Origin of the sequence: Lentibacter sp., assembly GCF_965658795.1 — a bacterium.
In the GTDB taxonomy this organism is placed as follows: domain Bacteria; phylum Pseudomonadota; class Alphaproteobacteria; order Rhodobacterales; family Rhodobacteraceae; genus Lentibacter.
Genome location: NZ_CBFHTG010000021.1, coordinates 1 through 46,553, shown reverse-complemented (window position 1 = coordinate 46,553; position 46,553 = coordinate 1). Strand labels below are relative to the sequence as shown.

45 protein-coding genes and 2 tRNA genes are annotated in these 46,553 nt (G+C 58.4%); 22 read left to right on the top strand and 25 right to left on the bottom strand.

Annotated features, from left to right (window positions below; all coding sequences use genetic code 11):
• Positions 1 to 774: 774 nt before the first annotated feature.
• Positions 775 to 3,036 (bottom strand): adenosylcobalamin-dependent ribonucleoside-diphosphate reductase, encoded by a 2,262-nt coding sequence (locus tag ACTG3X_RS12740; RefSeq protein WP_439111654.1) that lies wholly within the window; start codon positions 3,034 to 3,036, stop codon positions 775 to 777.
• Between the two features lie 147 nt (positions 3,037 to 3,183).
• On the opposite strand from ACTG3X_RS12740, the gene ACTG3X_RS12735 reads away from it, so the two are divergent.
• Complete coding sequence (locus ACTG3X_RS12735; protein ID WP_439111653.1) at positions 3,184 to 3,615, top strand: DUF1489 family protein; 432 nt, start codon at positions 3,184 to 3,186, stop codon at positions 3,613 to 3,615.
• A gap of 61 nt (positions 3,616 to 3,676) precedes the next feature.
• On the opposite strand, the gene hisG is transcribed toward ACTG3X_RS12735, so the two are convergent.
• From hisG to ACTG3X_RS12715, 4 genes are all read right to left on the bottom strand, one after another.
• Positions 3,677 to 4,369 (bottom strand): ATP phosphoribosyltransferase, encoded by a 693-nt coding sequence (gene hisG / locus ACTG3X_RS12730; protein ID WP_439111652.1) that lies wholly within the window; start codon positions 4,367 to 4,369, stop codon positions 3,677 to 3,679.
• Entirely contained in the window at positions 4,366 to 5,454 is a 1,089-nt protein-coding gene (locus tag ACTG3X_RS12725) for an ATP phosphoribosyltransferase regulatory subunit (protein ID WP_439111651.1), read from the bottom strand. Before ACTG3X_RS12725 ends, hisG begins: the two co-directional genes overlap by 4 nt.
• 2 nt (positions 5,455 to 5,456) lie before the next feature.
• Complete coding sequence (hisS, locus tag ACTG3X_RS12720; RefSeq protein ID WP_439111650.1) at positions 5,457 to 6,941, bottom strand: histidine--tRNA ligase; 1,485 nt, start codon at positions 6,939 to 6,941, stop codon at positions 5,457 to 5,459.
• Positions 6,942 to 7,023: 82 nt separating this feature from the next.
• Positions 7,024 to 7,341, bottom strand: coding sequence for a hypothetical protein (locus ACTG3X_RS12715; RefSeq protein WP_439111649.1), 318 nt, complete (start codon positions 7,339 to 7,341; stop codon positions 7,024 to 7,026).
• 93 nt (positions 7,342 to 7,434) lie between these two features.
• Here ACTG3X_RS12715 and ACTG3X_RS12710 point away from each other — a divergent pair, with 93 nt between their 5' ends.
• Positions 7,435 to 7,629: a SlyX family protein gene (locus tag ACTG3X_RS12710; RefSeq protein WP_439111648.1), complete on the top strand. Its 195-nt coding sequence runs from the start codon at positions 7,435 to 7,437 to the stop codon at positions 7,627 to 7,629.
• A gap of 18 nt (positions 7,630 to 7,647) precedes the next feature.
• On the opposite strand, the gene ACTG3X_RS12705 is transcribed toward ACTG3X_RS12710, so the two are convergent.
• Complete coding sequence (locus ACTG3X_RS12705) at positions 7,648 to 8,592, bottom strand: hypothetical protein (RefSeq protein ID WP_439111647.1); 945 nt, start codon at positions 8,590 to 8,592, stop codon at positions 7,648 to 7,650.
• A 97-nt stretch (positions 8,593 to 8,689) separates the two neighbouring features.
• The gene (dnaE, locus tag ACTG3X_RS12700; protein WP_439111646.1) at positions 8,690 to 12,193 is read right to left on the bottom strand and encodes a DNA polymerase III subunit alpha; all 3,504 of its coding nucleotides are present in this window, start codon (positions 12,191 to 12,193) and stop codon (positions 8,690 to 8,692) included.
• Positions 12,194 to 12,665: 472 nt separating this feature from the next.
• Between dnaE and ACTG3X_RS12695 the strand changes: the two genes are divergently transcribed.
• The 7 genes from ACTG3X_RS12695 to ACTG3X_RS12665 all read left to right on the top strand — a co-directional run bounded on the left by ACTG3X_RS12695 (position 12,666) and on the right by ACTG3X_RS12665 (position 19,531).
• Positions 12,666 to 14,183 (top strand): ABC transporter ATP-binding protein, encoded by a 1,518-nt coding sequence (locus ACTG3X_RS12695; protein WP_439111645.1) that lies wholly within the window; start codon positions 12,666 to 12,668, stop codon positions 14,181 to 14,183.
• The gene (locus ACTG3X_RS12690; RefSeq protein WP_439111644.1) at positions 14,176 to 15,258 is read left to right on the top strand and encodes an ABC transporter permease; all 1,083 of its coding nucleotides are present in this window, start codon (positions 14,176 to 14,178) and stop codon (positions 15,256 to 15,258) included. The genes ACTG3X_RS12695 and ACTG3X_RS12690 overlap by 8 nt, the downstream gene beginning before the upstream one ends.
• Positions 15,258 to 16,178 carry an ABC transporter permease gene (locus tag ACTG3X_RS12685; RefSeq protein WP_439111643.1) on the top strand — a complete coding sequence of 307 codons (921 nt, stop codon included), beginning with the start codon at positions 15,258 to 15,260 and terminating at the stop codon, positions 16,176 to 16,178. The genes ACTG3X_RS12690 and ACTG3X_RS12685 overlap by 1 nt, the downstream gene beginning before the upstream one ends.
• Positions 16,179 to 16,223: 45 nt before the next feature.
• Positions 16,224 to 17,297 carry a BMP family ABC transporter substrate-binding protein gene (locus ACTG3X_RS12680; protein ID WP_439111642.1) on the top strand — a complete coding sequence of 358 codons (1,074 nt, stop codon included), beginning with the start codon at positions 16,224 to 16,226 and terminating at the stop codon, positions 17,295 to 17,297.
• Positions 17,298 to 17,395: 98 nt separating this feature from the next.
• Positions 17,396 to 18,475, top strand: a complete 1,080-nt coding sequence (locus tag ACTG3X_RS12675; protein WP_439111641.1) for an NAD(P)/FAD-dependent oxidoreductase — start codon at positions 17,396 to 17,398, stop codon at positions 18,473 to 18,475.
• Positions 18,472 to 19,131 (top strand): DUF938 domain-containing protein, encoded by a 660-nt coding sequence (locus ACTG3X_RS12670; RefSeq protein ID WP_439111640.1) that lies wholly within the window; start codon positions 18,472 to 18,474, stop codon positions 19,129 to 19,131. The genes ACTG3X_RS12675 and ACTG3X_RS12670 overlap by 4 nt, the downstream gene beginning before the upstream one ends.
• Positions 19,132 to 19,195: 64 nt before the next feature.
• Positions 19,196 to 19,531 (top strand): carboxymuconolactone decarboxylase family protein, encoded by a 336-nt coding sequence (locus tag ACTG3X_RS12665; RefSeq protein WP_439111639.1) that lies wholly within the window; start codon positions 19,196 to 19,198, stop codon positions 19,529 to 19,531.
• A 108-nt stretch (positions 19,532 to 19,639) separates the two neighbouring features.
• Here the strand turns inward: ACTG3X_RS12665 and ACTG3X_RS12660 are convergent, their stop codons facing one another.
• From ACTG3X_RS12660 to ACTG3X_RS12645, 4 genes are all read right to left on the bottom strand, one after another.
• Complete coding sequence (locus ACTG3X_RS12660) at positions 19,640 to 22,147, bottom strand: GcvT family protein (protein WP_439111638.1); 2,508 nt, start codon at positions 22,145 to 22,147, stop codon at positions 19,640 to 19,642.
• A 117-nt stretch (positions 22,148 to 22,264) separates the two neighbouring features.
• Entirely contained in the window at positions 22,265 to 22,648 is a 384-nt protein-coding gene (locus tag ACTG3X_RS12655; RefSeq protein ID WP_439111637.1) for a hypothetical protein, read from the bottom strand.
• Between the two features lie 86 nt (positions 22,649 to 22,734).
• Entirely contained in the window at positions 22,735 to 24,528 is a 1,794-nt protein-coding gene (gene ggt, locus ACTG3X_RS12650) for a gamma-glutamyltransferase (RefSeq protein ID WP_439111636.1), read from the bottom strand.
• A gap of 65 nt (positions 24,529 to 24,593) precedes the next feature.
• Positions 24,594 to 25,580 (bottom strand): 2-hydroxyacid dehydrogenase, encoded by a 987-nt coding sequence (locus ACTG3X_RS12645; protein ID WP_439111635.1) that lies wholly within the window; start codon positions 25,578 to 25,580, stop codon positions 24,594 to 24,596.
• A 93-nt stretch (positions 25,581 to 25,673) separates the two neighbouring features.
• Between ACTG3X_RS12645 and ACTG3X_RS12640 the strand changes: the two genes are divergently transcribed.
• The 5 genes from ACTG3X_RS12640 (at position 25,674) to ACTG3X_RS12620 (ending at position 29,762) form a co-directional block, all read left to right on the top strand.
• Positions 25,674 to 26,192: an SH3 domain-containing protein gene (locus ACTG3X_RS12640; RefSeq protein ID WP_439111634.1), complete on the top strand. Its 519-nt coding sequence runs from the start codon at positions 25,674 to 25,676 to the stop codon at positions 26,190 to 26,192.
• Between the two features lie 82 nt (positions 26,193 to 26,274).
• Positions 26,275 to 26,349 (top strand) — tRNA-Gln (locus ACTG3X_RS12635).
• A gap of 182 nt (positions 26,350 to 26,531) precedes the next feature.
• The gene (asd, locus tag ACTG3X_RS12630; RefSeq protein WP_439111633.1) at positions 26,532 to 27,461 is read left to right on the top strand and encodes an archaetidylserine decarboxylase; all 930 of its coding nucleotides are present in this window, start codon (positions 26,532 to 26,534) and stop codon (positions 27,459 to 27,461) included.
• 229 nt (positions 27,462 to 27,690) lie between these two features.
• Positions 27,691 to 28,983 (top strand): hypothetical protein, encoded by a 1,293-nt coding sequence (locus ACTG3X_RS12625; protein ID WP_439111632.1) that lies wholly within the window; start codon positions 27,691 to 27,693, stop codon positions 28,981 to 28,983.
• Complete coding sequence (locus ACTG3X_RS12620) at positions 28,983 to 29,762, top strand: hypothetical protein (protein ID WP_439111631.1); 780 nt, start codon at positions 28,983 to 28,985, stop codon at positions 29,760 to 29,762. Before ACTG3X_RS12625 ends, ACTG3X_RS12620 begins: the two co-directional genes overlap by 1 nt.
• 8 nt (positions 29,763 to 29,770) lie before the next feature.
• Here the strand turns inward: ACTG3X_RS12620 and ACTG3X_RS12615 are convergent, their stop codons facing one another.
• Positions 29,771 to 30,223: an Lrp/AsnC family transcriptional regulator gene (locus ACTG3X_RS12615; RefSeq protein ID WP_439111630.1), complete on the bottom strand. Its 453-nt coding sequence runs from the start codon at positions 30,221 to 30,223 to the stop codon at positions 29,771 to 29,773.
• Between the two features lie 71 nt (positions 30,224 to 30,294).
• Between ACTG3X_RS12615 and ACTG3X_RS12610 the strand changes: the two genes are divergently transcribed.
• The 3 genes from ACTG3X_RS12610 (at position 30,295) to ACTG3X_RS12600 (ending at position 32,465) form a co-directional block, all read left to right on the top strand.
• Positions 30,295 to 30,897: a LysE family translocator gene (locus ACTG3X_RS12610; protein WP_439111629.1), complete on the top strand. Its 603-nt coding sequence runs from the start codon at positions 30,295 to 30,297 to the stop codon at positions 30,895 to 30,897.
• Positions 30,898 to 30,989: 92 nt separating this feature from the next.
• Positions 30,990 to 31,397, top strand: coding sequence for a hypothetical protein (locus tag ACTG3X_RS12605; RefSeq protein ID WP_439111628.1), 408 nt, complete (start codon positions 30,990 to 30,992; stop codon positions 31,395 to 31,397).
• A 105-nt stretch (positions 31,398 to 31,502) separates the two neighbouring features.
• Entirely contained in the window at positions 31,503 to 32,465 is a 963-nt protein-coding gene (locus ACTG3X_RS12600) for an acetyl-CoA carboxylase carboxyltransferase subunit alpha (RefSeq protein ID WP_439111627.1), read from the top strand.
• 136 nt (positions 32,466 to 32,601) lie between these two features.
• Here the strand turns inward: ACTG3X_RS12600 and ACTG3X_RS12595 are convergent, their stop codons facing one another.
• Genes ACTG3X_RS12595 through ACTG3X_RS12585 form a run of 3 tightly spaced genes read right to left on the bottom strand, consistent with a single transcriptional unit; the run spans position 32,602 to position 34,604 of the window.
• Positions 32,602 to 33,171 carry a hypothetical protein gene (locus ACTG3X_RS12595; RefSeq protein WP_439111626.1) on the bottom strand — a complete coding sequence of 190 codons (570 nt, stop codon included), beginning with the start codon at positions 33,169 to 33,171 and terminating at the stop codon, positions 32,602 to 32,604.
• 5 nt (positions 33,172 to 33,176) lie between these two features.
• A complete protein-coding gene (locus ACTG3X_RS12590) occupies positions 33,177 to 33,842 on the bottom strand; it encodes a GntR family transcriptional regulator (protein ID WP_439111655.1) in 666 nt (221 codons plus the stop codon).
• Between the two features lie 57 nt (positions 33,843 to 33,899).
• Positions 33,900 to 34,604: a M48 family metallopeptidase gene (locus ACTG3X_RS12585; protein WP_439111625.1), complete on the bottom strand. Its 705-nt coding sequence runs from the start codon at positions 34,602 to 34,604 to the stop codon at positions 33,900 to 33,902.
• Between the two features lie 126 nt (positions 34,605 to 34,730).
• Between ACTG3X_RS12585 and ACTG3X_RS12580 the strand changes: the two genes are divergently transcribed.
• Both ACTG3X_RS12580 and ACTG3X_RS12575 read left to right on the top strand, forming a co-directional pair.
• Positions 34,731 to 35,060 carry a TIGR02300 family protein gene (locus ACTG3X_RS12580; protein WP_439111624.1) on the top strand — a complete coding sequence of 110 codons (330 nt, stop codon included), beginning with the start codon at positions 34,731 to 34,733 and terminating at the stop codon, positions 35,058 to 35,060.
• A 102-nt stretch (positions 35,061 to 35,162) separates the two neighbouring features.
• A tRNA-Ala gene (locus tag ACTG3X_RS12575) sits at positions 35,163 to 35,238 on the top strand.
• A 169-nt stretch (positions 35,239 to 35,407) separates the two neighbouring features.
• Here the strand turns inward: ACTG3X_RS12575 and ACTG3X_RS12570 are convergent.
• The 3 genes from ACTG3X_RS12570 to ACTG3X_RS12560 all read right to left on the bottom strand — a co-directional run bounded on the left by ACTG3X_RS12570 (position 35,408) and on the right by ACTG3X_RS12560 (position 37,551).
• Positions 35,408 to 36,004: a 3'-5' exonuclease gene (locus ACTG3X_RS12570; protein ID WP_439111623.1), complete on the bottom strand. Its 597-nt coding sequence runs from the start codon at positions 36,002 to 36,004 to the stop codon at positions 35,408 to 35,410.
• A 28-nt stretch (positions 36,005 to 36,032) separates the two neighbouring features.
• Positions 36,033 to 36,866, bottom strand: coding sequence for a tryptophan 2,3-dioxygenase (locus ACTG3X_RS12565; RefSeq protein ID WP_439111622.1), 834 nt, complete (start codon positions 36,864 to 36,866; stop codon positions 36,033 to 36,035).
• 70 nt (positions 36,867 to 36,936) lie between these two features.
• The gene (locus ACTG3X_RS12560; RefSeq protein WP_439111621.1) at positions 36,937 to 37,551 is read right to left on the bottom strand and encodes a TetR/AcrR family transcriptional regulator; all 615 of its coding nucleotides are present in this window, start codon (positions 37,549 to 37,551) and stop codon (positions 36,937 to 36,939) included.
• A gap of 76 nt (positions 37,552 to 37,627) precedes the next feature.
• Between ACTG3X_RS12560 and ACTG3X_RS12555 the strand changes: the two genes are divergently transcribed.
• Genes ACTG3X_RS12555 through ACTG3X_RS12545 form a run of 3 tightly spaced genes read left to right on the top strand, consistent with a single transcriptional unit; the run spans position 37,628 to position 40,706 of the window.
• The gene (locus tag ACTG3X_RS12555; RefSeq protein ID WP_439111620.1) at positions 37,628 to 38,845 is read left to right on the top strand and encodes an HlyD family efflux transporter periplasmic adaptor subunit; all 1,218 of its coding nucleotides are present in this window, start codon (positions 37,628 to 37,630) and stop codon (positions 38,843 to 38,845) included.
• Positions 38,842 to 40,017 carry an FtsX-like permease family protein gene (locus tag ACTG3X_RS12550; RefSeq protein WP_439111619.1) on the top strand — a complete coding sequence of 392 codons (1,176 nt, stop codon included), beginning with the start codon at positions 38,842 to 38,844 and terminating at the stop codon, positions 40,015 to 40,017. Before ACTG3X_RS12555 ends, ACTG3X_RS12550 begins: the two co-directional genes overlap by 4 nt.
• The gene (locus tag ACTG3X_RS12545) at positions 40,017 to 40,706 is read left to right on the top strand and encodes an ATP-binding cassette domain-containing protein (RefSeq protein ID WP_439111618.1); all 690 of its coding nucleotides are present in this window, start codon (positions 40,017 to 40,019) and stop codon (positions 40,704 to 40,706) included. The genes ACTG3X_RS12550 and ACTG3X_RS12545 overlap by 1 nt, the downstream gene beginning before the upstream one ends.
• Here the strand turns inward: ACTG3X_RS12545 and ACTG3X_RS12540 are convergent.
• The 7 genes from ACTG3X_RS12540 to ACTG3X_RS12510 form a co-directional block, all read right to left on the bottom strand.
• Positions 40,703 to 41,557, bottom strand: coding sequence for a DUF6544 family protein (locus ACTG3X_RS12540; RefSeq protein WP_439111617.1), 855 nt, complete (start codon positions 41,555 to 41,557; stop codon positions 40,703 to 40,705). The genes ACTG3X_RS12545 and ACTG3X_RS12540 overlap by 4 nt on opposite strands.
• A gap of 81 nt (positions 41,558 to 41,638) precedes the next feature.
• Positions 41,639 to 42,952, bottom strand: coding sequence for a TRAP transporter large permease (locus ACTG3X_RS12535; RefSeq protein WP_439111616.1), 1,314 nt, complete (start codon positions 42,950 to 42,952; stop codon positions 41,639 to 41,641).
• On the bottom strand, positions 42,949 to 43,521 hold the full coding sequence (locus ACTG3X_RS12530) for a TRAP transporter small permease (protein ID WP_439111615.1): 573 nt from the start codon (positions 43,519 to 43,521) through the stop codon (positions 42,949 to 42,951). The genes ACTG3X_RS12535 and ACTG3X_RS12530 overlap by 4 nt, the downstream gene beginning before the upstream one ends.
• A gap of 126 nt (positions 43,522 to 43,647) precedes the next feature.
• Positions 43,648 to 44,412: an ABC transporter ATP-binding protein gene (locus tag ACTG3X_RS12525; protein WP_439111614.1), complete on the bottom strand. Its 765-nt coding sequence runs from the start codon at positions 44,410 to 44,412 to the stop codon at positions 43,648 to 43,650.
• Positions 44,409 to 45,392 carry a FecCD family ABC transporter permease gene (locus ACTG3X_RS12520; RefSeq protein WP_439111613.1) on the bottom strand — a complete coding sequence of 328 codons (984 nt, stop codon included), beginning with the start codon at positions 45,390 to 45,392 and terminating at the stop codon, positions 44,409 to 44,411. The genes ACTG3X_RS12525 and ACTG3X_RS12520 overlap by 4 nt, the downstream gene beginning before the upstream one ends.
• Positions 45,389 to 46,183: an ABC transporter substrate-binding protein gene (locus tag ACTG3X_RS12515; RefSeq protein WP_439111612.1), complete on the bottom strand. Its 795-nt coding sequence runs from the start codon at positions 46,181 to 46,183 to the stop codon at positions 45,389 to 45,391. Before ACTG3X_RS12515 ends, ACTG3X_RS12520 begins: the two co-directional genes overlap by 4 nt.
• Before the next feature lie 28 nt (positions 46,184 to 46,211).
• On the bottom strand, positions 46,212 to 46,553 hold a 342-nt coding region (locus tag ACTG3X_RS12510; RefSeq protein WP_439111611.1), incomplete at its 5' end, for a TonB-dependent receptor domain-containing protein.

Below are 46,553 nucleotides of genomic sequence, written 5' to 3'. Positions count from 1 at the left end.
CGTTCGAGCATCGCTGCCCGTCCGATAAGGGGGGTTCTAAGGTTAGACACCGACACCCGCAACCCCTTTTTTCATAATTCTGAAAAAGAATGCGAAGGCCCAGTATTTAAAGGCTCTTAGCCATATGCGCAGCAAGCAAGCCCGGCTCGAGCACTGGTCAAAAGGCTCAAAAAGCATGTCGCTTCAGCCGACTCGCCCCAGTTTACGGCCCTATTCGGGAGAATCCCTCCCGACACAGCACGACTCATGCACAAGGGCCGATTCCTTTGACATAGCTGCTGATAGCCGCCGTCCTTATTCCCACACATATCTCCCTCTAGGGGGCGCCCGCGAGGGGCCCCAATGAAAGCAAGCACCAGAGCCTTTGCTCTGACAAACCTATGTGTGGATATCTGAGGCGCGACAAGGATTGACCTGACCAGCTTAGCGACATCCGAGGCATAGCAAGTGACAATCCGATAAGACCAATCGCCAAATCCCCGCAAAGGGCAGACCGCACCAGCGGGTCTCGGTGCTGCGGGATGCGACACGCCCCTATGTATAGAGTACACTCTAGCGACGACATATCAGAGCGCGGGGTCTGAACGAGCGCCTTCACGAAAGCAGTCCTGCACCGCGCCGCTCTGTTGTCATGTGTTTGCGAGCAACTGGAGTTTGGGTAGTGCCAAAAGAATGGCCGCCGAAGTGATCTCAATCACTCCAACGGCCAGCCCTTGCCTACAAAATAGATAGTGAAGCCCCGCACGAGAACTCCACCGGGGGTTCACACGGTCTCTAGCCGCATTTGCTGTGGCCGCATGAGCCACAAGTCATGCAACCTTCGACCATACGCATATCAAACTGGCCACAAGAGGGGCAGCTTTTGCCGCGCGGTGCATCAAGGTTCACCACGGCTGCTGTCGGGTCTGATTTCAGGCCCATGCCCTCGCCTTCGATGAAGCCGATCGAGATCATGTGCTTCTCGATGACACCGCCAATAGCGGCCAGAATCGACGGGATATATTTTCCACCCATCCAGGCGCCACCGCGCGGATCAAACACAGCCTTCAGCTCTTCCACAACAAAGCTCACATCGCCACCGCGACGGAACACAGCCGACATCATCCGTGTCAGCGCAACCGTCCAGGCGAAGTGCTCCATGTTCTTGGAGTTGATAAACACTTCAAAGGGGCGTCTGTGCCCACCGATGACAACGTCGTTCACCGTCAGGTAAATTGCGTGCTCGCTGTCAGGCCACTTCAACTTATAGGTCGTGCCTTCCAGCTCCTTGGGGCGCTCCAGCGGCTCGGACATGTAGATCACGTCAGCGCCCTGATCGGCCTCAGGAGCTTTTTCGCTCTCTTCGCTCACAGACAAAACAGAGCCTGTCACATCGTTGGGGCGGTAGGTGGTGCAGCCTTTGCAGCCTGTGTCCCACGCTTGCATGTAAACATCCTTGAACGCGTCAAAGTCGATGTCTTCAGGGCAGTTGATCGTCTTGGAGATCGAGCTGTCGATCCACTTCTGCGCCGCCGCCTGCATCTTCACATGCGCACTCGGCGCAAGCGTCTGGGCGTTCACAAAGTAATCGGGCAGCTCTTTGTCCCCGAACTTCTCACGCCACAGCGCGACAGCATAGTCCACCACTTCCTCTTCCGTGCGTGATCCGTCTTTCTGCAAAACCTTGCGCTTGTACGCATAGGCAAACACAGGCTCGATCCCCGAGCTCACATTGCCCGCATAAAGGCTGATCGTGCCCGTCGGAGCGATAGAGGTCAGCAGAGCGTTGCGAATACCGTGCTTGCCAATCGCGGCGCGCACATCTTCGTCCATGTTCTCCATAGCGCCGCTCGACAGATACTTGTCTGCGTCAAACAGAGGGAATGCACCCTTCTCTTTGGCCAAGCCAACCGAAGCCATATAAGAGGCGCGCGCAATCGCGTGCAGCCACTCTTCAGTCTTCGCCGCCGCTTCGTCGGTGCCATACTCAAGGCCCACCATCAGCAGCGCATCGGCAAGGCCGGTCACCCCAAGGCCGATACGGCGCTTGGCATGGGCTTCCTGGCGCTGTGCTTCGAGCGGGAAGCGAGAGGCATCAACCACGTTATCCATCATCCGGACGGCTGCAGCCACAAGCTCGGTCAGCGCTTTCACATCAAGGTCAGCACCCGCTTCAAACGGATCCGCCACAAGCTTCGCCATATTGATCGAGCCAAGCAAGCACGCGCCATATGGCGGCAAAGGCTGCTCGCCGCATGGGTTGGTCGCAGCAATTGTCTCGCAATAGTTCAGGTTGTTCATCTGGTTGATGCGGTCAATGAAGATAACACCCGGCTCGGCATAATCATATGTGGCCTTCATGATCTTGTTCCACAAGTCACGCGCCTGCACCGTGTGATACACCTTGTCACCAAACTTCAGGTCCCAGCCCTTATCTGCCTTCACCGCGTCCATGAACGGGTCTGTCACAAGTACAGACATATTGAACATGCGCAGACGTGCAGCATCTGACTTCGCCGTGATAAAGTCTTCGATATCGGGGTGGTCACAGCGCATCGTTGCCATCATCGCACCACGGCGCGAGCCGGCGCTCATGATGGTGCGGCACATCGCATCCCAAACATCCATAAAGCTCAAGGGGCCGCTTGCATCAGCCGCCACACCCAGCACATCCGATCCTTTGGGGCGAATCGTAGAGAAGTCATAGCCGATGCCACCACCTTGCTGCATGGTGAGGGCCGCTTCTTTGAGCATGTCAAAAATACCGCTCATGCTGTCTGGCACAGTGCCCATAACAAAGCAGTTAAACAGCGTCACAGAGCGCTCGGTGCCTGCGCCCGCCGTAATACGGCCCGCTGGCAGAAATTTGAAATCTTCGAGCGCGTTGTAAAACACATCTTCCCAATGGGCCTTATCATCCTCGACATCGGCCAGCGCGCGCGCAATGCGGCGCCATGTGTCTTCAACACTCCGGTCAAGCGGGGTTCCATCCGCCTCCTTGAAGCGATACTTCATATCCCAGATTTGCTCGGCAATCGGCGCGGAAAAACGGCTCATTCGGTGGTCCCCAGATCATTTTGTGCAGGTTTTACAAACTACGCAGAGCAGGCCAAAGGGTCAAACCCCTATCGCCTGTTTTTGTAAGTTTATGTTAATGAAAGAATCATCTTTACCCAGATACAACACTAGATGTAGAGAAGCCTCATGAAGAACACAATACATCTGGTAAAACTAAGTGTTGGCACAGAGTCGGTTGAAACCCTCTCTGACTGGCAGAAATCGCGCGCAGCCCTGCATCCACAGGGGCTTGTTTACCATGTCACACGCATGTGGCCCAAGCGCGAGGCCGAAATATTATCAGGTGGCAGTATCTACTGGGTCATCAAAGGCTCGATACAGGCCCGCCAGAAGCTGTTGGGCTTTGAAGAGGTCATCGGGGGCGATGGTATCCGCCGCTGCGCCTTCATCCTTGATCCAGAGATCGTGCGCACCTCTCCCGCGCTCAAACGCCCGTTTCAGGGCTGGCGCTACCTCAAGCCGGAAGATGCGCCGGTAGACCTGACAGCCGGCCGCGAAGCCGATGATGCGCTGCCTCCCGAGCTGGCTGGCGCACTGGCCGACATCGGCATTCTCTGAGTCTTTCTTTTTGCCAGAAATATCCGCCCCGCAGGGCCGATCCGCGACAGAGCGCTGCGCCTTACAGGCCGAGCCGCTCCACAAGCTCCGCCATCGCGGCGCGCTCATCGTCGTTCACGGCTCCGTTGCGCGCGCGGTAAAGCGTGGCCGAGCTGCGCAAGATAAGCCCGTCAGACAGAATTTTCAGATGGTTCGCGCGCAGCGTATCGCCAGTTGAGGTGATATCGGCAATCGCTTCGGCGGTTTCGTTTTTCACCGTGCCTTCGGTTGCGCCCTGACTGTCGACAAGCTGGTAGTCGGCCACCCCGCAGTCGCGCAGATACTCCCGCACAAGGCGGTGGTATTTTGTCGCAATCCGCAGTCGGAAGCCATGTTCCCTGCGAAACGCTGCCGCAACCGCGTCAAGGTCGTCCATCGTGTCCACATCCACCCAGGCTTGCGGCACCGCAATGATAAGATCAGCATGGCCAAACCGCAGATCGGCCATCTCTTCCACGCGCTGCTCCCACTGGCCCAGCTTTTCGCGAATAAGGTCTGTGCCCGTAACCCCAAGGTGAATACGCCCCGCCGCCAACTCGCGCGGGATCTCCCCCGCCGACAGCAGCACAAGCTCGACACCCTCAATACCTTCGACCTTGCCAGCATATTCGCGGTCAGAACCTGCACGGCTGAGAGTCACACCGCGCTCGGCGAACCACTCAAAGGTCTTTTCCATCAACCGCCCTTTTGACGGCACACCCAGCTTGAGGCTCATAGCGTGCCCTCCTTCAGGCCCAGCATAAGATCGGGGCGCACAACACCGCCCACCGCCGGAATTTCGCCGCCCCGGCCAAGCTGGCGCGTGAGCGCGTCATAGCGCCCGCCGCTCGCAACAGGTGGCAAATCGGCGCGCGCCTCGGCATAAAAGCCAAAGACAAACCCGTCATAATACTCCATCGAGCTGCGGCCATAACTCGCCTCAAAGGCCAGCTGCGCCACATCGACACCACGCGCCGCAAGCGCGCGGGTGCGCCGCCCCAGCCCGTCCACCGCATCGGCAATCGCGGGCATATCCACCGCAATGTCGCTGAGCTGCTCCAGCGCATTGGGCAGGGTTTCCTGCACCGCCAAAATCGCGTCCATCAGCTCGACTTCGCCCTGCGCGAGCGGCCCTGCGGCCACATCTTCCTGCAGCGCCGCAATGCGCGCGGCCACATCACGCCGTGTGCGCAAGCCGATCTCGGGGCCAGCGCCTTCAAAAGGATCTGCCGCCGCCAAAAGCGCGGCACGGCTCGCAGGCACATCTACACGCCCCGAGAAACGGTCAATCAACGCCCGAAAGCGCTTGGGCCGCCAGATGTGGCGCCGCAGCGCCGCCTTGCGCCGCTCGGTCGTGCGCAGGCCTTCAACAGCCGCCATCAAGATACCGATATCCCCCGTGGCCGCGCGCACAGGCAGCCCGCGCAACACCGATGAAATCAGCGCAAACACCTCTGCATCTGCCTCTTCTGGCGCATCGCGCTCAAACACTTCGTAGCCGACTTGCAGATACTCGTTGGCGCGGCTGCCGTCATCTTCCTGACGGCGAAACACCTCGCCCGAATAGGTATAGCGCGCAGGCTCCGCCCCGTGCTGCATATGCATCTGCACCACAGGCACGGTAAAATCGGGCCGCAGCATCTGCTCACCGCGCAAAGCATCCGAGGTCACATAAGCGCGCGCGCGAATATCCTCGCCATAAAGCTCAAGCAGCGTTTCCGCTGGCTGCAAAACCGAGGTTTCCACAGGCTGCGCACCCGCCGCCTCAAACATTGCCCGCACCCGTGCAGCCTCTGCGCGTTTGGCCATTCCGTCAGGCATGATCAGCCCTGCCCTTCAAGAATATCGCGCACCTTGGCAACAAGCTCGCCGCGCGGCACTTCAAACTGGCTGGGGCGCTCTTTCCATTCTTCGTGGGTGGCGCTCTCGGCGATCTTGGCTCCCAAGATCAAATCCTTGATCTGCACCACACCGCGCTCGGCCTCGTCACTGCCCGCAATAATGGCAATGGGGCTTTCGCGCTTGTCTGCATATTTCAGCTGGTTGCCAAAGTTCTTCGGGTTCCCGAGGTAGACTTCCGCACGAATGCCCGCTTGGCGCAGCTCGGCAACCATACCCTGATAGTCGGCCATCCGTGCCTTATCCATCACCGTCACAACAACAGGCCCGGCGGCCTTGCTGCCCATGCGGCCCTTTTCGCGCAGCGCCGCCAGCAAGCGGTCCACACCGATAGACACACCTGTCGCAGGCACAGCCTGACCGGTGAAGCGCTTGACCAAATCATCATAGCGCCCGCCGCCCGCAACAGAGCCAAACTGGCGCTTGCGGCCTTTGTCATCCAGAATCTCAAAGGTCAGCTCGGCCTCATAAACAGGGCCGGTGTAGTAGCCAAGCCCGCGCACAACCGAGGGGTCGATGATAATACGGTCCGCGCCATAGCCCTGCGCCTCGAGCAGCGCGGCCATCTCTTCAAGCTCGCTCACACCTTCCGCGCCAATGGCGCTCTCGCCAACAGCGCCGCGCAGGTTTGCCAGCGTCTCTGCATTGCTCGCGCCTTTTGACGTGAGGAAGGTCACAACAGGAGCCGCTTGCGCATCGGTCAGGCCAATCCCGTCGATGTAAGCGCCAGACGCGTCCAAGCGGCCCTTGCCCAAAAGCTGGCGCACGCCCTCTTCGCCGACCTTGTCAAACTTATCAATCGTGCGCAGCACATCGGCCTGCTGGGCCTCGTCAGCAACGCCCGTTGCCTCCAAAACCCCGTTGAGAACCTTACGGTTGTTGATCCGTACAATGTAGTCGCCACGCGGAATGCCGACTTTTTCCAGCACATCGCTCAGCATCGCGCAGATCTCGGCATCCGCGGCCACGCTCGCCGTGCCCACCGTATCCGCATCACACTGATAAAACTGGCGGTAGCGCCCCGGCCCGGGCTTTTCGTTGCGCCAAACAGGGCCCATGGCATAGCGGCGGTAAGGCGTGGGCAGATCGTTGCGGTGCTGGGCATAGACCCGCGCCAAGGGGGCTGTCAGGTCATAGCGCAGCGCGAGCCAGTCGCCCTTGTCCTCTTCGTCAAATTCCTGCCACGCAAAGACACCCTCGTTGGGGCGGTCCACATCGGGCAGAAACTTGCCAAGCGCCTGCACTGTCTCGACAGCCGCGCTCTCCAAGGCGTCAAACCCGTACTGGTGGTAAACCCCCGTGATCACACGCAGCATTTCTGCGCGCTCGCTCACTTCAACGCCAAAATAGTCGCGGAAGCCCTTAGGCGTTTCTGCCTTGGGGCGCGGGGCTTTCTTTTCCTTGGCCATCTGGGGGATCCTTGCCTGAAACGGTCTTAATTCTTGTGAGCAGGCTCTAAAGGATCACGCCCCAAGGAGCAAGAACAGAGCCTTAGTCGCTCAGATCGATATGGCAAATATATTTACCATAAACCCAGCCCTTTACGCCTGCATAAGACCAATCCTGCGCGTTTTGCTGCACAATCACCTCGCGCCACCCGTTTGTCGCATAGGGTTCCATGGTGATCACAAAGGTATCTGGCTCCAGCTTGCGGATCATATCGCAACTGGTCGAGCCACAACTCCGCAGGGCCAGAAAGTTATCCCCCTGCGGGTTAAGCTTACAGACCACAAATTGCTCTCCGTCATAGGCCTCAGCCGCGCCAGCCAAGGCGCAGGCCCCCAACAGCGCGATCATAAATTTGCGCATCTCACGACCTCCCAACCAATTCAACAGCCCAAGTCTGTCAGCCTCGTGAAAGCGGGGCTATGATGCAGATCATAAACCCGCTAAAGAAATGCCATGGAATCTCTTGAAGAAAAAATTGCCCACCTTGAGCGCACAACAGACGAGCTTTCGTCCGTGATCGCGCGCCAAGACACAGAGATCGCCTTGCTCACGCGGCAGGTCCAACTGCTGCTGGATGCCGAGGCAGGCCGCAACCGCTCCGAAGGCGCACATATCTTCGGCGGCAACGAACGCCCGCCGCATTACTAACTGCGCCCGCAGCGTGCTTCACTCCATTGCAAGCACTGTGCCGTCGTGTAGCAAAACATTGTGCCACCGCGCCGCGCCGACAAACTGGTCATAGACCGTGACAAACGCGGTGGTCTTTTCAAGCTGGCCCATCGCGGCTCCGCAGGGCTTGCCCTTGCCCACACCACAGACGGCGCGTTTGGCGTCTTCATAGGCAATATCCGTTTCTGAATAGGGCTTGCCTTCAAACGGCTTGCCATAGCGCATCGCCTCGTGGCTTGTCGCCGAGCCAAAGAGCGCCAACGCACCAGTCACTTGGCGGGGGCACCCATCTGCAAACCCGGTTATGTAGAGGGGCCTCGGCTCGGTGCTGCCAACAGCGCTGTCATAGAGGCTGTAAGCACCCGCGCGCTCCACTTCTCGGCCCATATCGGCCTTGGGCAGCGTGCAAACACGCGCGATTTCGCCAAAGGCCAGCGCCGCTCCGGGGGCAATCTCTTGTGCATCAGGGCCTGTGGCCGACGTTGTCTGCGCGGGCTTGAAACGGCTGAAAAAGCCGCCGCGCGAGCGGGGCGTCTCTTCGGGTGTAAAGGAGGCTGGTATCACTTCTGCCGTATCAGCTTCGAGCTTGTCGGCATCCGCCAGTCCCTCAAGGGCAGCGTCTTCTTGCGCTGTCTCGCCCGCATCTGGCTTGAGGAAGCCAAACAGCTTCAAGCGCTTGGTGTCTTCGGCCTCACCTTGCGGCGCGGCGGTTTGATCAGGCTCAAGGGCTTCAACGGCGTCTTGAGCCGGCGCGTCGCTCTTGCGCATCAGCCGCTCAAACAAGGGGCGCGTGTCTTCGCTGGTTTCAGGCAAAGCCACAGCCGTGGCGGTGTCAGAGCTGTCGCTCAGTTCGACTTCGCCAATCTTGGGCACAGTGCGCAACGGGTCACCGCAACCCGCCACAAGCGAGAGCACACACACAACAGAAAGCCAACGGAGCATAGGCCAAACCCTTTACTTTTCAGCGTCATACAAGCTGCGTTCGCATCGGTCTAGCCCAGATGCTTGCAGGCTGTGTCTCTGCGAAAAACCGCTCGTGTCAGATGTCCTGCACTTCCAGCACGCCATCCAAACTCTTGATCGCCCCTTTGATTTGCGGCGAAATCGGGAAGCTCTGGCCCGCATCAACCTCAACCTCACCCGGCAAACTCGGGTCCATCAGGCAAAAGAGCAAAGGCCCCTTGCCTGCGCCCTGTGCCGCTTGGCGCGCATTGGCCAGCACCTCGGCCACAGCACCAATCGCGCCCTGATCTTCCACAAAGACTTTCAGACCCGTCGCCCCTGCATCCGCCACCACGGCATCGATCGGCGCAAAGCTGCGCGCCAAAAGCTTGAGCTGGTCGCTCTCCAGGGTTGCCTCACAGGTCACAACAACTTTCGAGCCCGTCTCCAGATGCTCGCGCGCTTTCTCCAGCGTGTCGCTAAAGACAGTCACCTCATAGGCCCCGCTCACATCAGACAGCTGCACAAAGGCAAAGCGGTTGCCCCGCGCCGACTTGCGCTCCTGACGCCCCGCAATCACCCCCGCCATCTTGGCAAGGAAAGGCCCGCCCTGCGCGCGCGCCTCCACTTCTTCCAGCGTGATCACCTGCTTGCGCTTGAGCGGCGCCATATAGTCATCAAGCGGATGCCCTGAGAGATAAAAGCCCACGGCCTTGAACTCTTCGCCCAGCCGCTCGGCAGGCAGCCAGTCCTGCACAGGCGAAAGGCGCGGCTCGGGCAGATCATCGCCCGCCTCGCCAAACAGGCTCACCTGATTACTGTTCTTCTGCTCGTTCACAGCCGCCGAATAGGCCATCAAGCCCTCAAGGCTGTCAAACACCCGCCGCCTGTTGCGGTCGAGCACATCAAAAGCCCCCGCCCGCGCCAGCATCTCCAAGGGGCGCTTGCCCACACGCTTGATGTCGACACGGCGGGCAAAGTCAAAGAGCGTCACAAAAGGCGCATCGCCCCGTGCCTCTGTGATCAGCTTCATCGCCTCCACACCCACGTTCTTAAGGCCCCCCAGCGCATAGTGCAGCACTTGGTCTTTCACCGTAAAGGTCGCATCAGAGCGGTTCACACAGGGTGGCTCCCACTTCAGGTCTAGCCCCTTGCGCACCTCTTCAAAGTACACAGCCAGCTTGTCTGTCAGGTGGATATCGCAGTTCATCACACCCGCCATAAACTCGACAGGGTGGTTCGCCTTCAGCCAAGCGGTCTGATAGCTGACCACAGCATAGGCCGCCGCGTGTGATTTGTTGAAACCATAGTTGGCAAACTTTTCGAGCAAGTCAAAAACCTCGGAGGCCTTCTTCTTGTCGACACCGTTTTCCATTGCGCCCTTTTCAAATTTGGGGCGCTCCTTGGCCATCTCTTCGGCAATCTTCTTACCCATCGCACGGCGCAACAAATCAGCGCCGCCAAGCGAGTAACCCGCCATCACCTGAGCGATTTGCATAACCTGCTCTTGGTAAACGATGATGCCCTGCGTTTCCTCAAGGATGTAGTCAATCGTCGGGTGCACAGACTCGCGCTCTTTCAGCCCGTTCTTCACCTCGCAATAGGTGGGGATGTTCTCCATCGGGCCGGGGCGGTAGAGCGCCACAAGCGCAACAATGTCTTCAATACAGGTCGGCTTCATGCGCTTGAGCGCATCCATCATCCCCGAGCTTTCCACCTGAAACACAGCCACAGTCTTGGCGCGCGCATAAAGCTCGTAAGACTTGGCGTCATCCAGCGGGATCGCGCCAATGTCGTTCTCCGCACCAGCCGGCGGCTCATAGAGCAAGGTGCCATCGGCGGCATGGTGCAGGTCGCGCCCCTCGGCGTGAATAAGGTCTACCGCATTTTGAATAACCGTGAGCGTTTTCAGGCCCAAGAAGTCAAACTTCACAAGCCCCGCTTGCTCCACCCACTTCATGTTAAACTGCGTCGCAGGCATGTCCGAGCGCGGATCCTGATACAGCGGCACAAGCGCATCGAGCGGCCTGTCGCCAATCACAACACCCGCCGCGTGGGTCGAGGCGTTGCGCAAAAGGCCCTCGACCTGCTGACCATAGTCGAGCAAGCGCGCCACAACTTCCTCGTTCTTGGCTTCTTCGCGCAGGCGTGGCTCGTCGGCCAAAGCCTTCTCGATGCTGACAGGCTTCACCCCTTCCACGGGGATCATCTTGGAAAGGCGGTCAACCTGCCCATAGGGCATCTGGAGCACACGGCCAATGTCGCGCACAGCCGCCTTACTCAGAAGCGCTCCAAAGGTGATGATCTGCCCCACCTTGTCGCGGCCATATTTCTCCTGAACATAACGGATCACCTCTTCTCGGCGGTCCATGCAAAAGTCGATGTCAAAGTCAGGCATGCTGACACGTTCGGGGTTCAGAAACCGTTCAAACAGCAGCGAATACCGCAACGGGTCAAGGTCGGTGACCGTGAGCGCATAGGCCACAAGCGAGCCCGCGCCCGAGCCACGGCCCGGCCCGACAGGGATATTATGATCCTTGGCCCATTTGATAAAGTCGGCAACAATCAGAAAGTAGCCGGGGAAACCCATGCCCTCGATGATATCCAGTTCGAAATCGAGGCGCTTCTGATAGTCCTCCACAGACACCGCATGAGGGATCACGGCCAGACGCGCCTGCAAGCCAGCGTTGGCTTGGCGGCGCAGCTCGACAACTTCATCATCCGCAAATTTCGGCAAAATCGGGTCGCGCTTATAGGCCTTGAAGGCACAGCGCTTGGCGATCTCGATGGTGTTGTCCAGCGCTTCGGGCAGGTCGGCAAACAAGACCGCCATTTCCTGCGGCGACTTGAGATAATGCTGCGCCGTCAGGCGGCGGCGGTCTTCCTGCTGGTCCACATATGCGCCGTCAGAAATACAGATCAGCGCGTCATGGGCCTCGTACATGCTCGACTTGGGAAAATAGACATCATTTGTCGCCACCAGCGGCAGGTCCATGCCATAGGCCATTTCCACAAAGCCGCGCTCTGTGAGGCGCTCTGCCTCGGCTGGGCTGCCGTCTTCCGACGGGTGGCGCTGCAGCTCCACATAGAGCCTGTCGCCAAAGATATCTTTAAGCTCTTCCATCAGCGCCTTGGCTGCAGGGGTCTGCCCTGCGCGCAAGAGCCGCCCGACAGGGCCATCCGGCCCGCCGGTGAGGCAGATCACATCACCTGCATTGGTGCGCAATTCCTCCAGCGTCACCTGCGGCAGCTCACCGCCCTTATCGATATAAAGGCAGGAGTTGAGCTTCATCAGGTGCTCATAGCCCGCCTCGCTTTGCGCCAGCAAAACCACGGGCGCAGGCGGGCGCGGCCGCTCGCCCGGCTCAAGCTTGTGATAGGCCAGATCGACCTGACAGCCGATGATGGGCTGAAGTCCGGCGCCCTTGGCCGCCTCCGAAAACTCCAACGCACAAAACATGTTGTTGGTGTCGGTGACCGCCACAGCGGGCATCCCCATATCCGCGCACATCCCGGGCAGCTTCTTGAGCCGCACAGCCCCTTCAAGAAGGGAATATTCCGAGTGCACGCGAAGGTGAATGAATCGTGGTGAAGTGTTCATTGCGCGACCCTACATCCACCACGCAAAACAGGGAAGCACCCCTCCGTTGGTTTTTGACTATCCTTTGGCGACATCAAGGCGTGGCAAGCATAGACTCTCGCGCGCCACAGCGCGTCTGGACCCGCACTTTCTTTTTGCCAAAAATATCCCGGGGGAATGATGAGACGCCGCAGGCGGCACATCATGGGGGCAGCGCCCCCGACTGCGGGAGCAGCGAACGCCGCGTTATACATTTTTCGCACAAAAAATTAACAAACAGGCGGTGCACGCCCGGTGCACGGGTTGTGCACGCATATCACCCCCTGCTATTTCACCCGCATTAACGATTTAACCTTTCGATTTCCCCCAAACCGTTGAAAGTGTTTAGCCGTGGTCGGTTTATTCGAATCTTGCATGAAACGAGCTTTCCGCCTTTGATGAAAAACAATAAAACAAAGCGCATCCGATGGGGAAACCCGGAAAGGAACCTTGCGTGACAGGGACATTGCTAAAGATCGAAGGCCTCACGAAGGCCTACCCCGGAGTTGTGGCCAACGACACCGTTTCATTTGAGATAAAACACGGCGAAGTCCATGCTTTGCTTGGAGAAAATGGCGCTGGCAAGTCGACGCTGGTGAAGATGATCTACGGCCTTGTGAAGCCCGACAGCGGCACAATGCTGATGAACGGGGCGTCCTTTTCCCCCGCCGAGCCCCGCGCCGCCCGCGCCTCGGGCGTGGCCATGGTGTTCCAGCACTTTTCACTCTTTGACGCGCTCAACGTGGCCGAAAACATTGCTTTGGGAATGGAACAGCCCCCCGCCATGCGCGACTTGGCCGAGAAAATCCGCACCGTTTCAGAGGATTACGGCCTCCCGCTCGATCCTTACCGCACGGTCGGCGACCTCTCCGCAGGCGAGCGACAACGCGTTGAAATCATTCGCTGTTTGCTTCAGGAGCCAAAGCTTCTGATTATGGATGAGCCCACGTCTGTGCTGACGCCCCAAGAGGTAGAGATCCTTTTTGAAACCCTGCGCAAGCTCACCGCCGAAGGCGTTGCCATCCTCTACATCTCTCACAAGCTCGAAGAAATCCGCGCGCTCTGTGACGCTGCCACAATCCTGCGATTGGGCAAGAATGTCGGAACATGCGTCCCCGCCGAAACCAGCGCGCGCGACATGGCCGAGCTGATGGTCGGCACAGAGCTGCAAACACCCAAGAGCGCGGGCGCCGATCTTGGCGAGGTTGTGCTTGACCTCTCAGGCCTGTCCATGCCCTCACCCAGCGCATTTGGCACGCCGCTGCGCAACATTCATCTGCGGCTTAGAGCCGGCGAAGTGCTTGGCATTGGCGGCGTCGCGGGCAACGGACAAGACGAACTTCTGCTGGCCCTGTCTGGCGAAGTGCGCACCGCGCGCGATGCTGTAAAACTTAAGGGCGAATCCATCGGGCAGCTCACGCCCAACGCACGGCGGACACGCGGCTTGCTGACCGCCCCCGAAGAGCGCCTGGGCCACGCAGCCGCTCCCAACATGAGCCTGACAGAAAACGCACTGCTGACAGGGAATGTACGCAAAGAGCTTTCGAACCGCGGCTTTCTCAAATGGGCCAAAGCCCGCAGTTTTGCTGAGGAAATTATCGAAAAATTCGACGTTCGCACGCCTGGCCCTGACAATGCCGCGCGCTCGCTTTCGGGCGGCAACTTGCAGAAGTTCGTCATCGGGCGTGAGGTTCTCCAGGAGCCCGATGTCCTTGTTGTGAACCAGCCCACCTGGGGCGTTGACGCCTCCGCAGCTGCCGCCATTCGCCAGGCGATCCTGGATCTGGCCGCAGGCGGAACAGCTGTGATTGTGATCAGCCAAGACCTCGACGAGCTTATGGAGGTGGCCGATAACTTCGCCGCCCTCAACGAAGGCCGCCTCACCGAAACCCGCCCGACCCAAGGCCTAACGATTGACGAAATCGGCCTTATGATGGGCGGCGCACATGGAATGGAGGTGGCTCATGTTTAAGCTCGAAAAACGCCCACAGCCCTCAAAGCTCTTTGCCTACCTCACCCCCCTTCTCGCAATTCTCGCCACAATGTTTGCTGGCGGCCTGCTGTTCATGGCGCTGGGCTACAACCCCTTAGAAGCCATTCGCACCATTTTCTGGGATCCGCTTTTTGGCGAGTTTGCCTTTTATTACCGCCCACAACTCTTGGTCAAAGGTGGCCCCCTGATCCTTATCGCGATTGGCCTCAGTCTCGGCTTTCGCGCTGGAATTTGGAACATCGGCGCCGAAGGGCAGTATATTGTAGGTGCCATCTGTGGCGCGGCTGTCGGCCTTGCCTTTTACCCCATGGAAGCTTGGTTTATCTTCCCGCTAATGGTCATCGCTGGCGCCTTTGGCGGCTGGGCTTGGGCCATGATACCTGCTTTGTTGAAAGTCCGCTTTCAGACCAACGAAATTCTCGTTTCGCTCATGCTGGTCTATGTGGCCGAGCAGCTTCTGGCCTCGATGTCGCTTGGCCTGCTCAAAAACCCTGATGGCCACGGCTTCCCTGGCTCACGCAACCTCAAAGACTATCCCAGCGCATTTAATGACGAGATCATCACTGGCTCCGGCATGCACTGGGGTGTGCTCACAGCTTTTATTGCCGTAATTTTTGCGTACATATTGCTCAACCGTCACATGCTCGGCTTTTCGATCAGGCTCACGGGTGAAGCGCCTCGCGCCGCCAAGTTTTCATCGGTCAACCCAACACGTCTTGTACTCTTCTGTCTTGGTATGTCGGGGCTTCTCGCTGGACTGGCAGGACTTTTTGAAGTGTCTGGTCCCTCTGGCCAGATCAGCATTGATTTCAACACAGGCTACGGTTTTACAGCGATTATTGTCGCCTTCCTCGGGCGCTTGCACCCTGTTGGCATTCTATTTGCCGGCTTGCTCATGGCACTCACATATATTGGAGGCGAGATGGCGCAAGGTACGCTTGGTTTGCCCGCGGCTGCCATCCAGCTGTTTCAAGGTATGCTTCTCTTTTTCCTGCTCGCGGTAGACCTGCTCACAAATTACCGCCTCAAACGCGTGCGCAAGGAGGCCGTGTAATGGACCTGTCAGCAATCAATCCAGCTCTTCTCTTGGCATCCCTTCTGGTCGCGGCCACACCTATTTTGCTCGCAGGAATAGGCGAGCTTGTTGTCGAGCGCGCAGGCGTGCTGAATCTCGGTGTGGAAGGTATGATGATCACAGGCGCAATCTGCGGCTTTATGATGACAATCATCACAGGATCGCCCGCTTTGGGCTTTGTGTTTGCGGCCCTCGGCGGTGCGGCACTTTCCTTACTGTTTGCCATTCTCACGCAGTATGCTTTGGCCAATCAGGTCGCCTCTGGCCTTGCCCTCACCCTCTTTGGCCTTGGTCTGTCTTCGATGTTGGGGCAGGAGTATGTCGGCCTCAAGCCACCCTCGACGCCAAAGCTAGACATCCCGCTTCTCTCGGATATTCCCTTCCTCGGCACCGTACTCTTCAACCACGACATCATCGTCTACATCGGGATCGCACTTGTCGCTGCTGTCTGGGCGACACTCAAATATACGCGCGTCGGGCTTATCCTGCGCGCAGTTGGCGAAAACCATGATGCTGCGCATGCCCTCGGCTACAAAGTGGTGCGCATACGTGTGCTGGCCATCATGTTTGGAGGCGCCTGCGCGGGCCTTGGAGGCGCATATTTCAGCCTCATTCGGGTGCCGCAATGGACCGAAGGTATGACGGCCGGTGCAGGCTGGATCGCCCTCGCGCTAGTGGTTTTTGCCAGCTGGAAGCCTTGGCGCGTTTTGCTGGGTGCCTGGCTTTTCGGCGGAGTGACCGTGTTACAGCTTAATTTTCAGGCAGCTGGTGTCGCGATACCCGTCGAATACCTGTCCATGTCGCCCTACATCATAACAATTGTTGTGCTGGTTATCATGTCAGCCGATAAGTCGCGCGCGCCGGCGTCGCTCGGTCGCATCTTCCACGCCTCAAGTTAATACTCTAAGTTACGCACAGAATCTGCATCAGGGAGACTTCAGATCATGAAATTCACCAAACTTCTCGCCACAGCTGCCGTGGCGCTCGGTGTGGCCACAACGGCCTTTGCCGACGAGAAAACAAAAGTCGGCTTTATCTATGTAGGCCCTGTCGGTGACGGCGGCTGGACATATGAGCACAACAAAGGCCGCCTCGCGGTTGAAGCTGAATTTGGCGACAAAGTTGAAACAGTCTTTCAGGAAAGCGTTCCTGAAGGTGCGGATGCAGAACGTGCGATAACACAGATGGCGCTTCAGGGTGCAGATCTGATCTTCACCACATCATTTGGATACATGGACCCAACGATCAACGTTGCCAAGAAATTCCCAGATGTGAAATTCGAACACGCGACAGGCTACAAAACGGCTGAAAACGTCTCAGTTTACTCGGCGCGCTTTTACGAAGGCCGTGCCATTCAGGGCCACATTGCGGGCAACATGACCGAAAGCAACATTATCGGGTACATCGGTTCGTTCCCAATTCCCGAAGTTATTCGCGGCATCAACTCAGCCTTCATCCACGCTCGCAAAGTAAACCCGGATGTACAGTTCAAGATCATTTGGGCCTACACATGGTTTGACCCTGCAAAAGAAGCAGACGCAGCTAAGGTTCTTATCGAGCAAGGTGCCGATGTGATCCTGCAGCACACAGACTCAACAGCGCCACTCGCGGCGGCAGCTGAAGCTGGCAACATTATCGGCTTTGGCCAAGCGTCAGACATGGCGGCCTACAAAGACGGACCCCGCGTTTCTTCCATCATCGATGACTGGGCACCTTACTACATCGCCCGCACCAAAGCAGTCATGGACGGCACATGGGAAACCATGAGCACATGGGATGGCATTGGCGCTGGCATGGTGGGTATCGGTGAAATCACCGATCGCGTGCCAGCCGACGTAAAAGCCGAAGCTCTTGCCATGAAAGATGCGCTGGCATCAGGCGAATACCACGCCTTCACTGGCCCACTCAACAAGCAAGACGGCACACCATGGTTGGCCGAAGGCGAAACAGCTGACGATGGAACACTCGCAGGCATGAACTTCTACGTAGAAGGCATCGAAGGCGACATCCCACAATAAGCTTTTCAAACAGCTTTACGGCAAGGCCCCGCTGCAAAGCGGGGCTTTTTTTGTGTTCAAAGCTATGTCAGAAATACCGCAACACAACAGGAGGTCTCATGCGGGACATTATCGTAATCGGCGGCGGCATCGCAGGAACTTCGGTTGCGGCGCGTTTGGCTCCACATGCAAGCGTTACCCTTCTAGAAGCCGAAGATGCTCTCGCCTACCATGCCTCTGGTCGCTCGGCGGCCCTATATGAGGCAAACTACGGCTTGCGTTCAACAGTTGTGCTCAACAAGGCAGGCGAGCAGTATTTTCATGAGGCCAATGGCGGCTATCTGAGCCCACGTGGCCTTATGATCATTGCACGCGCTGACGAGCATGAAGGCTTCTTGCACGACACCAAAACGCTACACCTCGAGCAAATCACTCTTGAGGATGCTTTTTCGATGATCCCCGTATTGGAAAGCACACAGGTGGCCCACGCCTCTTTTCATGACGGCGCCTGGGACATTGACACTGACCGTATGGTGCAAGATTTCGCCCGCGAATTGCGGTTAAATGGCGGAGAAATTCATTTCAAATCTGCCGTCACAGCTATCAACCGAACTGGAAACGGTTGGGCCGTGACGACGGCAGCTGGAACGCATGAGGCAAAACTCATCGTCAACGCGTCAGGGGCTTGGGTTGATGATGTGGCAAAGCTGGCAAGCGTGGAGCCCATTGGCTTTACGCCTCTTCGCCGCTCAATGGCGCGTATTCCCGCTCCTGGCGGACATGATGTCTCTCGCTGGCCAATGTTCTTTGGCGTTGGAGAAACATGGTACGCGAAGCCCGATGCAGGCTCTCTCATCGTTTCACCCGCTGATGAAGACCCGATGCCACCGATGGACGCCTGGGCTGATGACATGGTTCTGGCTGAAGGCCTCGCACGCTACGAAGCCATGGTCACTGAGCCGGTCACCCGTATAGAGGCCAATTGGGCTGGCTTGCGCACCTTCTCCCCTGACCGCGCCCTGACAATCGGATTCCATTCCGAGAGCCCGGACTTCTTCTGGCACGCCGGGCAAGGCGGCTACGGGTTTCAGACAGCGCCAGCCGCCAGCCAGCTCGCCGCCGATCTCATTCTAGGGCGCAGCCCGGAAATTGACACGACAACCCAAGCTGAACTGAGTCCAAAAAGGTTCAAAGTATGAGCACACCACGCGATCTATCAGCCATTGCGGGCTGCGCCGAAGCTGACGGCAGCGGGCGCCTGTTTGCGCCGGCAGCATCTCGCAACATAGAGCCTATCTCCGATGTTTTGGCACACCATGCACCAAGCTCTGGGCGCGCACTTGAACTTGCCAGTGGAACGGGCCAACACGTTGCTGTCCTTGCAGGTCGTATTCCACATTTGGTCTGGCAACCCACCGAGATTGATCCCGTCCGCATTGCCAGCGTAGATGCTTGGGCCAGGCATTCCGGCGAACTCAATATCCTGCCAGCTCAACCCCTGAATGCCACAGAGGCAGGTTGGAGCGCCAAACACGCTGGTCAAAACCTCATCACCCTTACAAACCTGCTGCATTTGATAAGCGAGGAAGAGGCCCGCACATTGATCCGCGAAGCAGGCAAAGCCCTCGCGCCAAAAGGCATCTTTCATGTCTATGGTCCCTTCCTGCGCGATGGCGAAGCAACGTCTGAAGGTGATGCCGATTTTGACGCCAAACTGCGAGCGGCAGACCCTGAAATAGGCTACAAAGATGATTGGGATGTGATCGAGTGGATTCAATCTTCGGGCATGGATTTGGTACAAGTGCTCGAAATGCCCGCCAACAATATTTCCTTTGTCGCCACACGCCCATTCTGATCTGAGTCAAGGCCGTAGTCTCGCCCATATGATCATCCTTCCAAAAAACACGAAGGAATTGACAATGACATGGCAAACAAAACTCGACAGCACCCGTGACCAACTGCGCGGCCTGAATAAAACCATCCCAGATACAACACGCGCCTTCGGCGCGCTTGGCAAGGCCGTAAAAGAGGGTGGAACGCTTGACTTTAAAACCAAGGAATTCGTTGCACTCGGCATCGCTGTGGTGAAGCAATGCGAAGCCTGCATCGCTCTTCACATTGAAGCGCTCCTAAAAGCTGGAGCGACACGGGAAGAAGTCTCGGATGTGCTTGCGATGAGCATCCAAATGGGCGGTGGCCCTGCAATGATGTATGCCGCCAAAGCGCTCGAGTGTTTTGATGAGTTATCAACCTAAAGACAGCAGCTACCGCATAACTGGTTTCTTTTTGCACTAAATATCCTGGGGGGTCTGGGGGGCAAAGCCCCCCAGCGGATCGGGTGCAAAGCACCCGAGCCAACACCCTCAACCATCTTGGCGAATGGTCGTATTCTTCGGATCGTAAGGGCTATCACAAGTGACCACTGCGTCCCAAAGCCTATCCTGCATTTTGACCTTCAGCTTCGTTCCTTCAACAGCAAGTTCAGGCTTCACATAGCCCATACCAATCGATTTCTCGAATGCGACGGAATACCCACCCGAGGTCAGTCGGCCAACCCGGACACCGTTTTCTGTGTAAAGGACTTCACGGCCCCAAGGGTCTGCATCGGCAGGACCGTCGATCAGAAGGGTACAGCACTTTGATCGCACGCCTTTGGCGACCATTTCATCTTTGCCGTGGAAGTCCTTCTCAAGATCAATAAAGCGCGGCAAGTCAGCCTCTACAGGCGTAGCATCGCGGCCAAGTTCGTTGCCAAAGGCGCGGTAGCTCTTCTCTTGACGCAACCAGTTTTGTGCGCGTGCGCCCACGAGCTTCATGCCGTGAGGCTCGCCAGCCTTCTCGAGAAGATCAAATAGATAGTTCTGCATCTCGATGGGGTGATGGAGCTCCCAGCCAAGCTCACCCGTATATGCGACCCGGATCGCATTCACAGGGCACATGCCAAGCTCGATCTGCGTCGCTGACAACCACGGAAACCGCTTGTTTGTCAGCGCAGTTTCAGGGTCCGCATCGTTGATGACCGCTTTCAACACATCGCGCGACCTGGGACCGGCGATCGCAAAAACACCCCATTGCGTGGTCACATCCTGAATTTCGATGTAACCGAACTCGTCCATTTTGTCTTCGGCAGCTTTGCGCAGGAAGTCGGCATCATACTCTGTCCATGCGCCCGCAGATACGAGGTAGTAGTTATTCTCCCCGTTACGCACGATGGTATATTCCGTGCGTGTCGTGCCGTGGCCCGTAAGCGCATATGTCAGGTTGATACGGCCAATCTTGGGCAGCTTGTTGCAGGTGAACCAGTCAAGAAACTGTGTTGCGCCTGGCCCTTTGACAACATGTTTCGTGAAGGCCGTCGCATCAATGAGGCCAACCCCTTCGCGGATCGCTTTCGCCTCGTCCACAGCGTACTGCCACCAGCCACCGCGGCGGAAAGAGCGCGCGTCGTGGTCGAAATTATCGGCTGCGTTGAGCGGACCATAGTAGTTCGGGCGTTCCCAGCCGTTCACAAAACCAAACTGTGCGCCACGTACTTTTTGGCGGTCATAAGCAGGTGCCGTGCGCAGGGGACGACAGGCTGGGCGCTCTTCGTCGGGGTGGTGTAAGATGTAGACGTGATCGTAGCATTCCTCGTTCTTGCGCGCCGCAAACTCGGTGGTCATCCAATTCGAGGAGTAGCGCTTGGGATCAAGGCTTGCCATGTCGATTTCGGCTTCTCCATCCACCATAAGCTGCGCAAGATAGTAGCCCGTGCCACCAGCCGCCGTGATACCAAAGCTGAAGCCCTCGGCCAGCCACATATTACGCAAGCCAGGCGCAGGTCCAACAAGCGGATTGCCATCAGGTGTGTAGCAGATCGGACCGTTGAAATCGTCTTTCAGACCGCTCTCTTCGCAGGAGGGGATGCGGTGAATCATCGCCATGTATTGCTCTTCGATCCGCTCCAGATCGAGCGGGAAGAGATCAGCACGGAAGCTATCTGGGACACCATGTTCAAACACGGCAGGCGCGTTCTTTTCATAGACACCCAAAATCCAACCACCCCGCTCTTCGCGAACATAAGACTGTGCATCTGCATCACGAATAACAGGATGCTCAATGCCCCCTTCTGCACGGAACTTCACAAGCTCGGGATCTTGATCCATCACGATGAACTGGTGTTCCACAGGAATGGCTGGCATTTTGATGCCTAGCATTTTCGCCGTGCGTTGCGCATGGTTCCCGGATGCCGTGACAACATGCTCTGCTGTGACAACGATTTGCTCATCTGATGGTACAAGGTTGCCCCCTTTTTCGACCATCTTGGAGAGAGTGACTTCCCAGTGAGTGCCATTCCAATGGAAGCCATCGGCCTGCCACTTGCGTTCGATCATCACGCCACGCTGGCGCGCGCCCTTGGCCATCGCCTGGGTCACATCAGCAGGGTTAATGTAACCGTCAGTGTTGTGATAGATCGCACCTTTCAGATCGTCTGTGCGAATAAGCGGCCAACGCTCCTTGATTTGATCGGGTGTGAGCCACTCATACGAAACACCACAAGTTTCAGCTGTCGAGGCGTAGAGCATGTATTCATCCATACGCTCTTGCGTCTGCGCCATACGTAGGTTGCCAACAACAGCGAAGCCAGCGTTCAGCCCCGTTTCAGCTTCCAGCTGCTTATAAAACTCGACTGAATACTGGTGAATATGCGTTGTGGCATATGACATGTTGAACAGTGGCAAAAGGCCAGCGGCATGCCACGTTGATCCAGAGGTGAGCTCGTCACGCTCGATCAGCATAACATCATCCCAACCCGCTTTCGCGAGATGATATGCAATGGAGGTGCCAACAGCACCACCCCCGACGACAAGAGCTTTAACTTGGGTTTTCATGAGCCGACTCCTTGGCTTGGCGTTGCACATGATATGACGCAAAGCAGCGGCCAAGCGCGGCAGACTCCCGACTGGTTAGGGCAAAAAACGACGTCCAAACGCGCCAGCTGAGCCTGGTTAAGGCTGGGCCTGTACCTTGATCCGCTTAAAGGAGGATCCCGAGCTGGTGTTCGAGCGTACCTGAGGCAGGAATTGCTCCGTCTTCCGACTTGATTTCAGATGTCCCCAAACCTCCGGGATGACCTCGTCAATCTCTCGCTCCCGCTCGGCCTCAACCTGGCTTTGCGTCTTAATTTTTTGCGGCTGGCCATCCTTTTTAGCAGCCCTTGGGGCCATATCGTCTACGGTTGGCCCGACGCGCTCAACAATGCTTTGTTTGTAGCGTGCAAACCCATAGGTCTTCAGAGCCTGTTCAGACGCTTTTGCCTGCACATAGTAATCAGCCCCTGCAAGCGCAAAGCTCGCAACAGCCAAGAATGAAAGTGCTGCAGTCCGTGACATCTGGATGATCCATTTCTGCGAGGTTGAGACCGAGTCTTAGCCATACCTAGCGGCAGCAAGCGGGCAATTTTGAGGCAAAATTGTGCTCACTCTCCGAGCACAACGCCCTCACGGCGCGGATCAGCGCCCCCAACCAAGCCGTCTGCTCCCATAACGATCATATGCAAGCCAGAATTCAGCCCTCTGACATTCACCTCAAAGCCCATCTTCCGTAGAGGCCCTGCCATCTCTTCCGCAGCAGTCCCCTCTTCAATATCATACACACCAAACCGGTTGACCAAATGCGGCAAGCTCACAGCCGCCTGCGGGTTCAGACCCCAATCAATGTGGGCAAGAACAGTCTTTGCGACGTAGGGAATGATCCTTGATCCCCCCGGGCTACCGACAACAACAACCGGCGCGCCATCTTTCATGACAATCGTTGGCGCCATCGATGAGCGAGGGCGTTTGCCCGGCTCAACGCGGTTGGCAATCGGAACGCCGTTGCGATGGGAGCGAAAAGAGAAATCGGTTAACTCGTTGTTCAGCAAAAAACCCCCAACCATCAAACGTGAACCGAATGCATTTTCAATCGTCGTGGTCATTGAAAGCGCGTTGCCATACCGATCGACGATCGAAATATGAGACGTGGAAGGCAGCTCAAGGGACTCATCATCAGCAAGCTGCAAGCTATGGTCAAATTCAGGCTCCCCCGCCAAAGCCTCCTCAAGAGCCGTATCTCGGTTCAGAAGCATTGCGCGCGCGGCAAGGTACTCAGGCGCTATAAGGCCCTGCGTTGGCACGGGTACATAGTCATCATCGGCTAGGTAACGGCCACGGTCGGCAAAGCTAAGGCGCGTTGCATCCCCGAAAAGACGCCAGACGGATGCATCAAAAGGCGAGGACAGGTCGTAGCCTTCAAGCATACCCAATATTTGCCCGACACTGACACCGCCAGATGAGGGCGGGCCCATGCCACAAATATCATGCTCACGGTATAGCGCACAGACAGGCGCCCGCTCCCGCACCTGATAAAGCGCAAAGTCCACATCACTCAAGACACCGGGGTTAGCCGAAACCGACCGAACCTTCTGTACGATGTCTTTGGCAATTCGCCCCGTGTAAAACGGTGCAATACCGTTACCAGCCAAAGTCCGAAGGCTCTCTGCATATGCCGCGTTTTGCAACAGCTGGCCTTCAGCTATCGGGCGCCCGTTTGGCAAAAAATACGCCCGCGTGTCAGGATCAAATCCAAGGCGTTCGGCGTCGAATTGAACCATACTGGCAAGCCGCGCAGAGACGACAAACCCCTCCTCTGACAGAGTAATACCCCGTTCAAACAACCCAGCCCAAGACATGTTACCCCAGCGCTTATGCGCCTCTTGCATCAGCGCAGGTGTCCCGGGCACACCCACAGAGCGGCCTCCAACCACCGCATCAAAAAACTTTAGCGGCTCACCACTTTCATCCTGAAACAAAGTGGGCCGCGCAGCCAAAGGCGCGGTCTCACGCCCATCAAGTGTTGAGAGCGTGGCGGTTTTTGCATCATACCAAAGTAGAAAAGCCCCACCGCCAAGGCCCGAGCTTTGAGGCTCAACCAAGCCCAAAACAGCCTGCGCGGCGACCATAGCATCAGCTGCCGTACCGCCCCGAGAGAGCACAGCTGCAGCTGCTTCTGCCGCGTAGGGGTTGGCAACCGACACCATCCAGTCTTGCGCATAGACGGGCTTCCCTTGCGCCTTCGCCTTCTGCGAAGCCTCAACTGCCGCATTCAACGTGTATGCACCAAGGTCAGTGGTGCCTTCAGGCGCAAAGCTATCTGCCGCGTCCTGTCCGTAGGCACTACCCGCGCAGAGAGCCAAAACTGCTGCAAATTTAAGAGGCAAATAACCTTTGATCATAGTGCTTTCCTTGCTGTCAAAGCGGCCACGCAAATTCGTCCACCAAGCGGGCAGCCCTCTTGGCCTTACAACATCGACGGAACAACCTGATCAGGCGGGCGGTGACCATCGGCAAATGTCTTGATGTTGATGATCACTTTCTCACCCATCTCCAAGCGCCCCTCGACCGTGGCGCTCGCCATGTGGGGCAGCAAAACAGCATTGCTCTGTTGGCGCAGTTCATCATTCGCTTCGCCCTCGTGCTCAAACACATCAAGGCCTGCCCCCGCAATCTCGCCAGCCTTCAGAAGCCGTGTCAGTGCCGGCTCGTCGATCACTTCACCGCGTGACGTATTGATAATCACGGCGTCTTTTTTCATCAGCTTGAGACGGCGCGCATTCATCAGGTGGAATGTCGAAGGCGTATGCGGACAATTGACCGAAATCACGTCCATACGCGCGACCATTTGGTCAAGGCTTTCCCAATAGGTCGCCTCAAACGCAGCCTCAGTTTCATCCCTCAGGCGGCGACGGTTGTGGTAGTGGATCTGCATCCCGAAAGCCCGCGCGCGGCGCGCGACAGCTTGGCCAACACGCCCCATACCCAGAATACCAAGCCGTTTCCCGCTCACCCGAGCCCCCAACAGAGCGGTCGGGGAAAAGCCCGCAAAACCGCCATCTTTGATGTTTTGCAGACCTTCAGGGATGCGCCGCGTGACAGCCATCATCAGCGCCATCGTCATATCCGCCGTATCGTCGGCAGATACGCCAGGTGTGTTTGAAACAAGAATGCCGCGCTGCAGGGCGCTCGCTACGTCGATATGATCAAAGCCAGCCCCGAAATTTGCAATCAGCTTCAGGCGCTCGCCTGCCCGCGCCAACAAATTTGCATCGATGTCGTCGGTCAGCGTGGGCACAAGCACATCCGCCTCAGCCATGGCCGCCGCAAGCTCATCGCGGCTCATCGGCGTATCATCATCACGCAGCCGCACATCAAAAAGCTCTTTCATCCGTGTCTCAACAGGCTCGGGCAGGCGTCGCGTCACAACAACACTCAGGCGTCCAGATGGCATGTGTAAGCTCCAATCGCTTTTCTTTTAGGCATATTACTGGCAAGTTGACTGATAGAAAGCCAAGGCACAAGAACCCAGCGGCAAAAAAGCAAAATGGCAGCAGCGAGCAGCTCGATGATAAAACACATAATCGCCTTTTCCGTGGCCCTCCTACTGTTGGCAGGAACGGGATTTGCCGAACAAAAGCGCGGCAGCATTACAAATCTACCGATTCCCAGATTTGTCTCGACAAAGTCTGACGAGTGCAATGTGCGACGCGGCCCCTCTCTGAGCCACAAGATAGATTGGGTATTCAAACGCAAGGGCATGCCCGTAGAAGTGACCGCCGAACACGGCCACTGGCGGCGCGTCCGTGACCGCGATGGTGTCGGTGGCTGGGTGCACTACTCACTGCTCTCAGGTGCGCGAAACGTCATAATTGACCAAGATATGCAGGCACTTTACAGCCGCCCAAACCCAGACTCACAAGTCTCTGCAAGGCTAGAACTTGGCGTTATTGCACGGGTCATGGAGTGCTCGGAAGAGTGGTGTAGGCTGAATGCTGGGGGGTTCAAAGGTTGGGCTCCGAAAGTCGCGCTTTGGGGGGTTAATCCGGACGAATTGATCGATTGAGAAGGCAAAAAACGCGCTCTGTGAAAAAATTTCATATCAGGCTTGAAAGCAGCGTCTCTTGCGCGTAATTAGCGGGCAGAGTTGGGATGTGGCCTAGCGGTAGGGCAACTGTTTTTGGTACAGTAGATCGTAGGTTCGAATCCTACCATCCCAGCCAATTCTCTCAGATAGCGATCTAGACCGAGCATATCGGCCATATGGCTGGAATGATCTGAGGTTTTGCGCCACAGGTGTTTGACCGCAAATTCACACCAGCTGCCAAAGCCGCTAGATAGGCCACAGCCTGCAGTATAAGCAGTGATCCGATCTGCCAAATGCTGAAACCATAGAGAGACTGTTGTGAGACAAAACACGCCAATTCTTGTCATTGACCGAGACACCGGAACTGAATTCGAGGAAGTCATTCTTGGGGAAGGATATATCCGCTGGGCGTATCAGGACTCAACCTCAAGCCTGGTTGAGCGCCTTTTGTTCAGGTCAAAATTATTCAGCAAAATCATGGGCTTTTGGTATGATTCGCCGCTTTCCCGAGGAAAGATTGCACCCGCGATAAAGGCGCTCGCGATTGATGAAAGCGAGTTCCTCAAGCCCCGAAACTCCTATCGCACATTCAATGATTTTTTCATCAGGCACCTGAAACCCGAGGCGCGCCCTTATAGCAAAGACGACCGTGATATTGTGTCGCCTGCTGACGGGCGTGTCCTTGTCTTTCCAAGGCTGGATGAAGACACGTTTGTCCCCGTAAAAGGCTTCCCGTTTTCCATTCACAAGATGCTTCCGGGTCTTTCGGACCGATATGTCAACGGCGCACTGGCAATCATCCGTTTGTGCCCTGCCGATTATCATCGGTATCATTTTCCATGCGCGGGAAAAATAAGTGATTCCAAAGACATAGATGGCGCCCTGCACTCCGTAAATCCAATCGCTCTTGGCAGTGGGCCAGATGTTTTTGGAGAGAATAAACGCAGCTATACCCTGATCGAAACCGAGGCTGCAGGCACGGTATGCTTTGTCGAAGTGGGTGCTTTCGGGGTCGGCAGTATCGTTGATACTGTCTCTTCTGATCTGGTCAACAAGATGGATGAGAAGGGCTATTTTAAGTTCGGCGGATCGACTGTTGTTCTGGTTTTCGAGCAAGGCAAAATCGACTTCAGCCAAGATCTGATCGACAACAGTGCCTTAGGCAAAGAAACACTCGTCAAAGTGGGCCAAACCATAGCCAAAGTATCAAAACACGAGGCTGAACGCGCCGCTGCCCGCAGCCGTTAACGTCTGGCGAATCGCCAAAAACAGGGGGGTGATATGCGTGCACCACCTGTGCACCATGCGTGCACCGCCCATGTGACTTTTGCCAAACCGGCAAAAACGCGCGCTTCGTTACCCCAGCGCGCGCAGCCTTAAGACAAACAAGACAAAGCGCAGACTCAAAGCGCTTTTCATTGGGGGCAATTTTCGACAGGCTACCCCCATTCAGACATGTGTGCGGAGTGCCCAGCTTATGACGACTGACAAAGACCGATTGACCGCCCAAGAGGCCAAAGGACTGCGCACTGCCAAGGAGCTTGAAGGGCACTTGGTCTGGCTGGATACCTTTACGCCGGCAGCCCTCGGGGTATTGGCGATTGCCTCGGGCATCTACACCTACCTTGGTGTGTCTTCCTTGCTGGAAGACAACGGGGCTGTCTCTTTCTTTGCCGCGGTCGCCTACTCCGTTGCTGTCTCGGTCGGGATTTTTGTGTTCTGGAGTTATATGCTGCGGCTCTTGCCCGCGATGCGCACAGCGGGTGGCTTTATCGGCCTGACTGTGGCGACCATGGTTGGCTCGCTTGCGATTATTGCGATGTCGAGCTGGCTCAACGCCGCCGCGCTTGCAGGCTCGGCTGCTGTGGAGCAGCATCTCGAAAATACGGTGCGAGACTATCAAAAAGCGCTTGAGCAGGCCCATGATATTGCGCTCAGCGGCCAGTCGCTTGGCCGCGAGGTCGAGCGTGCGCGCCAGAGCTTTGATGCCTTGGCAGAGCTGGAGCAATCGGGCGAGCTGTCGGGTGCGGCGGGGCGCGGTGCTGTCTTTCGGGTTTTGAAGCAAAAGTCCGAAGAGCTGCGCAACCTTGAAGACCAGATCGCCACGCAGAAGCCCCTGATTGATGACGCCTTCAGCGACGGCAACAAGATCCTCGCGCGGATGCGAGAGCTGACGGTGGCCCCCGGCCCTGTTGATATGCGCTCGGTGCGGTTTTCTGAAGAAAGCGTCAAGCTGGCGGGGGTGATCTCCCAGCTCAATCAATATGGCGTTGCCACGCTCGTGGTTCGCGCCGCCGAAGACCTGCCTGCCTCGGTTGTTTTGCCAGAGCTTGACGGGCGCAACGCCTCGGTGCGCGATGCGCAATCGTCCACAATCGACTCGGTGCTGGATGCGCTCGACCAGCGCAGTAAAACACTCAAGACCGCCGCTGAAGAGGTGCTTGAAATAGAGCCCCCCATCGAGACCGCCTATAACCCGATCTCGGCGGCTGATGCTGTGATCAGATATGCGGGCAACTTTGTGCCCTCTTGGGCGGGGGCGATTGCGATTGATCTTCTGCCTGCCATTCTGGTGTTTGTGTTGGCTGTCACCCAGACCGCCATAAGAAGCGGACGCGACGGAATGAGCATTGAAGACACGCTCACGCTGGCTGATCTGCGGGCGGCGATCAACGCGATGAAAGATGTCGAAATGACCATGGGTGCCGCCGATGCGGCCATTCAGGAGCGCGCAAGCCGCCAAGACAGCGGTAAATCTGGCAAGAGCTGATGAAGTATGTGCCCAAGATCGACCCCAAGCAGGGGCTTAGATATGTGCTGCTGTTGCAGCTGGCTGTGGCCGGGCTTCTCATGGTCACACAGCTGTTCGGCCTGTTGCCGACGTGGTCACAAGACAAGGTCGAGCTGCCGTCTGGCCCGATCTCGCCGGGCGACCAACAGCGCGAATACAGGGTAGACCGCTCTTTGCCCGGGCTTGTCACGCAGGATGGCCCCGCGGCCTTGCCGCTGCCAGAGACCTTCGCGGACAGGCTGACCTTTGAAGAGGTCACTCTTGAGGGGCGCGGCACGGGCCTTCTTGTGACGGGGCAGATTGATGCCAGAGCGTCGGAGCGCTTTGCAAACCACCTGGAAGACATGGGGCAAACGCCTGACTTTATTGCGCTGCACAGCCCTGGCGGGTTGGTGCATGAAGCGCTGCTGATCGGGCGGCACATCAGGGCAGAAGAGCTGCCAACGGCTGTTTTGGCGGGGGCGATGTGTGCCTCGTCTTGCCCCTATATGCTGGCAGGGGGTGTGGCGCGCACCGTGTCTTTGCAGGGCCTCGTGGGGCTGCACCAACACTACTATGACCAGCCCCGCTATATGCCTGTGATGTTTGCTGTTGAAGACATCCAGACAGGACAGGGCGAGACGATGGCCTTTTTGATGGAGATGGGGGTAGACCCCTCTTTGATGCTCTATTCGCTCAAAACCCCGCCTGAGCAGATCTATGCTTTGGTGGAGGAAGAGCTGACAGCCACAGGCATTGCCACCGAGATTATCGACTGAACCGGGCCTTAAGCGCGCTCGTCTTTGGGCGAGCCCATTACGACATAGGATGTGATCGCGTTGACCTGTGGCAAGGTTCCCAAGACATCGGTGTGAAAGGTCTTGTAGGCGCTCAGGCTGGCCGCCTCGACCCGCAACAGATATTCGACAGCGCCTGTGATGTTGTGACACTCGCGCACTTCGGGCGCTGTGCTGATGGCGCGTTCGAAAGCTTCCTGCGCATCTTTGGTGTGCTTGTTCAGCCCCACCATGATGTAGGCCACAAAGCTTGTGCCCATCGCCTCGGGGTCAAGCACGGCGCGGTAGCCCTTGATGACACCGATGCGCTCAAGCGTGGCCACGCGGCGCAGGCAGGCCGAGGGCGACAGGCCAATGCGCTCGGCCAGCTCAAGGTTGCTGATACGCCCGTTGCGCGTGAGTTCACGCAATATCTTGCGGTCTATTTGGTCAATGCTCGTCATTTGTTGTGATGATAGCGTGAAGGCGGTGCTATTTGCAATTTCATAGCGCCGAGATTCGGTGAATATTGCGAATGAGTTATGAAATCCTCCTTGCGCTGACGCTTTTTGCCTTTGTCTCCTCGGCCACGCCGGGGCCAAACAACATGATGCTTCTGGCCTCGGGTGCCAACTTCGGTTTTGTGCGCACGATCCCGCATATGCTGGGGATCGGGATCGGCTTCGGGTTTATGATCTTTCTGGTCGGGCTGGGGCTGATGCAGGTGTTTGACGCCTACCCCGTCAGCCGCACTATTTTGACGGTGGTGAGCGTGATTTACATGCTGTGGCTGGCGTGGAAAATCGCCCATGCGGCTGCTCCAGAGGGGCGCAAAACGGGCGGAAACCCCCTGACTTTTTTGCAGGCGGCCGCGTTTCAATGGGTGAACCCGAAGGCCTGGAGCATGGCGCTGACCGCGATCACGCTGTACGCAGGCGACCGGTCTGCTTGGGCCGTGGGAAGTGTGGCGCTGGTGTTTGCCGCGGTCAATATACCCTCGGTCAGCATCTGGACGGTTTTGGGCCGCGAAATGCGCCGCTTTCTCACGTCTCCTGCGCGCTTAAAGCTGTTCAACTGGGGCATGGCCGTGCTGTTGCTTCTGTCCCTTTATCCTGTGCTGGTTCCGCAGGCGGGCTGAAGCAAAGATATCTGGCAGATATTGATTTGGCTCAAATACCACATTCCGCCTTTGCGATATGTCTCTCCCTGTTCGTAACATTGGAGATCACGATGAAACCGTTTTTACTTGGAACCGCTCTCGCCGCAGCCCTTGCCCTGCCGTCATTTGCCCAGCAAGCACGGGAGCTTTCGGCACCTATTGTGGCCTTCACGCCCGTGATCAAAGCAAATGCCGACGCGCTTGAGCTGACGGAAGCGCAGCGCGCCGACCTTGCCAACTGGCTCGCCACAATGCCCGCAAAACGCAAAGCGCTTGAAGGCGAAACCCTTGAGGCCCGCGCCGCGCTGCGCGCTGCAATCATTGCAGGTGCGCCACAAGAAGAGCGCCTCGTGCTCGCACAAGAGGTGGGCGCATTGGAGGCCAAGCTCGTGATGGCGCGCTCCGGCTGCACAGACCACTGGCGCGCAACCCTGACAGCAGAGCAATTTGCCAAGATGCTCGAACTGGCATCTATGTAAGCAAAAGCAGGCGGCGCGTCGCCCCAAAGCGGCGCGCCCCTCGCAGAGATTGCATTTGCTTTGGCGAGCAGCCATATAGCTGGGGTGATTTGACTGGAGTGACGCATGACCAATTACCTCGATTTTGAAAAGCCTCTGGCCGAGATTGAAGGCAAGGCCGAAGAGCTGCGCGCCATGGCGCGCCAGAGCGAGGGCATGGACATTGAGGCCGAAGCAGCCGCGCTTGATAAGAAAGCCGCAGACATGCTTGTCGCGCTTTACAAAGAGCTGACACCTTGGCGCAAATGCCAAGTCGCGCGCCACCCCGACCGCCCCCATTGCTCTGATTACATCAAAGCGCTGTTCACCGAGTACACCCCCCTCGCAGGCGACCGTAACTTTGCCGACGACGCTGCCGTCATGGGCGGGCTCGCACGCTTTGGCGACACCCCTGTCATGGTCATTGGTCACGAAAAGGGCAGCGACACCAAGGGCCGCATCAAACACAACTTCGGCATGGCGCGCCCAGAGGGCTACCGCAAGGCAGTCCGCCTCATCGAGATGGCAGGCAAATTTGGCCTGCCCGTTGTGACGCTGATCGACACCGCAGGCGCCTACCCGGGCAAAGGCGCGGAAGAGCGGGGCCAGAGCGAGGCAATTGCCCGCTCCACCGAGGCCTGCCTGCAGGCGGGTGTTCCACTGATCTCGATCATCATCGGCGAAGGCGGCTCGGGCGGCGCTGTAGCTTTTGCCACGGGCGACCGTGTCGCGATGCTGGAGCACTCGATCTATTCTGTCATCACGCCCGAAGGCTGCGCCTCGATCCTGTGGAAAGACTCAGAGAAAATGCGCGAAGCCGCAGAAGCGCTGCGCCTCACCGCAAAAGATTTGACGCAACTGGGCGTTGTTGACCGCGTCATCGGTGAGCCGCTCGGCGGCGCCCACCGTGACAAGACAGCCACCATAGAAGCCGTGCGCGGCGCGCTCGACGACATGCTCAAAGAACTCAGCGGCAAGAAGAGCAAAGCGCTGATCGCCGAGCGCCGCAAGAAATATCTCGACCTTGGCTCCAAAGGGCTCGCGGCCTAAAGCGGCGCGCCCCACTTTTACCCTTTCTTTTTGCCCTAAATATCCCGGGGGTCTGGGGGCTGGCCCCCAGCGGATCGAATGGCACGCAGTGCCGTTCGATCAAACCAAAAGGCACGGCCTGCCGCCATATGGCCTGTCACATCAGGTTTTCTATGCCGAGCGACTCAATGAGGCGATAGTAGCCGAAGAGCACCAGGATGAAGAAAGCCACAAGGATCAGCTCGTGCTTGAACTGATGGCTGTGAAAGAAGTTGCGGTCACGGTGATGCACCACATCCATAAGCTCGTCACCAAAACGCACCGACAGAAATGTGCCCAGTGCCGAGAGCCCGATCACGCCCCAATAAGGCCATGGCGTCAGCAGTATCTTCTCAAACACGCGCGTGAGAACGGTTGTTTCGTAATACTGCGGGGCCAGCGTCAGCGCGCCAAGGTTGATCACAATAGCAAGCGCCCAGACAGCAAGCTCTGATACAACCATACGAATACCGAACAAAAGCCGCAGCGGGAAATCGAGCAGAAAGCCCGCATCGGCGACGGGTGTGCAGAGCACAAAAAAGCTCCACGTGAGCGCGACTGCGACCGCGCCTGTTTTAAAATCATAGGTCAGGCCGAGGTAGAGAAAATATCCGAAGGCAAGCGCGAGGAGTGCCGCAAACTTGAGCAGAACCTGGCGTGACGGCGAGACTTTTACAGTGTCAGACATGGGCGCTATCCTACGAGCAACTTGAGACCTTGGGTAACATCAGAGCGCACGGCAAGGCGCAGGCCCGGCTCATCCCCCGCGCGCAGGGCGGCCACGATCGCGCGGTGAAACTGCGGCAGCTCTGTGCGCTGCAAGCGCCCATAGAGCGCACGCATGGTCGGGCCGAGCTGGAGCCAGACTGTCTCACACATCGCGAGCATGGCTGGTGCTTGGGCGCGCAAATAGAGCGTGCGGTGAAACTCGAGGTTGGTGCGGATATAGGCCACTGCATCCTTATGGGCGATGGCTTCGGCGATGGTGCCGTTGATGGTTTGGAGCCGCTCGATCAGGGCCATGTGCGCGCGCGGCAAGGCCCGACTGGACAGCTCGACCTCGAGCAAAGCCCGCAGCGCGGCAAGCTCCTCGATCCGTTCGTTTGACAGCTCGGGCGTGGCGACACGGCCAGAGGAGGACATAAAGAGCGCGCCTTCGGCCACAAGCCGCTGCACAGCCTCGCGCGCAGGGGTCATGGACACATCAAACTCGCGCCCGATCCCCCGCAGGGTCAGCGCATGGGCGGGCGGCAGCTCGCCATGCATGATGCGCGTGCGCAGGCCGCGGTAGACCTTGTCGTGAGCGGAGGATGTGTTTTCGCTGCGCGGGCTTGTCGCGCTTGAGGGGGGTGTTTGCATGTTCATTTGTGATCACAGAGGGTGAACCCTGTCAATCGCTTTGATTTGTGATCACAGCTACTTTGTGAAGCGGTATTTGTGCAAGGCAGAGCCGTGTTCGCGCAACCAGCCCCGCGCGGCCGTGTGGGGGCCGTAAAGCTCATTGACCACGGCCCAGAACGCTGGCGAGTGGTTCATCTCTTCCAGATGGGCCACTTCATGGGCGGCGACATAGTCAAGCACTTCGGGGGGTGCCATGATCAGGCGCCACGAATACATCAGCGCGCCCTCCGAGCTGCACGAGCCCCACCGCGAGCGTGTGTCACGCAGGCTGATGCGGGCAAACGGGCGGCCAAGCGCCGCTGCGTAGCGATCAGAGGCCTCTGTGAGCCGGTCGCGCGCGGCTTGCTTCAGGAAAGCCGTCAGGCGCGCGCCACTGCGCTCGGGGGGGCCGGGGACCAGGATGGTATCGGCGGCGATCTGCACCGAGCGCCCCGCGCCCTGGGCCACGCGAATCATCTGGCCCTGAAACGGCAGCTCGGCACCGTGACCGACGGGCACATCAACCTCAAAGCGCGCCACGTGGCGGCGCAACCAATCCGCTTTTTCGCGGATAAAGCGCGTTGCTTCCGCCTCGGAGGCGTGGCGCGGCAAGGTCAGGGTAACGCGCCCATCCAGCTGGGAGACACGCAAAGACAGCCGTTTGGCCTGAGAAGAGCGCTTCAGGCGCACTTCGACCTGCGGGTCATCTGCTGTCTCACTGGCCAAAACAAATGTGCTCATAGGCTAAATCCCGAGTTGACGCGGCCACAGGCGGCTGTGTCTTTTGGCAAAAGGCTTTGACACCCTGCCCGCGTTATGGCAGTTGGCGCTGATCACCGACAAGACCTGAATTGAAAGAGGTAAACCATGCCAAAGGAAGAATGGGGCATCAAACGGCTATGCCCAACCACTGGCAAGCGGTTCTACGACCTGAACAAGACGCCAGTTATCAGCCCCTACACGGGCGAGGTTGTCGAGTTTGACGCCAACAAAAAGAGCCTGATTGCAGCTGACCAAGAAGACGCTGTGACCAAGAAAGCAAAAGAAGCTGAAGACGATCTTGAAGTAGATGTGCTTGAAGATGACGTTGATGTGGATCTGGACGACGACGATGTGCTGGAAGACGACGAGGACGACGACAACGTTTCCCTCGACGATCTGGCCGATGTTGCCGCCGAAGGCACAGACGACGACTAAGCACTTTTGCTGACATGAATTTCAAATGGGGCGGTTTAGGGCTTGATCCTGTCCGCCCCTTTGACTAAGACCCGCGCAGTCACTAACGTGATGCTTGGTTTTGGGGCATTAGCTCAGCTGGGAGAGCGCCTGCATGGCATGCAGGAGGTCAGCGGTTCGATCCCGCTATGCTCCACCAAAACCACTTACTCCCCAAACATCTCCCAGCACCCCGTGAAAACGCAGGCGCTGACTTTACGCATGCAAGCATGACGAACAGTCAGCGGTTCGATCCCGCTATGCTCCACCAAAACCACTTACTCCCCAAACATCTCCCAGCACGCCCTGAAAACGCGGGCGCACCGTGTTTATACGGTTTTGCGAGGCTTGGGCGTGGGGGCGTAAACCGACTCTCGCAGCGCTGCAAATTCCAGTCCGAGTCGGGCCTCGGCGTGTAGGACGACGAGGGCGGCCGCGCGGGCGTCTTCGCCTGCGTCGTGGTGTTCAAACTCAAGGCCGAGCGCTTGCTTGAGGTGGCCAAGCCCGTGGCCGCCGTTGCCCTTGAATTCGGGCCATGCCGCACGGGCAATGCGCACAGAATCCGTCCAGCTTAGCGCGGGAACAGGTAGGCCAACACACTCGCAGGCCTTGGTGATGGCGCGGCTGTCAAAGCTGGAGTGCTGCACGAGCGGATGGCGCATAAGAAGCGGCGACAGGGCTGCAAGCACATCGGCAAACACAGGCGCGCCAAAGACCGTTTCGGGGCTGATGCCGTGCAGCTGGGTGTTAAAGGGCGAGAAGGCCATGCAAGGGTCAATATAGGTCGAGAACGTCTCGATACGGTTGTCATGATCCACACAGGCCAGACCGATCTGGCAGATGCTGGCCGCGTCCCCGCTGGCGGTTTCGACATCAAGGGCGACGAAACGGTAATCACCGCGCGGCAAGGAAAGCATCTGCGACATAAAGATCCTTCGGGGTTAAGCGCTCCGCTTATAGCGCGCCGCGCACATTCCACAACTCGGGGAACAGCTCGACCTCGAGCATTTTGCGCAGGTACTGGACGCCGCTTGTGCCGCCTGTGCCACGCTTGAAGCCAATAACCCGCTCGACCGTGGTGACATGATTGAAACGCCAGCGGCGGAAGTAATCCTCCAGATCAACCAGCTTTTCGGCCAGCTCATAAAGGCTCCAGTATTTGGCGGGGTCTTGGTAGACCTTCAGCCAAGCCGCCTCGACGGCCTCGTCGGCCTTATGCGGCGCGCGCAGGCGGAACACCTCGGGTGCAAAGCTTGCGCCTGTTTCGGCGGCCAACGCACGCAGCGCGACATGGTAGAGCGACGGGCGCGCCAGCTCGTCTTCCAGAAGCTGGTGCAGCTCCGGGCGGTGCGCATGCACCTTCATCAGGTTTTCGTTGCGGTTGCCGAGCACATATTCAATGAGCCGGTACTGGTGGGACTGAAAGCCAGACGAATGCCCGAGCGTTTCGCGGAACGTGGTGTAGTCAGACGGGGTCATGGTGCGCAGAACGTCCCATGCGGAGTTGAGCTGGTCAAAGATGCGGCTGAGGCGCGCGCACATTTTGAAGGCAGGAGAGAACTCGCCCTTTTCCAACAGCGCGCGGGCCGCGGAAGCCTCGTGCAGCGCGAGCTTCATCCAGAGCTCGCTTGTCTGGTGCTGGATGATGAAAAGCATTTCATCATGCGCCTCAGAGAGCGGATTTTGCGCCGTGAGGATCGCATCCATCTGGAGATAGTCCCCATAGCTCATGTCGCGGGCGTAAGACATTTTGGCCCCGTCTGATGCAGGGTTGTAGCTGTCGGTCATGAGTGTGGTCTCCCAATTTTGCGCAAAGGTATTTACGAGCCGCTCCAAGCTCAAGGACAAACGCACCTGCTCAGCGCGTGAGGATACCCTCGCAAATAAAGGTCACATGACCTTGGATGTAGCGCTCCAGTGCGATGGGGGACAGCTCTTGAAACGTGAGGTGCCAAATGGCCGCGAGCATGATGGGCGAGATCACCAGCTTCATATCATAATCGAGCACATCGGCGCGCAGCTCGCCGCGCGCAAGGCCTTGCTTGAGAACCGCGCTGATCATGGACATGGCCGCCTGAACGGCAGTGTCGTGGTAGCGCTGGAGCAACGTGGGAAACTGGCGCCCCTCGGCCACCAGAACCTTGAGCAAGACCAGCGCATCAGACGTTACGATGCGACTGTAAAGCAGGGTGAGCATATCATGAAACACCTCGCGAAACGGGCCAGAGGAGAGCGCCGCCCCCTGCCCCGCCTCGGCAAACGCCTCGCTCAGGCGGGCCTCGAAAGCCGCCGAGATGAGCGCCTCTTTGTCGGTATAGTAGAGATAGATCGTGGTGCGGGCGATGCCTGCGCGCTTGGCGATCTGCGCCATGGAGGCCGCCGAATAGCCTACGGCCGCAAACTCGGCCAGTGCCGCATCGATGATCTCATCGGGGCGGGCCTCTTTGCGGCGGGAGCGCTTGATCACTGTCATGTGCTATCTCTTGTCTTGCGGCGACGTAAGTTAATGACATATATGTCAGTAAGTGAAATTTGCCAAGGCGAACGTTATGAGCACCCAAAGCGCCCCAAAGCCTGATCTGCCACTGGAAGACAACGGAATCGGAGAGGCGACCCCTGCCCCCTCACCCGCCAAGCGCGGGCTCGGCTGGAAGCTTGCTCCGCTCTTGCTGGTGACGTTTTTTGCAGGCGGGATCACGGGGCTGTATTTTCAGCCACCGGGCATGAAGGTGTTCTTTGGCCTCACAGGCCTTGAGCCAGGTGGCGGCACCGACACGCCCATTGCCGTTGCGATGGCGCAGGTGCAGGCACAAGAGCAGGTGGCCGTTGTCAGCGAGGGCGATATCTTTGCGCTTGGGCGCGTTTTGCCCGACGGAGATGTGCTGGCGGTTGCCACCCCGTTTGGCGCGAGTGATGCGCGCTTGCAGTCTATCGAGGTCCGTGAAGGCGACACGGTGGCGCGCGGGGAGACCCTCGCCGTGCTGGACAACCAAAGCGAGCTTGAGAACGCGCTCAGCGCAGCCAAGGCCAGCCTACGGGTGAAAGAGGCGGCACTGCTGCAAACCGAAGAGACCATTCGCGCCAGCCGCGCCGAAGCGCAGGCCAACCTTGAACGCGCTATCGCCACAGCCGAGCAAGCCCAGAGCGAGCTTGACCGCCTTGCGCCCCTGGCAGAGAGAGGCGTGGCCACCCAAGCCGCGCTCGACACAGCCAGCGCGCGCGCCGATGAAGCCAGCCGCGATGTGGAGCGCTACCGCGCCACGCTCTCGCGCTATGAGGCCGGTTCGGGCACGGTGCAGGCCGATATTGCTGTGGCCGAGGCCAACCTTGCCGCGGCTCGCGTGGCCGTGGAACGCGCCACAAGCGACACCGAGCGCGCGCTTGTGAAAGCGCCGATTGATGGCATGGTGCTGAAGGTGAACAGCCAGATTGGCGAAAAGCCCGCAAGCGGCGGGATTATCGAACTGGGCAACACCAGCCAGATGATGGTGGAGGCCGAAGTCTATCAGACGCTGATCGGCCGCGTGGCCATTGGCGACCCCGTGACCGTGACAGCCGAAGCGCTCGACGGGCCGCTTAAAGGCGTTGTGAGCGCGATCGGGCTTGAGATCGGGCGGCAATCAATCACGTCTGATGACCCTGCCGCCAACACCGATGCGCGGGTGGTGGATGTGATTGTGCGCCTTGATGCCGCTTCTTCCCGCAAAGCCGAGCGGCTGACCAACCTTGAAACGATTGTGCGCATTGATGCAGGGCGCGGCGAATGAGCAAGCTTCTGGAGCGCCTTCTCAGGCGGCTGCCTGTTGGCTGGTTACAGCTCACCCATTCGCGCGCGCGCTTTGCTGCGGCGGTGGCGGGTGTGGCCTTTGCCAACCTTCTGGTCTTTATGCAGCTTGGCATTATGGGCGCGATGGGCACAGCCACGCTTGCGCCCTACAACTTTCTGGATGCCGACATCATGATCTCGGCAGAGGATGGCAACACTCTCACCGATGGCAGCAACGTGGCGCGCGCACGGCTCTTTCAGGCGCTGGCCGTGGCCGGTGTGGAGCGCGGGGCGCCGCTGTTTGTGGGCATCCTTGAGTTCAAGCTGCCCGACGGCACCAACTCGACCTTGCAGGCCTTTGCCACCGATGTCGGGGACCGCGCGTTTCTGAGCGCCGAAATCGCAGGGCAGTTTGCACAGCTCACGCAGGAAAACACAGCGCTCATCGACACCGAGACACGCGGCGTTGCGCCAGAGGTCTTTGAAGAGCTGAAAGCAGGTCAGCCCTTTGCCTTTGAAATCAACGGCCAGACGCTTACCGCTATTGGCACGCTCGAACTGGGCGGCGGCTTTTCGGCAGACGGGACATTGTTTGTCTCTGATCAGACGTTTCTGCGCTTTTTCGGCAAGCGCATCAGCGGCGCGCCCAACCATATCTTGCTGAAGGTGGCAGACGGGGTTTCGCCTCAGGTTGTGGTAGAGCGGCTGCGCGCTGTGCTGCCTGAAGGCTCTGTGCAGGTAAACACGCTCGACGACTATAAGGCCGCAGACCTTGCCTATCAGTCGCTGGAGCGGCCAACAGGGATCATCTTCGGGTTCGGGGTTCTGATCGGGGTTATTGTGGGGATTGTGATTGTCTATCAGGTGCTCTCAACCGATGTGGCCGACCACCTGAAAGAATACGCAACCTTCAAGGCCATGGGCTATCAGCACAGCTTCTTTCTGGGCATTGTTCTGGAAGAGGCCACTATTCTGGCTGTCTTCGGGTTTGTCCCCGGCTTCATTGTGTCGATGGGGCTTTATGCGGGGCTGTCTACGGTCACGAGCCTGCCTGTGAACATGGATGTCGCCCGCGTGTTCATGGTCTTTTTTGGCACATTGGCGGCCTGCGCCCTCTCGGGGGCAATCGCCACACGGCGGCTTGCAGCGGCTGACCCGGCGGATCTGTTTTGATGAGAGAGCCAGCCATCATAACCGAGGGTCTTGACCACTTCTTTGGCGAGGGCGAGGCGCGCAAGCAGGCGATCTTTGATGTGAACCTCAAGATCGAACACGGCAAGCTGACGATCCTGATGGGGCCGTCGGGCTCGGGCAAGACAACGCTGCTCACCCTCATGGGGTGTTTGCGCCATGTCGAGCACGGCAGCGTGCGCTTGCTTGGCCATGAGTTGCACGGTGCGCAAGAGGCCGAGATGGTGCATTTGCGGCGCAAGCTCGGGTTTATCTTTCAGGCACACAACCTTCATGAAAGCCTCACAGCCACCCAGAATGTGATGATGGGGCTGCAAGTTCACGGGCGCGGCAACGCGGACAAGCAGATCCGCGCGGCGCACCATATGCTCGGGTTGGTCGGGCTGTCAGACAGGCTTGACTACCTGCCAGCCAACCTCTCGGGCGGCCAGAAGCAGCGGGTGGCCGTGGCGCGGGCGCTGGCCTCAAACCCCGATGTGATCTTTGCCGATGAGCCGACAGCGGCGCTCGACAAAGTCTCGGGGCGCAATGTGGTGGATATGCTGAAGGCCATGGGCCGCGAGCGCGGCACAACCACGGTGATGGTGACCCATGATAATCGCATTCTGGAACTCGCCGACAGGATCATCACACTGGAAGAAGGCCGCGTTGTGCGCGACGAGACAGCTTAGCCGCGAGGCTCACACGCGGTGACATCAAAGAAGACATGGTAGGCGCCTGTGCCGTAGTGGTTGCCTGCGGTGAGGGCTGTTGGCAGGGTAAAGCCGCCAAACACGCCATGGGCCGTGATATCGCCACCAAAGGGCTGAAGCTGATATGTTTTAGCCGGGTTTTCATTGCTCCAGCGCTGGAAGCTCACGTGCCGCAAGCGGCCTGCCCCATCCAGCACGATCCCGGCCGTTTGAGACAGCGCACCCAATGTCACAGTGACGCTTGCGCTGTCTGGCCCTGTGCTCTGCCATGTGAGGCTGTCCCAGCCCGCCTCTGCCGCGGGCAAGAACGCTGCGGGCGTGAAAAGCAGCGCATCTCCGACAAGACGGCCAAAGGCAGAGCGCAGATGATCGGGGCTGTCCCCCACGCGCGCCACAGGGAAGAGGCCCAACAGGCGAAAGCGGCTCCAGCTCTTGCCATCGCAAAGGCCATCACTGCCTGATATGCCAAGCCCCTCGCCCATATCAACCGACCAGAGAAACCCCAGCGGCGGCGCGATCACTTGCCGTGCGCGCATCGGCTGGGGGTTAGGGGCCTCTTTTGAGCCAAGGTCAAAGTGGCCTTGCATGGTGACATCCCTGACCGTGGTGAGCGGCGTGCCTTCGGCAATGGCGGCGCGAAAGAAGCGCTGCACAGGCGCGGGCAAGCCTTCCAGCATATCCAGGGAAAAGGCCGGCGGCGCAGCGGGCTGGCGGGCGAGAAGCCGCGCAACGATGCGCGCGTCATCATACCTGTCGCGGCGGGCCATATAGGCCAGAAACACTCCCACAAGCCCCAGCAGCGCAAACGCAAGCAGCAGAACATTTACCATCTTGGCCCCTCTTTGAGGCAAACAACACAACGACTGCCAGCTTGCCCCACCGCGCCAGACGAGGCGGCAGGGCAAACCATGTTACGGGATCAGAAACAGCGTGATGGACGGGAAGAGCACCAGAATGACCACGCGAATGAGGTCGGATGTGACAAACCACATCACGGCGCGGTAGGTCTGGGTCATGGGTGTTTCTTTGTCCATCGCGTTGATGATGAAGAGGTTCATGCCCACGGGCGGCGTGATCAGCCCCACCTCCACAACAATCAGAACAAGGATACCAAACCAGATTGCGACATGCTCGGGTGTCATCCCGAAATCAAGCTGGCTGATGACAGGAAAGAAGATCGGGATGGTGAGCAGGATCATCGAGAGGCTGTCCATGAGGCAGCCAAAAACAAGGTAGAACGCCAGCACGATGATAAGCACTGTCCACGCGCTGAACCCTTGGCCAATCACCCAGGCAGACAGCTCTTGTGGCACCTGCGAGAGCGCCAGAAAGCCGTTGTAGATCGCCGCGCCCAACACGATAAAGAAGATCATGCCTGTGGCGGTGGCTGTGGCGATGATGCTTTCCTTGAAAACCATCCATGACATATTGCCCGACGCCAGCGCGATAAGCCCTGTACCCGCGGCACCGATGGCTGCGCCCTCGGTGGGCGTAAACCAGCCTGCATAGATCCCGCCGACAACAAGGCCGAAGACCACCAGCACGGGCCAGACATCCAGCAGAGCTTTCCAGCGTTCGGCCATGGGTGTTGGCTCACGCGTGCCTGCTGCATCCGGGTGCACACGCACATAGACCGAAATGGTCAGAATGTAGCCAAGGGCTGCGAGGATACCGGGGATGAAGGCCGCCAGGAAAAGCTTGGCAATGTTTTGCTCGGTCAGGATCGCATAGATCACGAGGATAACGGAGGGCGGGATCAGGATGCCCAGCGTGCCGCCTGCGGCAAGCGTGGCCGTAGAGAAGCCGCCCGAGTAGCCGTAGCGGCGCAGCTCTGGCAGAGCCACGCGGCTCATGGTGGCCGCTGTGGCCAGCGAGGACCCACAGATTGAGCCAAAGCCAGCGCAAGCGCCAACGGCTGCCATGGCAACACCGCCTTTGCGGTGGCCCAAAAAGCTCTCGGCCGCTTTGAACAGGGCTTGGGACATGCCTGACAGCGTGGCGAACTGGCCCATGAGCAGGAACATGGGAATGATCGTCAGAGAGTAGGACGAGAAGGTGCCATATGCCTCGGTTTTGAGGCGGGACATGAACATGTTGGGGTCGCCCATGGCGAGCCAGAGGCCCCCGATGCCTGCCAGAAGCATCGCAAGCCCGATGGGCGCGCGCAGGAAAATCATCAGCAGGAGTGCGGGGAAGGATAGGAATCCGAGTTCAAGCAGGCTCAATGGGAGGCTCCTTCGGAGTGAGGCATGTAAGCGCGGCCTGTGAGAAGCTCGGCGACACGGGCAAAAGCGCAATACAGCGCGACAAGGCAAGCAGAGAGGGATGCAACAAAGCTCCCTGCATAGGCCCACCAGACCGGGAATTGCAGCAAGAAGGTTGTCTCGCCATATTGCATTTTGTCGAGCATCCCTTCGTAGAGACGCGCCGAAATGAGCAAGATCGCGGCGGTGAGAACCACCTCCCAAAAGGCCATCAGCGCCTTGTTGGCACGGCGCGGCAAGGCGGAGGTGAAAATATCGACCGTGGCATGCGAGCCAAAGAGCTGGGTGATCGGCAGAAACGCGAAGATGGCAAAGGCAACGCCCGCTTCCAGAAGCTCAAAGTCGCCTGTGATGGGGCCAACACCTATAGCGATCAGCCATTCACCGATCCCTGCCAGACTGCCAGAGTGACCCAGTGTGTTGAGTGCGCGACCAAAGACACTGACAAAGGTGATCACCACGAGCGCCGACAGCACAAGACCGCCAAGCACCGCCATAATCCGCGCAAGTCGCATAACATATTTGAGCATTGGCTCCCCCCAAATCACTCTATCATCGACCGTGCGGTCGAAAATATTAGTTGCGCGTATAACTACACAGAAGCCTAAAGCGATCAACCCCGTGTTTCTACTTATTTCGCGGTTTTCCGAGCGAAGCTAGCGATAGGTGATCTCGGTGGGCTGGAACACGGGGCCTTGATCTGTGTTTTCGTAAAACACCTTGATCCCGAAAACCTTGTTGAGCAGATCAGATGTCAGCACTTCGGCAGGCGCGCCATCGGCCACAAGCCGCCCTTGAGAGAGCATGAGAATCCGTGTGCAGTGGCGGGCCGCCAAGCCAAGATCATGCAGGGAGACCACAACCGACTTGCCCTGTGCCGCCAGGCTGGCAAAGCTCTGCATCGTCCCGATCTGGTGGGCAGGGTCGAGCCCTGCGATAGGTTCATCCACCATGAGCAACGGGGTTTGCTGCGCGAGCGCGCGGGCGATAAGAACGCGCGCCTGCTCGCCACCTGAAAGCTGGTTGGCAAGGCGCCCTGCAAAGCTGGTCAGATCCATCTCGGCCAAAGCCGTATCAACAGCCGCGCGGTCTTCGGGGCGCAGCTTGGCTCCGCGCGGCAGATGTGGGATGCGCCCAAGCGCGACAACTGTTTCCACGGTCATTGGCCAGGCAATATCACGCGCTTGTGGAAGCCACGCGACAGACCGCGCACGGGCCGCTGCCGAAAGGTCGGCCAATGTGCTGGTGCCTTTAGAGGGCATCAGCCCGAGCGCGGCGCGCATGAACGTGGTCTTGCCTGCGCCATTGGGGCCGATAAGCCCCACACATTCGCCTGCGCCAATGGTGACCGAAACATCATCAACCACGGGGCATTCGCCACGCAGCGCGGTGAGACCTTTGACAGAGAGAAGCGCGCTCATGCCAGCTCGCTCCGTGTCTTGTATATCAGGTGGAGGAACAGCGGCGCACCAATCAGGGCCATGACCACACCGATCTTGAGATCTTTCTGGGGCAGAACAACACGCACCAATATATCTGCGGCCAAGACAAGCGCGGCCCCGCCAAGGGCCGAGGCCCAGAGCAGGCGAGAGGGCCGCCCGCCCACAAAAGGACGCAGGATATGTGGCACAACAAGACCGACAAAGCCGATGGCCCCTGCCACCGCCGTACCGGCACCAACCACGCACGATGTCCCCACCACAAGCGCAAGGCGCAGGCGCGTGAGGTTGATCCCCATGGAGCTGGCGGCGTCTTCGCCCAGCGTGAGCGCATCAAGCCCGCGCCCCAAAGTGCCAAGCAGCACCCAGCCCACCGCCATAAACGGCAGCGCCAGATAGACGTGTAGAAGTGAGCGGTCTGCGAGCGACCCCATCATCCAGAAGACAATTTCGCTGGTCGCGTAGGGGTTGGGCGACAGGTTGAGTGTAAGCGAGGTGAGCGCACCCGCCATGGCCGAAATCGCGATGCCCGCCAGAATGAGTGTCATCGACGCCCCGCGTGTGCCCGCCAGTGTAAGCACCAGCAAAACCCCGACAAGCGATGTGGCAAGGGCCGAGAGCGGCAAGGCCAGCGCAAAAGCCGCGGCAAAGCCCGTTTGCAGCGAGATCACCGCGCCCAGCGCCGCAGACGAAGAGACGCCGATGAGGCCCGGCTCGGCCAAGGGGTTGCGCAGGTAGCCCTGCATGGCCGCGCCCGCAAGGCCAAGCGAGGCCCCTATCATCATAGCGAGCAAGGCGCGCGGCAGGCGTATCTCGCGCATGACCAGCGTAAAGGGCGTACCATCATCAGCCAGCAGCGCGCCGAGGCTTTTGCCAAAGCCTGCGTCAGCGGGGCCAATGGCCAGAGAGGTTACAAAAAGGGCCGCTGTCAGCGCGGCAAGAAAAAGCATGAGGCGTGTCATTGGTCTGTCAACGCCTCCCTTTTTTGCGCCAGCTCCTTGATAGCACGCAAAACAAGCGGTGTGCCACAGCCCCAATCGCGGCTGGTGAGCTGCGTGGGCTGCGCAGGAGCCGCCACGGCCGCCACAACCGGATGCTGCGCCACAGCTTCGGCCCGTGACGCGCCGGCGTAAAGCTTGCTCGTAATGACAAGATCAGGCGCGCTCATGGCGAGAAGCTCAAGCGGCATGGCCGCGCCATACATCACACCCATTTCGCTGGCGATGTTGGTAAAGCCTGCGGCGGCGATCATATCATCGGTCAGGGTATTTTTGCCCAATGTGTAGCCGTTGGCACCATAGTGGATCACCCTTGGCCGCGCGACACCTTCGGCGGGCTGAAGCGCAGCAAGATCAGCCTCAAAGCGCGCCGTGAGCTGGGCAGCCTTATCACTCTGACCCAGAGCTTCACCGATTTCAGCAAGGCGCAAAGGAATATCGGCAAGAGACTGCACCGCCTTCAGCCGCACCACAGGCACGCCAAGACGCTCGAGCATATCCACCGCCGCGCGGGCTGTGTATTGGCCCGCCAGCACCAGATCGGGCTGCATGAGGTAGACCTCTTCGGCGCGAGCGGAGTTTATGTGATAGGCCTTGGCCTCTTCGGCCATGCCAGAGATACGCGGATCAATCGCAAGTGGGGACAAGGAGAGAAGCTGCCCGTCAGCGGCCAGAAGCATGGCCAACTGATCGGTACAGACATTCATCGAGACAACCCGCGCGGGCGCCTCGCCATAGGCTGCTGCGCCAGTCACAAGGACCAGCGCAGCGGCGCTTATGAGCTTAGAAAGACGCACGGATACCGAAGTAGGCGGCGCGGCCTGATGTGCCGTAGCTGCCCGCTGTTTCATAGTCTTCATCAAACAGGTTTTCCACACGCAGATAGGCTGAGGTGGTTTCGTTGAAGTTGTAGCTCAGGTTTGCGTTGACCGTTCTGTAGTTGGGCATTTCGGTTGTCGCATCGTCACGGTCTATGCGACCTGCAACATAGTTGATGCCCAATCCACCAGCCCAGCCGCTCGCAAAGTCACCCTGCACACCAACAAAAAGATCGTGGCGCGGCACGCGGCCTGCACGCCCTGATGGGCGATACGCATCAGTATAGGTATAGGCAGCAGAGATTTC

Coding starts and splice junctions, on each gene's coding strand:
- ACTG3X_RS12740 (WP_439111654.1), bottom strand. CDS start 3,036: ATGAGCCGTTTTTCCGCGCCGATTGCCGAGCAAATCTGGGATATGAAG.
- ACTG3X_RS12735 (WP_439111653.1), top strand. CDS start 3,184: ATGAAGAACACAATACATCTGGTAAAACTAAGTGTTGGCACAGAGTCG.
- hisG (WP_439111652.1), bottom strand. CDS start 4,369: ATGAGCCTCAAGCTGGGTGTGCCGTCAAAAGGGCGGTTGATGGAAAAG.
- ACTG3X_RS12725 (WP_439111651.1), bottom strand. CDS start 5,454: ATGCCTGACGGAATGGCCAAACGCGCAGAGGCTGCACGGGTGCGGGCA.
- hisS (WP_439111650.1), bottom strand. CDS start 6,941: ATGGCCAAGGAAAAGAAAGCCCCGCGCCCCAAGGCAGAAACGCCTAAG.
- ACTG3X_RS12715 (WP_439111649.1), bottom strand. CDS start 7,341: ATGCGCAAATTTATGATCGCGCTGTTGGGGGCCTGCGCCTTGGCTGGC.
- ACTG3X_RS12710 (WP_439111648.1), top strand. CDS start 7,435: ATGGAATCTCTTGAAGAAAAAATTGCCCACCTTGAGCGCACAACAGAC.
- ACTG3X_RS12705 (WP_439111647.1), bottom strand. CDS start 8,592: ATGCTCCGTTGGCTTTCTGTTGTGTGTGTGCTCTCGCTTGTGGCGGGT.
- dnaE (WP_439111646.1), bottom strand. CDS start 12,193: ATGAACACTTCACCACGATTCATTCACCTTCGCGTGCACTCGGAATAT.
- ACTG3X_RS12690 (WP_439111644.1), top strand. CDS start 14,176: ATGTTTAAGCTCGAAAAACGCCCACAGCCCTCAAAGCTCTTTGCCTAC.
- ACTG3X_RS12685 (WP_439111643.1), top strand. CDS start 15,258: ATGGACCTGTCAGCAATCAATCCAGCTCTTCTCTTGGCATCCCTTCTG.
- ACTG3X_RS12680 (WP_439111642.1), top strand. CDS start 16,224: ATGAAATTCACCAAACTTCTCGCCACAGCTGCCGTGGCGCTCGGTGTG.
- ACTG3X_RS12675 (WP_439111641.1), top strand. CDS start 17,396: ATGCGGGACATTATCGTAATCGGCGGCGGCATCGCAGGAACTTCGGTT.
- ACTG3X_RS12670 (WP_439111640.1), top strand. CDS start 18,472: ATGAGCACACCACGCGATCTATCAGCCATTGCGGGCTGCGCCGAAGCT.
- ACTG3X_RS12665 (WP_439111639.1), top strand. CDS start 19,196: ATGACATGGCAAACAAAACTCGACAGCACCCGTGACCAACTGCGCGGC.
- ACTG3X_RS12660 (WP_439111638.1), bottom strand. CDS start 22,147: ATGAAAACCCAAGTTAAAGCTCTTGTCGTCGGGGGTGGTGCTGTTGGC.
- ACTG3X_RS12655 (WP_439111637.1), bottom strand. CDS start 22,648: ATGTCACGGACTGCAGCACTTTCATTCTTGGCTGTTGCGAGCTTTGCG.
- ggt (WP_439111636.1), bottom strand. CDS start 24,528: ATGATCAAAGGTTATTTGCCTCTTAAATTTGCAGCAGTTTTGGCTCTC.
- ACTG3X_RS12645 (WP_439111635.1), bottom strand. CDS start 25,580: ATGCCATCTGGACGCCTGAGTGTTGTTGTGACGCGACGCCTGCCCGAG.
- ACTG3X_RS12640 (WP_439111634.1), top strand. CDS start 25,674: ATGGCAGCAGCGAGCAGCTCGATGATAAAACACATAATCGCCTTTTCC.
- ACTG3X_RS12625 (WP_439111632.1), top strand. CDS start 27,691: ATGACGACTGACAAAGACCGATTGACCGCCCAAGAGGCCAAAGGACTG.
- ACTG3X_RS12620 (WP_439111631.1), top strand. CDS start 28,983: ATGAAGTATGTGCCCAAGATCGACCCCAAGCAGGGGCTTAGATATGTG.
- ACTG3X_RS12615 (WP_439111630.1), bottom strand. CDS start 30,223: ATGACGAGCATTGACCAAATAGACCGCAAGATATTGCGTGAACTCACG.
- ACTG3X_RS12610 (WP_439111629.1), top strand. CDS start 30,295: ATGAGTTATGAAATCCTCCTTGCGCTGACGCTTTTTGCCTTTGTCTCC.
- ACTG3X_RS12605 (WP_439111628.1), top strand. CDS start 30,990: ATGAAACCGTTTTTACTTGGAACCGCTCTCGCCGCAGCCCTTGCCCTG.
- ACTG3X_RS12600 (WP_439111627.1), top strand. CDS start 31,503: ATGACCAATTACCTCGATTTTGAAAAGCCTCTGGCCGAGATTGAAGGC.
- ACTG3X_RS12595 (WP_439111626.1), bottom strand. CDS start 33,171: ATGTCTGACACTGTAAAAGTCTCGCCGTCACGCCAGGTTCTGCTCAAG.
- ACTG3X_RS12590 (WP_439111655.1), bottom strand. CDS start 33,842: ATGCAAACACCCCCCTCAAGCGCGACAAGCCCGCGCAGCGAAAACACA.
- ACTG3X_RS12585 (WP_439111625.1), bottom strand. CDS start 34,604: ATGAGCACATTTGTTTTGGCCAGTGAGACAGCAGATGACCCGCAGGTC.
- ACTG3X_RS12580 (WP_439111624.1), top strand. CDS start 34,731: ATGCCAAAGGAAGAATGGGGCATCAAACGGCTATGCCCAACCACTGGC.
- ACTG3X_RS12570 (WP_439111623.1), bottom strand. CDS start 36,004: ATGTCGCAGATGCTTTCCTTGCCGCGCGGTGATTACCGTTTCGTCGCC.
- ACTG3X_RS12565 (WP_439111622.1), bottom strand. CDS start 36,866: ATGACCGACAGCTACAACCCTGCATCAGACGGGGCCAAAATGTCTTAC.
- ACTG3X_RS12560 (WP_439111621.1), bottom strand. CDS start 37,551: ATGACAGTGATCAAGCGCTCCCGCCGCAAAGAGGCCCGCCCCGATGAG.
- ACTG3X_RS12555 (WP_439111620.1), top strand. CDS start 37,628: ATGAGCACCCAAAGCGCCCCAAAGCCTGATCTGCCACTGGAAGACAAC.
- ACTG3X_RS12550 (WP_439111619.1), top strand. CDS start 38,842: ATGAGCAAGCTTCTGGAGCGCCTTCTCAGGCGGCTGCCTGTTGGCTGG.
- ACTG3X_RS12545 (WP_439111618.1), top strand. CDS start 40,017: ATGAGAGAGCCAGCCATCATAACCGAGGGTCTTGACCACTTCTTTGGC.
- ACTG3X_RS12540 (WP_439111617.1), bottom strand. CDS start 41,557: ATGGTAAATGTTCTGCTGCTTGCGTTTGCGCTGCTGGGGCTTGTGGGA.
- ACTG3X_RS12530 (WP_439111615.1), bottom strand. CDS start 43,521: ATGCTCAAATATGTTATGCGACTTGCGCGGATTATGGCGGTGCTTGGC.
- ACTG3X_RS12525 (WP_439111614.1), bottom strand. CDS start 44,412: ATGAGCGCGCTTCTCTCTGTCAAAGGTCTCACCGCGCTGCGTGGCGAA.
- ACTG3X_RS12520 (WP_439111613.1), bottom strand. CDS start 45,392: ATGACACGCCTCATGCTTTTTCTTGCCGCGCTGACAGCGGCCCTTTTT.